55 protein-coding genes and 1 tRNA gene (1 of these 56 only partly in view) are annotated in these 57671 nt (G+C 71.5%); 24 read left to right on the forward strand and 32 right to left on the reverse strand.

Annotation, left to right across the window (positions count from 1 at the left end; all coding sequences use genetic code 11):
* Together LV79_RS25830 and LV79_RS25835 are read right to left on the reverse strand one after the other, a co-directional pair.
* Positions 1-665, reverse strand: partial view of a glycosyltransferase gene (locus LV79_RS25830; protein ID WP_253840824.1) — the 5' portion only. The gene continues 115 nt to the left of window position 1, outside the view; 665 of the gene's 780 nt are visible here — the first part of the coding sequence; the start codon lies at positions 663-665; its stop codon lies beyond the left edge, outside the window.
* Positions 666-1330: 665 nt separating this feature from the next.
* Positions 1331-1669 carry a histone-like nucleoid-structuring protein Lsr2 gene (locus LV79_RS25835; protein WP_253840825.1) on the reverse strand — a complete coding sequence of 113 codons (339 nt, stop codon included), beginning with the start codon at positions 1667-1669 and terminating at the stop codon, positions 1331-1333.
* A gap of 413 nt (positions 1670-2082) precedes the next feature.
* Between LV79_RS25835 and LV79_RS25840 the strand changes: the two genes are divergently transcribed.
* Positions 2083-3090 carry a D-cysteine desulfhydrase family protein gene (locus LV79_RS25840; protein WP_253840826.1) on the forward strand — a complete coding sequence of 336 codons (1008 nt, stop codon included), beginning with the start codon at positions 2083-2085 and terminating at the stop codon, positions 3088-3090.
* 66 nt (positions 3091-3156) lie between these two features.
* On the opposite strand, the gene LV79_RS25845 is transcribed toward LV79_RS25840, so the two are convergent.
* Positions 3157-3660: a DUF3145 domain-containing protein gene (locus tag LV79_RS25845; RefSeq protein ID WP_253840827.1), complete on the reverse strand. Its 504-nt coding sequence runs from the start codon at positions 3658-3660 to the stop codon at positions 3157-3159.
* A gap of 419 nt (positions 3661-4079) precedes the next feature.
* Between LV79_RS25845 and LV79_RS25850 the strand changes: the two genes are divergently transcribed.
* Together LV79_RS25850 and LV79_RS25855 are read left to right on the forward strand one after the other, a co-directional pair.
* Positions 4080-5333, forward strand: a complete 1254-nt coding sequence (locus LV79_RS25850; protein ID WP_253840828.1) for a hypothetical protein — start codon at positions 4080-4082, stop codon at positions 5331-5333.
* Positions 5334-5352: 19 nt separating this feature from the next.
* Entirely contained in the window at positions 5353-5949 is a 597-nt protein-coding gene (locus tag LV79_RS25855; protein ID WP_253840829.1) for a hypothetical protein, read from the forward strand.
* A gap of 171 nt (positions 5950-6120) precedes the next feature.
* Here LV79_RS25855 and LV79_RS25860 read toward each other — a convergent pair whose 3' ends face one another.
* The 6 genes from LV79_RS25860 to LV79_RS25885 all read right to left on the reverse strand — a co-directional run bounded on the left by LV79_RS25860 (position 6121) and on the right by LV79_RS25885 (position 12530).
* Positions 6121-7548: an acyl-CoA carboxylase subunit beta gene (locus LV79_RS25860; protein WP_253840830.1), complete on the reverse strand. Its 1428-nt coding sequence runs from the start codon at positions 7546-7548 to the stop codon at positions 6121-6123.
* 59 nt (positions 7549-7607) lie between these two features.
* A complete protein-coding gene (locus LV79_RS25865; RefSeq protein ID WP_253840831.1) occupies positions 7608-8855 on the reverse strand; it encodes a beta-ketoacyl-[acyl-carrier-protein] synthase family protein in 1248 nt (415 codons plus the stop codon).
* Between the two features lie 104 nt (positions 8856-8959).
* The gene (locus tag LV79_RS25870; protein ID WP_253840832.1) at positions 8960-9211 is read right to left on the reverse strand and encodes an acyl carrier protein; all 252 of its coding nucleotides are present in this window, start codon (positions 9209-9211) and stop codon (positions 8960-8962) included.
* Positions 9212-9285: 74 nt separating this feature from the next.
* Entirely contained in the window at positions 9286-10260 is a 975-nt protein-coding gene (locus LV79_RS25875; RefSeq protein WP_253840833.1) for a beta-ketoacyl-ACP synthase III, read from the reverse strand.
* Positions 10257-11180 (reverse strand): ACP S-malonyltransferase, encoded by a 924-nt coding sequence (locus LV79_RS25880; RefSeq protein ID WP_253840834.1) that lies wholly within the window; start codon positions 11178-11180, stop codon positions 10257-10259. Before LV79_RS25880 ends, LV79_RS25875 begins: the two co-directional genes overlap by 4 nt.
* Before the next feature lie 162 nt (positions 11181-11342).
* On the reverse strand, positions 11343-12530 hold the full coding sequence (locus LV79_RS25885) for a PucR family transcriptional regulator (RefSeq protein ID WP_253840835.1): 1188 nt from the start codon (positions 12528-12530) through the stop codon (positions 11343-11345).
* A gap of 545 nt (positions 12531-13075) precedes the next feature.
* Here LV79_RS25885 and LV79_RS25890 point away from each other — a divergent pair.
* Entirely contained in the window at positions 13076-13696 is a 621-nt protein-coding gene (locus LV79_RS25890) for a nicotinamide mononucleotide transporter family protein (RefSeq protein WP_253840836.1), read from the forward strand.
* A gap of 54 nt (positions 13697-13750) precedes the next feature.
* On the opposite strand, the gene aceE is transcribed toward LV79_RS25890, so the two are convergent.
* Entirely contained in the window at positions 13751-16516 is a 2766-nt protein-coding gene (gene aceE / locus LV79_RS25895) for a pyruvate dehydrogenase (acetyl-transferring), homodimeric type (RefSeq protein ID WP_253840837.1), read from the reverse strand.
* A gap of 305 nt (positions 16517-16821) precedes the next feature.
* Here aceE and LV79_RS25900 point away from each other — a divergent pair, with 305 nt between their 5' ends.
* The 6 genes from LV79_RS25900 to LV79_RS25930 all read left to right on the forward strand — a co-directional run bounded on the left by LV79_RS25900 (position 16822) and on the right by LV79_RS25930 (position 20993).
* The gene (locus LV79_RS25900) at positions 16822-17253 is read left to right on the forward strand and encodes a DUF3052 domain-containing protein (RefSeq protein WP_253840838.1); all 432 of its coding nucleotides are present in this window, start codon (positions 16822-16824) and stop codon (positions 17251-17253) included.
* Between the two features lie 105 nt (positions 17254-17358).
* A complete protein-coding gene (locus LV79_RS25905) occupies positions 17359-17817 on the forward strand; it encodes a peroxiredoxin (RefSeq protein ID WP_253840839.1) in 459 nt (152 codons plus the stop codon).
* Between the two features lie 44 nt (positions 17818-17861).
* Positions 17862-17933 (forward strand) — tRNA-Val (locus LV79_RS25910).
* 591 nt (positions 17934-18524) lie between these two features.
* On the forward strand, positions 18525-18845 hold the full coding sequence (locus LV79_RS25920) for a glycosyltransferase 87 family protein (RefSeq protein ID WP_253840840.1): 321 nt from the start codon (positions 18525-18527) through the stop codon (positions 18843-18845).
* Entirely contained in the window at positions 18842-19231 is a 390-nt protein-coding gene (locus LV79_RS25925) for a hypothetical protein (RefSeq protein WP_253840841.1), read from the forward strand. The genes LV79_RS25920 and LV79_RS25925 overlap by 4 nt, the downstream gene beginning before the upstream one ends.
* Before the next feature lie 163 nt (positions 19232-19394).
* Positions 19395-20993 (forward strand): DUF6119 family protein, encoded by a 1599-nt coding sequence (locus LV79_RS25930; RefSeq protein WP_253840842.1) that lies wholly within the window; start codon positions 19395-19397, stop codon positions 20991-20993.
* A 44-nt stretch (positions 20994-21037) separates the two neighbouring features.
* Here LV79_RS25930 and LV79_RS25935 read toward each other — a convergent pair whose 3' ends face one another.
* The 8 genes from LV79_RS25935 to LV79_RS25970 all read right to left on the reverse strand — a co-directional run bounded on the left by LV79_RS25935 (position 21038) and on the right by LV79_RS25970 (position 30060).
* Positions 21038-22873 carry a trypsin-like serine peptidase gene (locus LV79_RS25935; RefSeq protein ID WP_253840843.1) on the reverse strand — a complete coding sequence of 612 codons (1836 nt, stop codon included), beginning with the start codon at positions 22871-22873 and terminating at the stop codon, positions 21038-21040.
* A gap of 110 nt (positions 22874-22983) precedes the next feature.
* A complete protein-coding gene (locus LV79_RS34130; protein WP_285470591.1) occupies positions 22984-23739 on the reverse strand; it encodes a hypothetical protein in 756 nt (251 codons plus the stop codon).
* The gene (locus LV79_RS25945; RefSeq protein WP_253840844.1) at positions 23726-25210 is read right to left on the reverse strand and encodes a VWA domain-containing protein; all 1485 of its coding nucleotides are present in this window, start codon (positions 25208-25210) and stop codon (positions 23726-23728) included. Before LV79_RS25945 ends, LV79_RS34130 begins: the two co-directional genes overlap by 14 nt.
* The gene (locus tag LV79_RS25950) at positions 25207-26403 is read right to left on the reverse strand and encodes a hypothetical protein (RefSeq protein ID WP_253840845.1); all 1197 of its coding nucleotides are present in this window, start codon (positions 26401-26403) and stop codon (positions 25207-25209) included. The genes LV79_RS25945 and LV79_RS25950 overlap by 4 nt, the downstream gene beginning before the upstream one ends.
* Positions 26404-26551: 148 nt before the next feature.
* Positions 26552-27268, reverse strand: a complete 717-nt coding sequence (locus LV79_RS25955; protein ID WP_253840846.1) for a DedA family protein — start codon at positions 27266-27268, stop codon at positions 26552-26554.
* A gap of 281 nt (positions 27269-27549) precedes the next feature.
* Positions 27550-28551: a lipoyl synthase gene (gene lipA, locus LV79_RS25960; RefSeq protein ID WP_253840847.1), complete on the reverse strand. Its 1002-nt coding sequence runs from the start codon at positions 28549-28551 to the stop codon at positions 27550-27552.
* Between the two features lie 17 nt (positions 28552-28568).
* A complete protein-coding gene (locus LV79_RS25965; protein ID WP_253840848.1) occupies positions 28569-29498 on the reverse strand; it encodes an oxidoreductase in 930 nt (309 codons plus the stop codon).
* A 58-nt stretch (positions 29499-29556) separates the two neighbouring features.
* Entirely contained in the window at positions 29557-30060 is a 504-nt protein-coding gene (locus LV79_RS25970; protein ID WP_253840849.1) for a hypothetical protein, read from the reverse strand.
* A gap of 97 nt (positions 30061-30157) precedes the next feature.
* Here LV79_RS25970 and LV79_RS25975 point away from each other — a divergent pair, with 97 nt between their 5' ends.
* The 6 genes from LV79_RS25975 (at position 30158) to LV79_RS26000 (ending at position 35974) form a co-directional block, all read left to right on the forward strand.
* Entirely contained in the window at positions 30158-30820 is a 663-nt protein-coding gene (locus LV79_RS25975; protein ID WP_253840850.1) for a TetR/AcrR family transcriptional regulator, read from the forward strand.
* A gap of 107 nt (positions 30821-30927) precedes the next feature.
* Entirely contained in the window at positions 30928-31467 is a 540-nt protein-coding gene (locus LV79_RS25980; RefSeq protein WP_253840851.1) for a hypothetical protein, read from the forward strand.
* A gap of 712 nt (positions 31468-32179) precedes the next feature.
* Entirely contained in the window at positions 32180-33208 is a 1029-nt protein-coding gene (locus LV79_RS25985; RefSeq protein ID WP_253840852.1) for a hypothetical protein, read from the forward strand.
* The gene (locus tag LV79_RS25990; protein ID WP_253840853.1) at positions 33205-34296 is read left to right on the forward strand and encodes a hypothetical protein; all 1092 of its coding nucleotides are present in this window, start codon (positions 33205-33207) and stop codon (positions 34294-34296) included. The genes LV79_RS25985 and LV79_RS25990 overlap by 4 nt, the downstream gene beginning before the upstream one ends.
* Positions 34297-34349: 53 nt before the next feature.
* Positions 34350-35384, forward strand: a complete 1035-nt coding sequence (locus LV79_RS25995; RefSeq protein WP_253840854.1) for a hypothetical protein — start codon at positions 34350-34352, stop codon at positions 35382-35384.
* A complete protein-coding gene (locus LV79_RS26000) occupies positions 35381-35974 on the forward strand; it encodes a hypothetical protein (RefSeq protein ID WP_253840855.1) in 594 nt (197 codons plus the stop codon). Before LV79_RS25995 ends, LV79_RS26000 begins: the two co-directional genes overlap by 4 nt.
* Positions 35975-36312: 338 nt before the next feature.
* Here the strand turns inward: LV79_RS26000 and lipB are convergent, their stop codons facing one another.
* The 5 genes from lipB to lpdA form a co-directional block, all read right to left on the reverse strand.
* Positions 36313-37053, reverse strand: coding sequence for a lipoyl(octanoyl) transferase LipB (gene lipB / locus LV79_RS26005; RefSeq protein ID WP_253840856.1), 741 nt, complete (start codon positions 37051-37053; stop codon positions 36313-36315).
* Positions 37050-37658, reverse strand: coding sequence for a phosphatase PAP2 family protein (locus LV79_RS26010; protein ID WP_253840857.1), 609 nt, complete (start codon positions 37656-37658; stop codon positions 37050-37052). Before LV79_RS26010 ends, lipB begins: the two co-directional genes overlap by 4 nt.
* A complete protein-coding gene (locus tag LV79_RS26015) occupies positions 37655-38530 on the reverse strand; it encodes a TIGR01777 family oxidoreductase (RefSeq protein WP_253840858.1) in 876 nt (291 codons plus the stop codon). The genes LV79_RS26010 and LV79_RS26015 overlap by 4 nt, the downstream gene beginning before the upstream one ends.
* Positions 38531-38636: 106 nt before the next feature.
* Entirely contained in the window at positions 38637-40394 is a 1758-nt protein-coding gene (sucB, locus tag LV79_RS26020) for a 2-oxoglutarate dehydrogenase, E2 component, dihydrolipoamide succinyltransferase (RefSeq protein WP_253840859.1), read from the reverse strand.
* Positions 40395-40460: 66 nt separating this feature from the next.
* The gene (gene lpdA, locus LV79_RS26025) at positions 40461-41831 is read right to left on the reverse strand and encodes a dihydrolipoyl dehydrogenase (protein WP_253840860.1); all 1371 of its coding nucleotides are present in this window, start codon (positions 41829-41831) and stop codon (positions 40461-40463) included.
* A gap of 211 nt (positions 41832-42042) precedes the next feature.
* On the opposite strand from lpdA, the gene LV79_RS26030 reads away from it, so the two are divergent.
* Entirely contained in the window at positions 42043-42369 is a 327-nt protein-coding gene (locus tag LV79_RS26030) for an oxidoreductase (protein ID WP_253840861.1), read from the forward strand.
* A 42-nt stretch (positions 42370-42411) separates the two neighbouring features.
* On the opposite strand, the gene LV79_RS26035 is transcribed toward LV79_RS26030, so the two are convergent.
* Positions 42412-43908: a leucyl aminopeptidase gene (locus tag LV79_RS26035; protein ID WP_253840862.1), complete on the reverse strand. Its 1497-nt coding sequence runs from the start codon at positions 43906-43908 to the stop codon at positions 42412-42414.
* A 175-nt stretch (positions 43909-44083) separates the two neighbouring features.
* Here LV79_RS26035 and LV79_RS26040 point away from each other — a divergent pair, with 175 nt between their 5' ends.
* Both LV79_RS26040 and LV79_RS26045 read left to right on the forward strand, forming a co-directional pair.
* Positions 44084-45286 carry a hypothetical protein gene (locus LV79_RS26040; protein ID WP_253840863.1) on the forward strand — a complete coding sequence of 401 codons (1203 nt, stop codon included), beginning with the start codon at positions 44084-44086 and terminating at the stop codon, positions 45284-45286.
* Positions 45287-45374: 88 nt separating this feature from the next.
* Positions 45375-46475, forward strand: coding sequence for a branched-chain amino acid aminotransferase (locus tag LV79_RS26045; protein WP_253840864.1), 1101 nt, complete (start codon positions 45375-45377; stop codon positions 46473-46475).
* Between the two features lie 470 nt (positions 46476-46945).
* Here LV79_RS26045 and LV79_RS26050 read toward each other — a convergent pair whose 3' ends face one another.
* The 3 genes from LV79_RS26050 to LV79_RS26060 form a co-directional block, all read right to left on the reverse strand.
* Positions 46946-47644, reverse strand: coding sequence for an alpha/beta hydrolase (locus LV79_RS26050; RefSeq protein WP_253840865.1), 699 nt, complete (start codon positions 47642-47644; stop codon positions 46946-46948).
* 9 nt (positions 47645-47653) lie between these two features.
* Positions 47654-47941 carry an Rv1322 family protein gene (locus tag LV79_RS26055; protein WP_253840866.1) on the reverse strand — a complete coding sequence of 96 codons (288 nt, stop codon included), beginning with the start codon at positions 47939-47941 and terminating at the stop codon, positions 47654-47656.
* Between the two features lie 77 nt (positions 47942-48018).
* Positions 48019-48219: a hypothetical protein gene (locus tag LV79_RS26060; RefSeq protein WP_253840867.1), complete on the reverse strand. Its 201-nt coding sequence runs from the start codon at positions 48217-48219 to the stop codon at positions 48019-48021.
* Positions 48220-48327: 108 nt separating this feature from the next.
* On the opposite strand from LV79_RS26060, the gene cobT reads away from it, so the two are divergent.
* Positions 48328-49428 carry a nicotinate-nucleotide--dimethylbenzimidazole phosphoribosyltransferase gene (gene cobT, locus LV79_RS26065; protein WP_253840868.1) on the forward strand — a complete coding sequence of 367 codons (1101 nt, stop codon included), beginning with the start codon at positions 48328-48330 and terminating at the stop codon, positions 49426-49428.
* Here cobT and LV79_RS26070 read toward each other — a convergent pair.
* The gene (locus tag LV79_RS26070) at positions 49425-49940 is read right to left on the reverse strand and encodes a GNAT family N-acetyltransferase (RefSeq protein WP_253840869.1); all 516 of its coding nucleotides are present in this window, start codon (positions 49938-49940) and stop codon (positions 49425-49427) included. The two genes, cobT and LV79_RS26070, sit on opposite strands and share 4 nt — an antisense overlap.
* A gap of 52 nt (positions 49941-49992) precedes the next feature.
* Between LV79_RS26070 and LV79_RS26075 the strand changes: the two genes are divergently transcribed.
* Positions 49993-50682 carry a hypothetical protein gene (locus LV79_RS26075; RefSeq protein ID WP_253840870.1) on the forward strand — a complete coding sequence of 230 codons (690 nt, stop codon included), beginning with the start codon at positions 49993-49995 and terminating at the stop codon, positions 50680-50682.
* Positions 50683-50692: 10 nt separating this feature from the next.
* Positions 50693-51421, forward strand: a complete 729-nt coding sequence (locus LV79_RS26080; protein WP_253840871.1) for an alpha/beta fold hydrolase — start codon at positions 50693-50695, stop codon at positions 51419-51421.
* A gap of 269 nt (positions 51422-51690) precedes the next feature.
* Here LV79_RS26080 and LV79_RS26085 read toward each other — a convergent pair whose 3' ends face one another.
* A complete protein-coding gene (locus LV79_RS26085; RefSeq protein WP_253840872.1) occupies positions 51691-52143 on the reverse strand; it encodes a universal stress protein in 453 nt (150 codons plus the stop codon).
* A 110-nt stretch (positions 52144-52253) separates the two neighbouring features.
* On the opposite strand from LV79_RS26085, the gene LV79_RS26090 reads away from it, so the two are divergent.
* Positions 52254-52679 (forward strand): nucleoside deaminase, encoded by a 426-nt coding sequence (locus LV79_RS26090; protein ID WP_253841201.1) that lies wholly within the window; start codon positions 52254-52256, stop codon positions 52677-52679.
* A gap of 195 nt (positions 52680-52874) precedes the next feature.
* Here LV79_RS26090 and LV79_RS26095 read toward each other — a convergent pair whose 3' ends face one another.
* The 3 genes from LV79_RS26095 to ccrA all read right to left on the reverse strand — a co-directional run bounded on the left by LV79_RS26095 (position 52875) and on the right by ccrA (position 55917).
* Positions 52875-53282 (reverse strand): VOC family protein, encoded by a 408-nt coding sequence (locus tag LV79_RS26095; RefSeq protein ID WP_253840873.1) that lies wholly within the window; start codon positions 53280-53282, stop codon positions 52875-52877.
* 19 nt (positions 53283-53301) lie between these two features.
* The gene (locus tag LV79_RS26100; protein WP_253840874.1) at positions 53302-54474 is read right to left on the reverse strand and encodes a coiled-coil domain-containing protein; all 1173 of its coding nucleotides are present in this window, start codon (positions 54472-54474) and stop codon (positions 53302-53304) included.
* A gap of 111 nt (positions 54475-54585) precedes the next feature.
* Positions 54586-55917 carry a crotonyl-CoA carboxylase/reductase gene (gene ccrA / locus LV79_RS26105; RefSeq protein ID WP_253840875.1) on the reverse strand — a complete coding sequence of 444 codons (1332 nt, stop codon included), beginning with the start codon at positions 55915-55917 and terminating at the stop codon, positions 54586-54588.
* Positions 55918-56202: 285 nt separating this feature from the next.
* Between ccrA and LV79_RS26110 the strand changes: the two genes are divergently transcribed.
* A complete protein-coding gene (locus LV79_RS26110; protein ID WP_253840876.1) occupies positions 56203-57663 on the forward strand; it encodes a peptide MFS transporter in 1461 nt (486 codons plus the stop codon).
* Positions 57664-57671: the final 8 nt, after the last annotated feature.

The raw sequence follows: 57671 nt of genomic DNA on the forward strand, positions 1-57671 counted from the left end.
GTGCCACCCTGGGCCTGCACGCCGCGCAGGAGTTCCACGTCGAAGGCGAACCCGGTGACCGCGCACCCGGCGAGGGCGTGCTGGACCGCTCGGCGCTCGAAGAACTTGAAGCCGCACTGGGTATCGGCGACACCGGGCACCATCCGCCGCGCCAGCGCCCGGAACGCGGCCCCGCCGAGCCGCCTGGCCACCGGCTGCTTGCGCAAGATCTCCGCGCCACCGGCGTAGCGGGACCCGATCACCGCCGTCGCGCCCGCCTCGAGCGCGGCGAGGGCCTCACCCAGAGCGTCGATCGGGGTGGCCAGGTCGGCGTCCACGAAACCGACGTAGCGCGCCGCGCTGGTCATCATCCCCCGGCGCACCGCGGCGCCCTTGCCCGCGATCACGCAGCCGATCACCTCGACCGGCACGCCCGTCACGGCCCGTCTCGCCACCCCGGCCGTCTTGTCCGCGCTCCCGTTGTCCACCACCACGATCCGCGACGACCACGACCGGGTCGCCAGGTACCGCGCGGTCGCCGCCAACGAGCCGTCGAGCCGCCGCGCCTCGTTGTAGGCCGGGATGACCACCTCGACGTCCACCGGTGCGCGCCTGCCCGGCCGGGTCGGGGCCGCGGCGCCGGTCGAGGGCGCGGTGCTGGTCGGGGTGAGTTGTGCCTGGGTCACGAACGGGTCCCCCCGGGATCTGGGATTCAACGCGATTCGCCGAACGCGACCATATGCCACCTTTGGGTGAATCGAAACCGGGCCGGGTGAACCCTTTGTTAAGGGCGCGCGTCCGGGGCGGTTAGAACCGCCGGTTGATCGGAGAACAGGTGAATTCCCTCACAGGGTACAACCCGACATTCTCCGGCCGTTTTCGCTGGTCAAGGCGCTGGGAGGGTGGCTGGACAGGGTGCGTCGCATTCGACCGATTCCCTACTTTCGGATGTTTTTGAATAGTGAAATCCGAAAGCCGGTCGCAATAGCGGGGCGGCGCGAGGGTCGATACGATGCGCGCTTTCGCGGCGTACTGGGCCAAACGTGGACCGGGCGGAGATCAGACCCGGCTGCTCTTGTTCGCCGGATGTCCGCGGTCATCGAGCGCTTGGCTGGACGAGGACGGTGCGCGCGGGGGAGTGGTCACCGCCGCGCTGGGCGCCTGTCGTCGGAAGTTGTCAGTGGTGGGTGGTTCGGCCGCCTGCACGACCGGGTCGCGGGCGCCCCGATCGCCCCGCACCCGGTGTGCGCCACGGCTCACCCGGTCCCGGCCCGCCCCTCGCGACCCTGGCGGCCTGCCTGCCCGTGGCGGGATTGTCGGGCAGGCGGCGGCGCCGGGACCGCTCGCGACCTCAGGAGGTGCCGTGGGCTTCCTGGAACTTGGTCACCAGCGCCTGCGGGATCCGGCCGCGCTCGGCGATGTTCTCCCCCTGGGAGCGCGCCCATTCCCGAATGGCCTGGTTGTCCAAGCGGGCCGGGCCGAAGCGGCGCGCGGTGCCGTTGCGCGCCTTGCGGCCATCGGTGCGCCGCGCGTGCCCGACGTACTGGGCGAGGGAATCTCGCAGTCGGGCGGCGTTCTCTCTCGAGAGGTCGATCAGGAACTCCACGCCGTCGATGGCGAAGGCGACGGTCTCGTCTGCCCGGCCGCCGTCGATGTCGTCGACGAGTTCCACAACGGTCTTCTGCGCCACGGTTTCCTCCGCGTGATGAGAGTTCGTTTCCCGGCCCGGTCCGGCGGCTTTATCCATCGCCGGTCCCGGCCGCGGTCCGGGTATTGCTGAACCGATCGGGGGAAGCGTATCGGTAGCCCGGTCGCGGAACCAGCCAGCGCCCCGGGGCGGCGGTCCCTTTATTAGTACCCCATCGGGGGTACCCGGTCCACCAGCGAGAAAGCGACGTGCCCGGTTGGTCCGAACCGGGACTGACGGCCCCAGTTCCGTTCCAGCGTTTCCGCAGGTCAACACCGTAAGTGGAATCGGGAGGTGTTAACCACCACCCGTTCGGCGGTAATTGCCGCCCAGGCAACATGGGTGTGCGTCAGGTATTTCCGAGCGGCCAATCCGGTCCTTCTCGCTTGGTGGCCCGCCGGCGTTACAGTTCGGTCATGGCGCATGACCTGATGACGTTCCCCCGGCTGCCGCTGGGGCATTGGCCGACCCCGCTCGACGACTGCCCGAGGCTGGCGGGCGCACTCGGTCTGCACCGCGTGCTGGTGAAGCGCGACGACGTCAGTGGATTGGGGGTGGGTGGCAACAAGCTGCGAAAACTGGAGTTCCTGCTCGGCGCCGCGGTGGCCGACGGGGTTCGCCAAGTGATCACATTCGGCGCCTTGCAGACCAACCACGGCAGGCAGACCGCCGCCGCCTGCGCGCGCCTGGGACTGCGGTGTGATCTTGTGCTGACCCGCGATGTCCCGCGATCGGGCGAGGCTTATGAGCGCTCCGGCAACATGGCCCTGCACCGTGTCTTCGGCGCGAACATCCACCTGCGCGCCGATGAACACGAGGTTGCGCAGACGGTTCGCGAGCTGACCGCCGAGGCCGCCCAACAAGGCAGGCCGGTCGCCACGATCCCGGTCGGCGGCTCGAACGCGACCGGCGTCCTCGGTTATGTCGCCGCGACCGCCGAATTGCTCGACCAACTAGGCACGGCAGGGATCACCCCGGACCGAGTCGTGGTCCCGGTCGGCAGTGCGGGCACGGCGGCGGGCGTCGCCCTCGGCCTCGACGGCCACCCGGCCCGCCTCGACGCCGCCTGCGTGTCGCGCACGGCCACCGAGTCCCGCGCCAACATCACCCGGCTCGCGACAGAGGCCGCGGAGCTGCTCGGGGCACCGGCGCCCGCGTTGCGCACGCTGCACGTCGACGACCGCGCGGTCGGTCCCGGCTACGGCATCCCCACGCCGCAGGTCTGGGAAGCGCTGACCCTGTTCGCCCGCACCGAGGGCATCACGCTGGACCCGGTCTACACCGGGAAAGCCGCCGCGTACTTGGCCGCGGCGGCCCGCTCCGGGGAGATCGGCGCCGACGAGACCGTCGTCTTCCTGCACACCGGCGGCCTGCCCGGCCTGTTCGCCTACGTGCCGGAGCTCACCGCCGAGTTCGGCGTGTGAGGATTCCGCGTCGGACGGGTCCGGTGCGCGACAGGGCCAGGCTGGACGGGATCAGTGCTGGGCGGGTCAGCCGACGCGGTGCAGCCAGGTGACCGGGGCACCGTCACCGGCGCGGCGGTAGGGCTCGAGCGCCTCGTCCCACGAGGCGCCGAGCAGCTCGTCGACCTTGAACGCGAAGGACTCGCCACCCCGGGCGGACGCGGCGATGGCGCGCAGCTGGTTCTCGTCGACGACGATGTCCCCGCTGGCGCTGGTGCGCGCCCGCCACAGGCCCAGGGTGGGCGCGTAGCAGTACCGCTCGCCGTCCATGCCGGAACTCGGTTCCTCGGTGACCTCGAACCGGGTCATCGGCCACGCGCGCAACGCGGCGGCCAACTTCGACCCGGTGCCCTGCTCGCCCGTCCACGCGCACTCGGCGCGCAACGAACCGGGGGCGGCTGGTTGCGCTGTCCAGCGCAACTCGGCGCGCACCCCGAGGGTGCCCGAGATCGCCCACTCGACATGCGGACAGACCGCAGCCGGCGACGAGTGGACGTACACCACACCTTGGGTGTTGCCACGGGTGCTCACTGCTGACCTCCGCTGCTCGACGAGGATCGTCTTCCCCTACGTCCTGCGCCGGAACGGGTGTCTGCTGACCACACGCGGTATTCCCGGCGCCATTGTGCCCTGCCACCGGACACTTTGGCCACACGAACCCCGAAAACACCCCGAGCCCCACCAATTGCGCCCGAAATGCGGGCACGACTCGGCCGGGGTGGTGGATTCCCGCCCCACCGCCCCCGAGCCGATCTTCTCCAGAAGACGCGCGGGCCCGGGGTGAGTTGCCTGGGTTGTGATCTTTTCCCCGCGATCGGGCTACCCCGTCCCGGTGATCACGCGCGGGTGCCCGCCACATGCGGCCATCTCGTCACTCGGTCGTGTGGTGCTCCCGCTAGCGTGTCATGCCATGGTGGGAATCCCACCAACTCACGCCGGAGGTGACGACCGTGCGCTTGGTCCGCGTCGGTGAGACGACGTCCGAGGTGGGCCGGGACGTGCGGGCCGCACTGACCTCGTGGGGCCGCGGCGACGCGGTGGCGGGCGGGATCGCCCTGCTCGGCGTGCGAATCCCCGGGTTCGGCTCCGCGGTCGAGGCCGTCGTGCTCTTACCCCGCGGCGTGCTCGTGGTGCTCGGCGTCGACCTGCCGGACCCGGCGCTGCGCCTGGAGGCGCCGCTGGAGGACCGCTGGAAGGTCGACGGGTGGCCGATCAGCAGGCCGGAGGGGCCGGTGAACCCCGCCGCCAACGCGCTCGGCGCCACCGCGGCGGTCGCGGCCCTTGTCCGCGAAAAACAACCGCGCCCACTTCCGGTGTGCACCGTTGTCGCGGTCGGTCCCTATGTGTCGCGGGTCGATCAGCCAGTTGCGGATAAAGACCGAGGCGTGCGGATTCTGCACCCGGAACCAATGACACTGCTCGCGGTCGCGCGGGAACTCGCTGTGCACACCCGGCCGTGCCCGATCGATGAACTCCGCCGGGTCTTGGCGGTCCTGGAACCCGGGTCGACGCTCACCGACGAGGACCTCTCCGCCGAGGGGTTCCCCGACGGCCTGTCCCCGGAGGCGGCCGCCGAGCGGACCACGATCCTGCCGCTGACCGCGCTGCGCCGGGCCGAGGAGCCGCGCAAGCCCAAGCGGGTGCGCTGGTGGCCGGTCGCCGCCGCCGTGCTCGTCGCGCTGGTCCTCGTCGTGGGCATCGCCGTGGCGGTCAGCGCCGACAACTCCACCTCCGGACCCGCGCGCGGCACCGGCCCCACCGCGCCCGACGCCGTCGAGTTCGCTGGCCTTGGCACCGCGTCGAGCACCGACTGCGCCGCCCACACCGACGGCGACGTGCGGGTCTGGCTGGAGCGCAACGGCTGCGCCCGGCTCATCCGCGGCCGGTTCGAGGCCACCAGCACCGGCCACCGCGCCGCCGTGCTCGTCGGCGTCCTGCGGTTCACCGGCAGCACCTCCGCCGCCGAGCTCAAGTCCGTGCTCGACCGCCCCGGCGGCGGGACCGTGCTCGACCAGGCCGCGGAGGGCGTGGCGTGGCCGGGCGGCGCCGCACCGCAGTTCCCGGCGGCGCTGCGCGCGGCCGGGCGCGAGGGCAACAGCGTCAAACTCGTCCAGGTCGTCTGGCTCGACCAGCCCTCCACCCAGGACGACCCGGTGCTGCACGAGATCGCGGGCCGCGCGATGCGCATCACGTTGGCGGGCTGACCTGTGGCAGGCTGGCGCCGTGCATCCGGCCGCTGAGCAGGAGCGCCAACGGTGGCTGCTCCCGGTGATCCTCGTCGCCGTGGTCGTCGCCGCCGCGGCCGCCATGGTCGCCAGGGAGCTCTACGCCACGGTCGCGGTCGAGCGCCAGGCCCAACCCGCGCCGATCCTGCCCAGCGCGGGCACCATCCCGATCAGCGCCCAACCCGGCCCCCGCGACGTCCGCGCCACCCAGGACGCCACCGGCCACCCGCTGTACGAGACGGTCCGCCAGCTCCTGCAGACCTACTTCGACGCCATCAACGGCAAGAACTACGCCCGCTGGAAGACGACGGTCACCGACGCCCGCGTCAAGGACATGCCCGAGGACACCTGGCGCGCCGCCTACCGCACCACCCAGGACGGCAGCATCGTCGTCTACCGCATCGAAACGGGCCCCGTCAGCAGCGCCCGAGTCCTGCTGACCTTCGTCAGCAAACAAGACCCCGCCGACGCCCCCCTCGAACTCCCCGCCGAGTGCATCCGCTGGAACGTCATCTTCCCCCTAGCCGACGTCGAAGGCGAATGGCGCATAGACGCAGGCCCCACCGGCGCCTCCCCCCAACACGACCGCTGCTAACCCCGCGCTCCGGAATGCCCTTCTGGCGGCCCTCTTATGCCCGCTGACCGCGGCTGCCCTACTTGCGGCTCACCGCGCAAACGGCCTCTTGCCGACCAGCGCGGAACACGGCGGAAACACGAGTCCCGACCAAGCGCGACCGAAGAATGGCGCCCCATCACCGGGCAAGATTCAGAGCGGGATGTTGCCGTGCGAGCCCCGACCTCCAGGTGCGGCGGCCAAGGCCGCTGTGAGTCGGCGGCGGGTGTGGCGGGGGTCGATCACCTCGTCCACCACGCCGATTGCCAGGGCGCGGTCCACTCCGCCTGCGACGCGTGAGTGTTCGGCGGCCAGGTGCTCGTGCAGTGACTCCCGTTCCTCCGGCGGCGCCGCGGCCAGTTGCTTGCGGTTGAGGATGCCCACGGCTGCCTTCGCGCCCATTACGGCCACCTCTGCCTCCGGCCATGCGAACACCGCCGTCGCCCCCAGCGAGCGCGAGTTCATCGCGACGTAAGCGCCCCCATAGGACTTGCGGGTCACGAGTGTCACGCGCGGCACCACGGCCTCCGCGAAGGCGTGCAGCAGTTTCGCCCCGCGGCGCACGACGCCCTCCCACTCCTGGGCGACGCCAGGCAGGTAGCCGGGGACGTCGACCAGTACCACCAGCGGCACCCCGAAGCTGTCGCACAGCCGCACGAACCGGGAGGCCTTCTCGGCCGACAGCGAGTCCAGACAGCCGCCCTTGCGCAGTGGGTTGTTCGCCACGACGCCGACCGTGTGGCCTGCGAGTCGGCCCAGGCCGATCACGATGTTGGGTGCCCAGCGGGCCTGGAGTTCCTCGAACTCGTCGACGTCGAGGATCGCGCGCACCAGGGGCTTGACGTCGTAGGCGCGGTTGGCGCGCTCGGGCAGCAGGTCGCGCAGCGGTTGTTCGTCGCGCGCCGCGTGCGGGTCGAACGCGCCGGGTTCGGCGAGCAGGCGGGTGATCCGCCGGGCTCGCCGGTACGCGTCGGGTTCGTCGGCGGCGACCACGTGCACCACGCCGGACTTGCGGCCGTGCGCCTCCGCGCCGCCGAGGCCCTCTTGGTCGATCTGCTCGCCGGTGACGCTGCGCACCACGTCCGGGCCGGTCACGAACACCCGGCCTGCGGGGGACATGATCACCACGTCGGTCAGCGCGGGACCGTAGGCGGCACCACCGGCCGCCGGACCGACCACCACGCTGATCTGCGGCACCCGGCCGGACGCCCGGACCATCGCGGCGAAGACCGTGCCCACCGCGTCGAGCGACTCCACGCCCTCGGCCAACCGGGCGCCGCCGCAGTGCCACACGCCGATCACCGGGCAGCCCTCGCGCACCGCCGTGTCGATCGCGGCGACGATACCCGCGCAGCCCGCCGCTCCCAGCGCGCCGCCCATCCGGGTCGCATCGGTGCAGTACGCGACGACCCGCACCCCGTCGACGCGGCCGCGCACCGCGAACACGCCACTGGCGTCCTCCGGGCGCAACGGCGACATCGATTCCTCGTCGAGCAGCGACGCGAGGCGCACCCGCGGGGTCCGCGGGTGCGCCTCGCGCTCGCTGTCCGGGCCTGGCGCCAGCGTGACCAGGGCGGTCATCTGATCCGAACTCCTCTGTCCCTAGCCCCCTCTGGCTTGAGACCCGCCGAGCCCTGCGGTCAGGCGGCGGTGAACAGCACGGCCACGTTGTGGCCGCCGAAGCCGAACGAGTTGTTGATCGCCGCCGCCAGCTCGACCTTGCGCGGCTGCCCGGTGACCACGTCCAGCCCGACCTTCTGGTCGAGGTTCTCCAGGTTCCTGGTCGCCGGGATGGTGCCGTAGTAGATCGACAGCAGCGTCACGATGCTCTCCACCGCGCCCGCCCCGCCGACCAGGTGGCCGATCGAGGCCTTCGGCGCGGTCACCACGACGTGCTCGCCGAGCGCCTTGCGGATCGCCGCCGCCTCGCCGATGTCGCCGACCACCGTGGAGGTGGCGTGTGCGTTGACGTGCGCGATGTCGCCGGGGGTGAGCCCGGCCATGCGCACCGCGTTGGTCATCGCCGCGATCTGGCCGATGCCCTCCGGGTGGTTGCCGGTGATGTGGTGCGCGTCGGAGGTCATGCCGTACCCGGAGACCTTGGCGTACACCCGGGCACCGCGGGCGGCGGCGTGGTCGGCGCGCTCGAGCACGACCACCCCGGCCCCCTCGCCGAGCACGAACCCGTCCCGGTCGACGTCGAAGGGGCGCGAGGCCCGCTCCGGCGCGTCGTTGCGGGTGCTCAGCGTCCGCGACTGGCAGAAGCCCGCCACGGTGATCGGGTGGATGCACGCCTCGGCGCCCCCGGCGATCACCACGTCCGCCCGGCCGTTCTGGATCATCTGCCAGGCGTTGGCGATGCCCTCCGCGCCCGACGCGCAGGCCGAGGCGACGGTGTGCACGCCCGCGCGGGCCCGCATCTCGATGCCCACGTGCGCGGCCGGGCCGTTGGGCATCAGCATCGGCACCGTCAGCGGCGAGACCTTGCGCAGACCGTGCTCCTCCAGGATGTCGTCCTGGTCGAGCAGGGTCACCGGGCCGCCGATGCCGGTGCCGATGCTGACCGCGAGCCGATCCGGGTCGACCGGTTCGTGCTCGTCGGTCGGGATGGCGAACCCGGCGTCCGCCCAGGCCTCCCTGGCGGCGATGACCGCGATCTGCTCGCACCGGTCCAACCTGCGGGCCTGCACCCGCGGCAGCACCGAGGTCGGCTCGACGGCCAGCGTGGCGGCGAGCTTGGCAGGCAGGTCGAACCGCTCGACCCACGGTGCCGTGTTGACCCTGACGCCGTTGCGACCGGCGAGCAGGGCATCCCAGGTGGACGAGACGTCACCGCCGAGCGGCGTGGTGGCGCCCAGCCCGGTGACGACGACATCGACGTTGCTCATCGGGGTTCCTTCGCGAGCGGGATGGGGGAACTCGCCTGCCTCGGCAGGCACGAACGGGGGGAGGTCGGGTGGAGCCGGGGGTGGTGCGCGGTGGTGCCGGGGTCTCAGACGTGCTTGGAGACGTAGTTCACGGCGTCGCCGACGGTCTTGAGGTTCGCCAGCTCGTCGTCCGGGATCTTCACGCCGAACCGGTCCTCGGCCTGCACCGCGATCTCCACCATCGACAGCGAGTCGATGTCCAGGTCGTCCACGAAGGACTTGTCCGCGGTCACGTCGTCGGTCGCGACCCCCGCGACCTCCTCGACGATCTCGGCGAGTCCATCGAGGATCTCGGCGTCGCTGGGCTTCTCCGACATGCCAGGTGTCCTTCCGTAGTGATTTCCGACCCCGCCGGGTACGACACCCGGTGGGGGAGTTGCGGCTGCCCCGGTCAGGGGCAGATGACGACCTGCCCGGCGTAGGACAGGCCCGCGCCGAAGCCGACCAGCAGCGCCACGTCGCCCGGCTTGATCCGGCCAGCGGCGCGCATGTGGTCCATGGCCAGCGGGATCGACGCCGACGAGGTGTTGCCGGAGCGCACGATGTCGTCGGCGACGACCATGTCCTCCCTGGCGCCGTTGGCGCGCAGCTTCTTGGCGATCGACTCGACGATGCGCAGGTTCGCCTGGTGCGGGATGAGCACGTCGACCTGCTCCGGGGCCACGCCCGCGGCCTCCAGGGCGCGCAGCGCGATCGGCGCGATCTTGGTGGTGGCCCAGCGGAACACCGACTGGCCCTCCTGGAAGATCCACCGGTCGTCGCGCGTGCCGATCATGTCGACCAGGTCGCCCGCGCTGCCCCAGACGACGGGCCCGATGCCCGCCTCCTCCGACGGACCGACCACCGCGGCGCCCGCGCCGTCGGCGAAGATGATCGCGTTGGCCCGGTCGGTCGGGTCGACCCAGTCGGTCAGCTTCTCGGCGCCGATCACCAGCACCCGCTTGGCCGACCCGGAGCGGACCAGGTCCGAGGCGGTGCCCAGCGCGTAGCAGAAGCCCGCGCAGGCGGCGTTGAGGTCGAACGCGCCTGCGGCCTTGACGCCGATCCGGTCGGCGACCTGGGCGGCGCCGTTGGGGATGGGCGCGGGCATGGTGCAGTTGGCCAGGATCACGGTGTCGACGTCGGTCGGCGCCAGGCCCGCGTCGGCCAGCGCCTTGGACCCGGCGATGACCGCCATGTCCACCAGCTTCTGCTCCGGGGCGGCGAAGCGGCGCTCGATGATGCCGACCCGCTCCCTGATCCACGCGTCGTTGGTGTCGAGGTGCTGGGACAGCTCGTCGTTGGTGACGATCCGCTCCGGCTGGAACGAGCCGACCCCGAGGATGCGGGTGGCGGTGGCCGCGGTGGCCAGGCGTAGCTCGGTCACGCGGCACCCCCGACCAGCTCGAGCACCGCGTCCAGGTCGTCCGGGGTCTTGAGCGCCACGGTCGGCACCCCCTTCAGCTCGCGCTTGGCCAGGCCCACCAGGGCACCGGCGGGTGGGAACTCCACGATCGCACCGACCCCGCGCTCGGCCAGGGTCGCCTGGCAGCGGTCCCACCGCACCGGGCTGGTGACCTGCGCCACCAGCCGCTCGAGCACCTCGGCACCGGAGGTGACCACGGCGCCGTCGGCGTTCGACAGCAGCGCGCGGGTCGGGTCGGCCGGGGTGGCCAGGGTCGCGGCGTGCTCGCGCAGCGCCTCCTGGGCCGGGGCCATGAAGTGGGTGTGGAAGGCGCCCGCGACCTTGAGCGTGATGGCCTTGGCGCCCTGCGGCGGCTCGGCGGCCAGCTTCTCCAGCGCCGCCTTGCTGCCCGCGGCCACGATCTGGCCCGCGCCGTTGCGGTTGGCCGCGACCAGGCCCAGCTCGTCGAGGCGGGCCAGGATGCCCTCCTCGGTGCCGCGCACCAGCGCCGCCATCCCGGTCGGCTCCAGCTCGCAGGCGGCGGCCATCTCCCGGCCGCGCACCGCGGCGAGCGCGAGCGCGTCCTCGGCGCTGAGCACGCCCGCGATGGCCGCGGCGGCGAACTCGCCGATCGAGTGGCCCGCGATGACGGCGTCGGCGGGCAGCTCGACCCGGCGGGCCAGCTCCTCGGCGGCCAGCAGCGTGGCCGCGACGATCAGCGGCTGGGTGATCGCGGTGTCCTTGATCTCGTCGGCCTCGGCGGTGGTGCCCAGCCTGGCCAGGTCGAGCCCGACCAGCTCGGACCAGCCCGCTACCCGCTCGGCGGCACCGGGCAGCTCCAGCCAGGACGACAGCATGCCGGGGGCCTGGGAACCCTGCCCGGGTGCGAGTAGTGCGATCACGTCGTCCAGCCAACACTGCGTCGGCCGTTCGGCTGCATGCCGCCGCTCACCAAGTCGGGGACCCGTGTTTGTGGAGACCCTCCAAATGTCACCACGCTATTACCACTCGCAGCGGCCATTCGTTGTCAGTTGTCGCGCGCGACACCATGCCGTTGCCGTCCGTTACCAGAGCCCGCGCGACCGCGACAGCCTGCCGACGGCCAACGCGACCCGCAGCACGAGCGCGTCCCGGGGGTCGCCCGCGTTGCGCCCGGTGAGCTCGGCGGCCTTGCGCAGGCGGTAGCGAACGGTGTTCGGGTGCACGAACAGCTGCCGCGCGCAGGTCTCCAGCACGCCGCCCGCGGCCAGGTACGCCTCGACCGTCTCCTGCAGCGCCCCGCCCGCCTCCTCCAGCGGCCGCGCCACCCGGTCGATCAGCTGCCACTCGGCCTCCGGGTCGCCTGCCAGCGCCCGCTCCGGCAGCAGGTCCGCCGAGCGCACCGGTCGCGGCGCGTCCGGCCAGGCGACCACCGCGCGCAGGCCCGAGAGGGCGTCCGACGAGCTGCGGTGCGCCTCGGCGATGCTCGACACCGTCGGCCCCGCGACCACCGCGCCGTCGCCGAACGCCGCCGACATCTTGACCAGGACCTCCTGGTCGACGGTGTCCTCGGCCGGTCCGGCGAGCACCACGACCAGCCGGGAGCCCTGCACGCCGAGCAGCACCGGCCTGCTGACCCTGGCCGCCCGGCTGCGCACCTCGTAGACCACCGTCGGCTGGTCGTCCGACGGCGGGTTGCCGACCAGCACGGTCGCCTCCGCAGCGGGGTCCCACCCGAGGGCGGCGGCTCGCGAGAGCAACGACTCCTCGGCGTCGCCGCGCACGATCCCGTCGACGACCAGCGCCTCCAGCCGGGCGTCCCAGGCACCCCGGGACTCCGCGGCCGAGGCGTAGGACATCGCGGAGGCGAAGGCGACCTCCCGGCCGTAGCGCAGGACGGCCTCGGAGAGCACGGCCCGCTCGGCGTCGTCGGCGGCAAGTCCGGGGACGAGGTCCTCGAAGATCTGCAGGGAGACGCGCACCATCTCGACCGTTTGCCGGAGGCTTATCCACCGCGACAGGTCCCTCGGCGCGCCGCGGAAGGTGTCGGTGGTCAACCGCAGCGCCTCACGCGGGTCCCGCAGCCACGCGGTGAAACCGGCCACGCCGTTCTGCGCCACCAGCAGCACCGAGGCCCGCTGGTCCGCGGGCATCCGCCCGAACCACGCGAACTGCTCGTCCATCGCCGCGACGGCCGCGGCGGCCAGCTTCCCCGAGGCCCGCTCCACCGCCCCGAGCGTCCCCGAGGACAAGCCCGCCGACCCCGCATTCATCCCACCACTCTCGCACGCCCCCCACCCCACCCCACCGCACCCCCAACCATCCCCACCCCACAACCCATCGCACGCCCAAGCACCACCAAGCACACCGCGACGGCCGAAGGCCCAGCAAGCCCCCCACATCACGCGTGCTCGTCCCTCGCACCCCCCGATGCGACGGCCGAAGGCCAAGCGAGCCCCCCGGGTTACGTCTGCCAGGCCCATGCCCCCGCTAAGTGCTCGTCCCTCGCACTACGCGCCCCTCGCACCGTGGGGGCCTGGGGGGTCGCCCCCCAGAACCAAAAAACGCCCGATCCCCCTCCCGTGAGCGCTCTCCGCGAACACGTAAGGCGAATCGGGCGGGCCGCCCGGCATGTCGGTGCGCTCGATGCCGGGCGGCCCATCTCCCCGGTCCCCACCGGTAGTTCCACTATGGAACGTGGCGGGAGGCGATGCCAGGCGAGGCGGGGGAGTTCCCTCTTTCGTGGCATATCGCCGGGGGGAACATCGGGGGTGGGCTGGGTGTTCGGACTAGCTGTCGCCTGCGGTGAGGGGGAGTGGTGGGGGTTCTGCTGGAGAGTTCGGTGACCGTGTTCGGTCAGCGGATCGCGTTGGCGGAGTTGTTCGGGCAGTTCTTCGCGTTGGCCGTGGTGTTCCTGGCGCAGCGCCGGTCGATGCTGACCTGGCCGGTGCAGTTGGCGTCGGTGGTGCTGCTGTTCAGCGTCTACGCCTCGGCGCACCTGGGTGGGTTGGCGGTGCGGCAGGTCGTGGTCGGGGTGATCGCGGTCTACGGGTGGTGGGCGTGGGCTCGGCGGCGGGACCCGGTGTTCGGGGTGGCTGTGCGGCGCGCCACGGGCCGGGAGTTGCTGGTGACGGCGCTGGCCTTCGTGGCCGGGACCGCAGCGTTCGCGAGCGTGCTGGATGCCCTGGACGCGTCTTGGGCGCCGTGGCCGGACGCGGCGATCTTCGTCGGGACCGTGCTGGCGTTCGCGTTGCAGGCGTGGGGTTTGGTCGAGTTCTGGTTGGTGTGGCTGGTCGTCGACGCCATCGGGGTGCCGCTGCAGCTGCGCGGTGGCCTGTGGTTCAGCGCGATCGTCTACACCGTGTTCGCCGGGCTCGTGGTCCACGGCTGGATCAGCTGGTACCGCTCCGCCAAGCGCCAGGTCCCCGCGACCGTCTGACGCGAAACGGCCGGGTCACCTCCGAAGAGGGGACCCGGCCGTTGCACGCGTGGATCAGGCCGAACCGGGGTCCGAGGTCTGCGGACCGGCGGCGGACACGTCGTCGATGCGGTACCGGCGGGCGGCCTCGACCACCGTGTCGCGCGAGACCTCACCGCGGCGGGCCAGCGCGGCCAGCGTGCCGACGGTGATCGACTCGGCGTCGACCAGGAAGTGCCTGCGCGCCGCGGGCCGGGTGTCGGAGAAGCCGAACCCGTCGGTGCCCAGGGTGAGCATGTCGGTGGGCACCCACGGCCGGATCAGGTCCGGCACCGCGCTCATCCAGTCCGACACCGCCACGACCGGGCCGACGCCCTCGGACAGCACCGAGGTCACGTACGGCACGCGCGGCTCGGCCTGCGGGTGCAGCAGGTTGTGCCGCTCCACCTCGACCGCGTCGCGGCGCAGTTCCGCCCACGAGGTCGCCGACCACACCTCGGCGCCCACGCCCCACTCCTCGGCCAGCAACCGCTGCGCCTTCAGCGCGGCGGGCATCGCGACGCCCGAGACCAGGATCCGCGCGCGCGGGCCCTCGGTCGACGGCGCCTCGAGGTACCGGTAGAGGCCGCGCAGCAGGCCCTCGACGTCGAGGCCCTCCGGCTCGGCGGGCTGCTGGTAGGGCTCGTTGTAGACCGTGAGGTAGTAGAAGATGTCCTCGGCCTGCTCGCCGTACATCCGGCGCAGGCCGTCGCGCACGATGTGGGCGATCTCGAAGGACCAGGCGGCGTCGTAGGAGACCACCGCCGGGTTCGTCGCCGCCAGCAGCAGCGAGTGCCCGTCGTTGTGCTGCAGGCCCTCACCGGTCAGCGTGGTGCGGCCCGCGGTGGCACCGAGCACGAAGCCCCGCGCCATCTGGTCGGCCGCGGCCCACAGGCCGTCACCGGTGCGCTGGAAGCCGAACATCGAGTAGAAGATGTAGATCGGCACCATCGGCTCGCCGTGCGTGGCGTAGGAGGTGCCCGCGGCGGTGAACGACGCCGTCGACCCGGCCTCGTTGATGCCCTCGTGCAGGATCTGGCCCTGCTCGCTCTCCTTGTAGGACAACATCAGCGACGCGTCGACCGAGGTGTAGAGCTGGCCCTGCGGGTTGTAGATCTTCTGCGTCGGGAACATCGAGTCCATGCCGAACGTGCGCGCCTCGTCCGGGATGATCGGCACCAGCCGCGGCCCGATCTCCTTCTCCTTGGCCAGGTCGCGCACCAGCCGGACGAACGCCATCGTGGTGGCGACCTCCTGCTTGCCGGACCCGCGCTTGAGCACGTCGTAGACCTTGTCGCCGGGCAGCGTCAACGCCTTGGCCTTGGTGCGCCGCTCCGGCAGGAACCCGCCGAGCTGGCGCCGCCGCTCCTGCAGGTACTGGATCTCCGGCGCGTCCTGGCCCGGGTGGTAGTACGGCGGCAGGTACGGGTTCTTCTCCAGGTCCTCGTCGGAGATCGGGATGCGCAGGGTGTCCCGGAACGCCTTGAGGTCGTCCAGGGTCATCTTCTTCATCTGGTGCGTGGCGTTGCGCGCCTCGAAGTGCGGGCCGAGGTTGTAGCCCTTGATCGTCTTGGCCAGGATCACCGTGGGCTGGCCGACGTGCTCGGTGGCCGCCTGGTAGGCCGCGTACACCTTGCGGTAGTCGTGGCCGCCGCGCTTGAGGTTCCAGATCTCCTGGTCGGTCATCGGGGTGACCAGTTCCTTGGTCCGCGGGTCGCGGCCGAAGAAGTGCTCCCGGACGAAGGCGCCGTCGTTGGCCTTGTAGGTCTGGTAGTCGCCGTCGGGGGTGGTGTTCATCAGGTTGATCAGGGCGCCGTCGCGGTCGGCGTGCAGCAGGGTGTCCCACTCCCGGCCCCAGATGACCTTGATGACGTTCCAGCCCGCGCCGCGGAAGAACGCCTCGAGCTCCTGGATGATCTTGCCGTTGCCGCGGACCGGCCCGTCCAGCCGCTGCAGGTTGCAGTTGATCACGAAGGTGAGGTTGTCGAGCTGCTCGTTGGCCGCGACGTGCACCAGGCCGCGCGACTCCGGCTCGTCCATCTCGCCGTCACCGAGGAACGCCCATACTCGCTGGTCGGAGGTGTCCTTGATGCCGCGGTCGCGCAGGTACCGGTTGAACCGGGCCTGGTAGATGGCGTTCATCGGGCCCAGGCCCATGGAGACGGTGGGGAACTCCCAGAAGTCCGGCATCAGCCGCGGGTGCGGGTACGACGGCAGGCCACCGCCGGGACCGGCGTGCGAGAGCTCCTGGCGGAACCCGTCGAGCTGCGAGGTCGAGAGCCTGCCCTCGAGGAACGCGCGGGCGTAGATGCCGGGCGAGGCGTGGCCCTGGACGTAGATCTGGTCGCCGCCGCCGGGGTGGTTCTTGCCGCGGAAGAAGTGGTTGAAGCCCACCTCGTAGAGGGCGGCCGACGACGCGTAGGTCGAGATGTGCCCGCCGACGCCGACGCCGGGGCGCTGGGCGCGGTGCACCGTCATCGCCGCGTTCCAGCGGATCCACGCCCGGTAGCGGCGCTCCACCTCCTCGTCACCGGGGAACCAGGGCTCCTTCTCGGTGGGGATGGTGTTCACGTAGTCGGTGCTGGTCAGCGCCGGGACCCCGACGTGGCTCTCCCTGGCCCGCTCGAGCAGCCTGAGCATCAGGTAGCGCGCGCGCTGCTGCCCGCCGCCAGCCAACGCGGCGTCGAAGGACTCCAGCCATTCCGCGGTCTCCTCCGGGTCGATGTCCGGCAGGTGCGCGGCGAGGCCGTCGCGGATGACGCGAACGCGCTCGGGGGCGGGCTGGTTTTTCTGCGTGGCCAACTCGGAGCTCCAGCCTGATCAGAGGACAAGATTTCGCGCGCGCGATACCACGCGCTTGGGGGACACTCTGCCATGTTCCGCTCGCCGGGCGGCGGCGTCATCCTTACTGTTCAGTAGGACGAGCGTGGGGTTGATCGCACCGGCGGGGTGCGGACGACCCCGGGCGGCGTGTCGAACAGCGGACGGTTGCGCAGGTGGCCACTGTCAGTGTTCGCTATCGCCTAACCGAACAGGCAGAACGCGGTGGACGGCCCTGGCAGACGGGTCCGCACCCACCGCGCGAGCACATCTGGAGGAGTGACACCGTGGTGGCCGCGGGAGACGCCGGGAACGCCGACGTCGCCGACAAGCTGGGGATCGAAGCAGGCGCCGTAGTCCAGGAACTCGGCTGGGACGAGGACGTCGACGACGACCTGCGTGCCGCTGTCGAGGAGCGCATCGGCTCGGAACTGCTCGACGAGGACGCCGACGAGGTCGTCGACATCGTGCTGCTGTGGTGGCGCGAGGACGACGGGGACCTGGTCGACACCCTCATGGACGCGATCGGACCGCTCGCCGACAACGGCGTGATCTGGGTGCTGACCCCCAAGACGGGCAGGTCCGGGTACGTCGAGCCGAGCGACATCGCCGAGGCGGTGCCGACCGCGGGACTCGCCAGGACATCGAGCATCAGCGTCGGGCCGGATTGGTCGGGTACCAGGTTGGTGTCGCCCAAGTCGGCCAAGACCAAGCGCTGAGACCGTGGCCGTGGTCACCCGGGTGGTCACCCACCCGGGTGGCCTAGGCTGGTCCCGAACAGTCCCGGGCGCGTCCGCGCGCCCCAGCCACGGAGGATGCCGGGTATGTCGGTAGAGGTCGGTTCGAAGGCCCCGGACTTCACGCTCAACGACTACAACAAGCAGCCGGTGACGCTCTCGGAGCAGTACTCGGCGCGCAACGTCCTGCTGGTCTTCTACCCGTTCGCCTTCAGCGGCACCTGCACCGGTGAGCTCTGCCAGGTGCGCGACGAGCTGGCCGGCTACACCGACAACAACGTCCAGGTCATCGGCGTCTCGGTGGACACCCCGTTCAGCCTCAAGGCCTGGGCCGAGCAGCAGGGCTACCAGTTCCCGCTGCTCTCCGACTTCTGGCCGCACGGCGACGTCGCCAAGCTCTACGGCGTCTTCGTCGAGGCCGCGGGCCTGGCCACCCGGGGAACCTTCCTCATCGACACCACGGGCACCGTCCGCTACGCCGAGGTCAACGCCCCCGGCGAAGCCCGCGACCAGGACGCCTGGAAGAAGGCCATCGCCGCGCTGTAACCTTCCCACCCCCGTACGGGCCCCTCACCGGCCCCACGGGCGGCGGGCGCATAGCTCAGCGGGAGAGCACTCGGTTTACACCCGAGCGGTCGCAGGTTCGAATCCTGCTGCGCCCACGAACGGCCTCGGCCGACCCATGTCCACGGAGAGCGTGGACCGGGTCGGCCGTTGTTGTTTCTGGGGGGCGACCCCCAGACCCCCACGGTGCGGGGGGCGCGTGGTGCGAGGGACGAGCGCGTAGCGGGGTGGGGACCTGGCAGACGTGACCCGGGGGACTCGCTTGGCCTTTGGCCGTCGCATCGGGGTGCGAGGGACGGGTGCGTAGCGGGGACGAGGGCCGGCGGACGTGTTTGGGGCTCGCTGGGCCTTCGGCTGTCGCGTCGGGGGGCGTATGTGGGGGGTGTTTGGGGGTGGGGGGGAGACAGTATTAATGGGGGGATTTGGGGGTGGGGGAGGGAGGGGGTATTCGGTGTATTGGGGGGATGGGCAAAGGAATGGTGGGGGGTTGGTGGGTGGCGGAAAATAGCTAGTGGCAAAGAAAGGGTTTGGGGTTTGGGGGGCGGGGGGTGTGAATAGGGGAGGAGGGGTGCAATAGGGTGGGTGGGCCGCCAGGGGGAAATGGTGGTCTGGGGATGGGGAAGTGTGATGTCGGGCGTGGTTTTGTCGCGTCGTCCTGACCGGCGCAAGCGGTTGCCAGGGAACCTGTGGTGGTCGGGCTCGTGTCGCAGCCGGTGCTGCTCAACGCGACCATCGGCCAGGTCAACATGCTGCTGGTCCTCGGCGACGTCGCGGGCATCGGCATCGGTCTGGCCGCGGGGATCAAACTGGTACCGGGCATCTTCGTGGTCTACCTGCTCATCACCCGCCAGTTCCGCGCCGCCGCCATCGCCGTCGGCACATTCCTGGCGACCATCGCCGTAGGGTTCGCTGGCCTGCCCCGGGACTCGCGGTCACGGCCGTCATCGCCGCCGCGGCCCTGTGGACCGCGTGGCGCGCGCACCGCGACGGCCGCGACCTGCTCGCCGTGAGCGTCGTCGGGATCACCATGGTCCTCGTCAGCCCGTGGACCTGGACCCACTACTGGGTCTGGTTCGCCCCGTTCACCGTCATGATCATCGGCGCCGCGCTCCGCTTCGGGTCCTGGCTACCCACTGCCGCAGCCACCACCTACGTCCTGTTGCTGTTCCCCTGGCACATCGGCACCGGCCGCGGCGGAGTCCCCCTGGTGGGCCTGGTGATCCTGCCCGACCACTTCCCGTCGTGGGCCCAAGCGCCATCCCACAACCTGTACGTCGGCATCGCACTGGTGCTGCTGGCCATCGCGGCCCTCCGCCCGGAATGGCTACAACCGGGCTGGTTCCGACCGGAGACACCAGCCCCCGCAACAGAACGAGAACACGCACTGACCTGCTGACCACTGTGCCCATCGGTGAAAGGGCCCTGCGGGTGTCCGGCATTTGTCTGATGAATGTCATGGCTCAACCACGGTCGCGCTGTGTGATTTCCGTTAGCGTTGTGGCACGGGCTGGCGGAACTGCTCCGAACAGGCCCGAAGTCGGGCGTGGAGGAGGAGCGCGGTGCGGATCAGTGTCTATCTCCTCCGGCGCGAGGTTCCATTCTCGCAGGACTGTCTGAGCGAGCCGAGTCAGTTCCACCAGGTGCGAGTTCGGCCGCCCGAGGATTTTGATCACGAAGGCCCGGTCGACTGGGAACTGTTCGTGCGGAGCGCGCCGCCGAAACAGGCTGCCTGGGTGTCGAGTGTGCGGCCGATCGCGCTGGACGACACGCACCTGGACGGCCTGACATCGCAGTCCACTGGCGGCGTGCTGCTGGTGCGGGTGGTCGGGCGGGTCTTCGCGGTGACGTTCGGCAACGGGTTCCACGCCATCCCGGCCGAGGCCATCGAACCGACCTTCGGGTTGAGGGTCGCGGCGAACATCATCGAGTCCGGGGACGTGACCAGCGCGGACACCAAGGGGCTCGGGCTGAGCGCGCGCAGCCAGAAGACGATCCTCCCCGCGCCGAGGACCTTCTACGAACTGGGCGTCGAACCGCTCGAGGAATGGGTCCGGCAGCTCGGCGGCAAGGTGGCGGCCGCGGATCTGGCGACGACCGCGAGCGGCGCCGATTCGTTGCGGCTCACCATCAAGAACTTCTCCCTGCCGGACCTGCCGCGCAAGCTGTCCGAGATCTACGACGCGTACGGGCGTGATGACTACAAGCGCAATTTCGGCTTCATCGACCACTACGTCAGGTTGAACAGGAAGGACCCGGTGGTCGCCGAACTCGATGGCCGGGTGCGGACGATGGTCGGAGCTGAAGACAGTCGGATCAGCTTCGCCGCGCCGGATCCGTTCGAGCAACTGCACGTGGCCAGTTACCGGCTCAAGTACCGCAAGGCGTGTGATATCGACGATCTCACGACCGAGGCCGTGTACGGGGCCATCGGTCAATTGAGCCGGTGTGCGGACAAGCCGGGAAAGGTGTTGGTCACGGCCCACGACGTCGACGGGAAGGATGTCGATCGGCCGTACAAGCTGTATGACTACGTCCAGGTCGAACTCACGCACGACGATGGGCACCTGTACGCCTTGCGGTCCGGGGTGTGGTTCAGGATCGACAAGGACCACCTGCGGGAGATCGACGCCTACCTGAGGCAGTTGCCTGACATCACCGACAGCCTGGTGTTGCCGGAGTGGGACGTCGCGGCGTTGGAGGCGGCTGGTGACGACAAGACCGCTGAGGGTTCGTACAACAAGATGGTGGCCAAGCAGCCGGGTTTTGTGTTGCTCGACAAGGACAACGTGCACTGGGGCAGGCACCGCAAGATCGAGGTGTGCGACCTGTTGACGGATCGGAAGCAGTTGATCTGCGTCAAGCGCGCCACGCAGTCGAGTGCGTTGTCGCACCTGTTCGCGCAGGCGAGTGTGTCCGCTTCGTTGATGTTCGATCCGGTGTACCAGAAGAAGTTGCGGTCTCACTGGTCGCGGCTCGGTACCTCGCAGAAGTTCGACGGTGTGGGTGAGTGGGTGTTCGTGTACGCGATCGCGACGGATCGGGTGGGGGTGTTGGTTGACTCGTTGTTCTTCTTCAGCAAGGTCAACCTGAGGAACCACGCCCAGGCCATCCAGCAGCGGGGGTTCGGGGTCGCGGTGGCGCGGATCTTGGTGCGGTGAGAGGGGCCTGCCCGGTGGCCGGGCCGGGCAGGCGGTGGGTGGGGTCAGGGGTAGGTGTAGCCGAGGGTGTATTGGCCGCTGCCGGTGACGGATTTGACCTGGTAGCGGTAGTAGCCCGCGGTTCCGTTGTAGGAGAGGGTTTCGTTGGCGGTTGTGGTGGTGGCTTGGGCGACGGTGGGCCAGGTGGAGCCGTTCCACTTCTGGAGGTAGAGGTCGTAGTTGGCGCTGGTGGGGCCGGTGAGGCAGGCCTTGTGGGCGCCGGAGACCGTGGTTTGGAAGAAGGAGCCGTCGGGTTGGTACTGGGAGCTGCCCGCGGTGAGGGTGCCGGTCTTGGTGACCTTCATGCCCTGGCAGGGTGTTTGTCCACCTGGGACGGTCAGCGTGTACGTGGTGGGCGTGGTGGGCGCGCCGGTCGCCGCGATGGTGATCGTGTAGGTGCCGGGTGGGGTCGTGGTGCCGACGTTGACGGTCAGGGTGCTGTTCTGGCCAGCGGTGACCGCGGTGGGGGCGAGTGTCGCGGTGGTGCCGGTCGGGGCTCCGGAGGCGCTCAGGGTGAGGGTGGGGTTGCCCGAGATGGCCGGGGTTTGCACGGTGGCGGTCGCCGACGTGCCGGGGTTGACGGTGGCCGCGCTCGGTTGCACGGCGAGGACGGGAGTGCCCGGGCCGGTGCTGCTGTTGTCGATGTCGTTGCGGATCTCGTTGTACACCAAGGTGATCCGCGTGCCCCAGTTCGGGCAGCCGCCGAGGTGGTGCAGGGCGATGACCTTGTGCGACGAGCCCGCCAGCACCGGTGACCCCGAGTTGCCGCCGGAGGAGTCGCACCGGTAGCCGGTGTTGACCCCCGAGGACACCACGTCGATCTTGCAGGTGGCGCCGCCGTCGGACTCCTCGAACAGTGACATCCGCTTGGGCAGGATGTCGCCGTGGCCCGCGATGTAGATGCGCTCGTTCGCGGTCGGCTCGCGCACATCCAGGTAGAGCGTCCCGTACTGGCGGATGCTCTCGAAGTTGCTGACGCTGAACAGGGTGTAGTCCAGGTTCGCCAGCGCGCTGGTGCGGATCAGGTCCTGGCCGCTGACCTTCGTGCCCGCGCGCGGGTTGTTGCCGCCGCAGGTGGCGCACTGGAAGTCGAACTGGAACTCGCTGGAGCGCAGTTCGGCGGCGTCGGCGACGCAGTGCGCGTTGGTCAGCATCCGGTTGGTGTTGCCGACCCGCCAGGCGGTGCACGAGCCGAGGCCGTTCACCAACTGCCTGGCCACCGCGTGCGAGCGCGCGTACTCGGTGGGGTGGCTGTTCTGGTAGCAGACCACGTCCTTGCGGGCGTCGTTGCCGCACACGCTGAACGGCTTCGGGTTCTGCGCCGCGAACTCGCTCGCCCCGTACCCGCGGTCGTAGCTGGTGACCCGGGTGCCGTAGCCCTGGCTGGTCAGCCGCTTGCCGTCGCGGGCGCCGGTGGCGTGCAGCGTGACCACGGCGGTGTCGCCGTCGATCGACATGGCCGCGAACCCGGACCCGCCGTGCTCGGTGAACGGCGACCCCTTGGCCCGGTCGGCGTAATAGGTGTAGACCTCGCGGCCGTCGGGGGACGCGACGGTCACGTAGTCACTCGCCGCGAGTTTCAACGGCGCGAAATGCACCTTCACATAACTCGCACCGGGCGCCTTGATCTCCGTCCGCCACGAATTCCCAGTATTCCCATACTGGATCGCCCTGTCGGCCGACTCGCTGACCCCCGTCTTGGTCACCCGGGTCCCGGCCACCGGCGCCGCACCGACCGGCTCCGCGGCCGATCCGCCCAGCTCAGCGGCCCCGATCGGCGGCGCTGGCCCCACCACGGCCGCCACCAACACGACGGCAGGCACTAACAGACGTCGAAGCATTCTCGCTCCCGGGTGCAGGGTGTCAATTCCAAGAAAAGACTGCCCTGCCGCCGACACGCCCGGGGTAATCTCAGATCCCCATAACAGAATTCACCGCTGTCGAGCGGGTGCTACTGGAAGATGGCGATGGGGCGGATGACCAGCTCGCCGGTGGTGGGTTTCCAGGACTGGACCTTGCCGAGGCAGCGGGCGCGGAAGGGGCCGTCGGGGATCTCGTCGTCGCGGAGGCCGTCGGGGTGGCACTCGATGCGGATCTGGGGGCCTTCCTCGGGGTCGTCCGGGTCGCCGAAGGGGGCGAGCAGGACGGTGCGGGTGTCGGTGTGCTCGGCGACGCGGAAGGAGCCGCGGACCGAGACGTAGTCGTCGACGGCGCGCAGGCGCAGCGTGGGGGAGTCGGAGTGCCCGCGGGTGACGGCGGTGGTGCGGACGATGGTGCGCTCGCGCAGGTCGACGTGCACCACGCCGTGCGCGGCCTCCAGCACGTCGAGCAGGACGCCGATGACCGCGATCGGTTCGGCGTTGCTGATGTAGCGGCTGACCACCTCGCGGCCGCTGGTGCGCCCGCCGTCCACGCCGACGTCCCGGACCTTGATGTTGATCTTGCGGTCGGTGTTGGTGCCGACCCGCTCCTCGACCTCGCGGCGCATCGCGTCGCCGTAGCCGCCGGACAGGTACAGGTCCATCACCGACTTCTCGTGCAGGTAGAAGGTCAGCCCGGGGACCTCCCGCACCGGCGCGAACCGCCGCCTGGCCCGCCACGCCCAGCCCAGCGCCCCCAGCGCGACCACCACCGCGATCGCCGTCGCCGCCCAGACCAGCGCCCACGGCCACCACACCGACCACCACAGAGACCTATCGACAGCCACGGATCTCCCTCACCGCCGACTCCAGCGACGCCTCGGTCGTCTCGACCGCCCGTCCCCCGGTCGAGCGCGCCACCTCACCCAGTTCCGCCTGGTCCGCCTCGCCGAGCCCGATCGCGTACGTCGGCACCGGTCGCTTGCCCGCGCCGAGGAACTCCGCCGCGCTGATACCCGCGTTGTTCTCCCCGTCGGTCATCAGCACGACCGACGCGTCCCCGCGCACCGACCGGTACGCCTGCTCCAGCGCCGACCAGACCGCCGTGCCCCGCCCGTCCGCCGGTGCCCCGACGACCGCCGCCAGTGAGTCCACATCGGACTGACCGGTGACGGTGACTTCCCTCTGCTCCAACACCGTCCCGGCGAAGCGCAGCACGGTGATCGTCTCGCCGACGTGGAACCGCGCGAACCCGCCGGTGCCCGACCCGCTCAACGCCGCGAACGCCGACCGCAGCCGTTCGACCCGGGGCCCGGCCATCGACGCCGAGTAGTCGAGCACGAACACCACCTGGTGCGTCCCCGAACTCAGCCGCCGGTACACGGCTAGCAATGCGTCCAGAACCCCTTGGCTGTCCGGGAAGTAGAGCGCGTTGCCGATCGGTGTGCGCAGCCGCTGCGGCCGTTCCAGGCTCGGGTTCGCCGCGCGCCGAGCGGTGTTGTCCATGATCCACCGCTGCGCGTGCTCGCCCCGCAGCCACGCGACCGCCCGCAGGTAGCCGTCGCGGCGGGCCGGGTCGAGCAGGATCAGCGGGTAGCTGGAGAGCACCATCCCGTCGCGCGGGTAGATGATCTCCAGCGGTTCGCGCAGGTGCCCGCTCGCGTTGAGCGCCAGCAGGGTCGACTCGTGCTCGACGACCGCGTCCACCTCGTCCTGGCGGGCGGTGAACTGCGAGATCAGCTCCGCGCTGGTCCGCGGCCGCAGCACGTGCCCGGCGAGGAACCCGCCCAGCGCCACGCAGCTCACCTGCTCGCTGGTCAACGCGCCCCCGGTGCCCGCCGCCGCGGTCGCCACCCCCACCAGCGCCGCCAGCCCGGACCCGGACCCCGTCGGGTCCGCCATCCCGAACCGCAGCTCACCGGCCGCCGCGCGATCGGCGATGTCGGCCCAGGACGGTGTCGCCCCGAGCCGCGCCGCCACTGCGGGCCGCACGCCGACCACCAGCGGTGACGACATCACCGTGGTCGACGTCGGCAGCGCGTTGCCCCGCCCGTCGGCCTTCTCCCGCAGGTGCAGGTACCGGTCGGTCACCGGCCAGGCGGCGTCGTGCCGGTAGCGCCCCGAGGCCAGTTCGACATCCGGGTCGTCGACGTACTCCAGCGCCAGTTCGACACCCGTCTCGCGCCGCAGTTCGTCGAGCAGCGGCCCCACGTCGGCCAGGTCGCTGTCGGCCAGCACGGTGAGCCGGACCCGCTCCGGCGGGCTCGCCACGCACCCCGCCAGCAGCGCCAGCAGGACCAGCAGCGCCGCGGTCCTCACCCGCACTCGCCGATCTCGGCGATCATCTTCTCCAGCAGCGGCAGCGACGGCAGGAACGTCTCGGTGTCGCTGATCCCGGAGCTGGGCACCGGCAGGCCGTGCGCGGTGAGGAACTCGGCGAACTGGCCGGTGGTGACCGAGCCGTCCGCCTCGAACACCCGGAACCCCAGTTCGAGCGCCCGCCTGCGCAGGTCGGGGTTGGTCATGATCAGCTCACCGAGCCGGTCGCCTGCCGGGGTCAGCGCCAGGAACTCCGGCACGGTCTGCACCTGCGCCGCCGGGTAGAGCAGCACCCTGCGGTCGTCGACCCTGCCGGTCCGCTCCAGGGTGCGCAGCTGGTGGGCGAGGTACTGGTGCTCGTAGATCACCGCGATCGGCGCCAACCCCTGCCCGTCCGGGGCCAGGTAGCCGCCCGCCATGTCCTCCGCTGGCAGGCCCTGCGCGGTCAGCAGCGGCTTGACCTTCCTGGCCAGCGCGATCGCGTCCGCCTCGGTCTGCGGGATGACGTTGCCGTTGGCCACGAACGCGACCAGGCCCAGGTAGGTGGCCGAGGAGTTCGACGAGCACAGGTCCGAGGTCTGCGCGAGCACCCGGTTGCTGTTGGGGAGCACCCGGTTCGGCGCGGCCAGCCGGTCCCAGGTGGTGCCCCGCTCGACCACGTCGACGAACCGGTCCATCGGCATGTCGTAGTACAGCCGCGGCCCGGTGGTGTTCTGCGGCGTTACCACCGGTCCGGTGGCGGGGTCGGCCAGCACCTCGGCGTACTCGCGGTAGCTCGCCAGCACGATGGGGGAGAAGAACGGCTTGTACATCTTCGGCTGCCGGTGCCCCGACTGCGCGAGCCGCTGCTTGATCAGCAGGGCCGCGGGCCGCCCGGACGGGAACACGAAGTCGTAGCCGTCGGTGGAGTTGACCGCGATGTCGCGTGAGCCCGCCAGGTCCAGTGACACCTGGATGCCTTGCGCCATCAGGATCCGGCGCACCTCGGCGTCGGCGAAGAACTCCGCCTTGGACGCCAACCGGCCGTTGACCACGACCACCTCGCGCAGCGGCAGCGCCATGACCCCGCCCGCGAACAGCGCGATCGCCCCGGCCACGGCGATCAGCCCGGCGGGCACGAACACGCCGAGGAAGCGCTTGCGGCGGAAGATCGACCTCGGTGGCTCGACGACGGTGAACTCCGGCTCGGCCACACCCCCCGGGCTGATGGTCCCCGACCCCCTCCGGTTGCGCGCGCGACCCTGTCCCACAGGTGAGATCGCTCGGACGCCGCCGGTGATTACGCCAGCGGCGGCCGATCTTCGACTGAGATCGGCCGCCGCTGAGGGGGAGTGCTCGGGGTCAGACGCGCTCGAGCTCCGGCTCGTCGTCCGGCTTGCGCTCGCTGGTCGCGGTGGGCACGGTCAGCGTGATCGACGTGGCCTCCGCCTCGGCAGCCGCGGCGGCCTTGGCCTTCTTGCGCTTGCTGAGCAGGATCTTGACCACGACGACCAGCACGACCGCGCCGAGCAGGATCGCCGCGCCGCCGCTGAGGTAGGACTCCAGCTTGTGCGCGGCCTCGCCGAGAGCGGCGCCGATGCTGATGTGCACCGCGGACCAGCAGGCCGCGCCCGCCACCACCGCGGGCAGGAACTTGTGGTACGGCAGCTTCGAGGTGCCCGCCGCCGCCGGGGTCAGCGTCCGCACCACCGGCATGAACCGGGCGAAGAACACCGCCCACGCCCCGCGCCTGCGCAGGATGTCGGTGGCCTTGTCCCAGCCCTCCACGCCGTACTTCTGGATCAGCTTCGTCTCGCGCAGCTTCACCCCGTACTTGCGGCCGATGAAGTAGCCGATGGAGTCGCCGATCCCCGCGCACACCGTGACCACCGCCCACAGCAGCAGGAACCGGGGCACGCTGTTGACCGTGGTGGCGGCGATGAGCAGGCCACCCTCACCGGGGGCGATGAACCCGAGGCCGATGGTGCACTCGGCGAGCACCAGGCCGCCGGTCGCGGCAACCAGGGCGGGCTGCGGCAGCGCCTGCAGCCACTCCAGGACGTCGGTCAGCAAGGCCACGGGTCGGATCCCCTCCACGAGCGGGCACCAGTCCCTCCGGTGCCGATCTGTCCGCGCTCGGCCCCCACCGGCCGCGCTCGGGACATGGGACGCACCGCACCGGCGCCGGGTTGCCGCCGATCACGTCCGTCCACAGAAGTCTTCGTCCGCGACCAGCCTGACATAACCGGGATGCCCCGGAGATCCCCCCGGGTACCCACCCACCGGGTCAGCCCCGGGTACTACTACTCGGGCACCACTACCCCTGGTGCTGGGAACTCGGGTGCTGGGGAACCCCGGGATCAGCGCTTGAGCAGCGCGCTGATCTCCTGGCTGGACTCGCCCGCCTCGGCCAGGTGGCGCAGGTTCTCCGGGACCTGCTGGCCCCGGTGCTCCACGGCCTGGGTGTAGAGCCGACCGGCCCGGTAGGACGACCGCACCAGCGGACCGGCCATCACCCCGGCGAAGCCCAGCGCCTCGGCGGTCTCCTTGTGCGCCAGGAACTCCTCCGGCTTGACCCACCGGTCGACCGGGTGGTGGCGCACGCTCGGCCGCAGGTACTGGGTGATGGTGATGATGTCGCAGCCCGCGCCGTGCAGGTCGGCCAGCGCCTCGGTGACCTCGTCCGGGGTCTCGCCCATGCCCAGGATCAGGTTCGACTTGGTGACCAGGCCGTCGTCGCGGGCCGAGGTGATGACCGAGAGCGACCGGTCGTAGCGGAACGCGGGGCGGATGCGCTTGAAGATGCGCGGCACCGTCTCCAGGTTGTGCGCGAGCACCTGCGGCCGCGAGCCGAACACCTCGGCCAGCTGGTCGGGCTCGGCGTTGAAGTCGGGGATGAGCAGCTCGACGCCGGTGCCCGGGTTCAGCGCGTGGATCTGGCGGACCGTCTCGGCGTAGAGCCAGGCGCCGCCGTCCTCGAGGTCGTCGCGGGCGACACCGGTGATCGTCGAGTAGCGCAGGCCCATCGCCTGCACCGACTCGGCCACCCGGCGCGGCTCGTCGCGGTCGAGGTCCGCGGGCTTGCCGGTGTCGATCTGGCAGAAGTCGCAGCGGCGGGTGCACTGCTCGCCGCCGATCAGGAAGGTCGCCTCGCGGTCTTCCCAGCACTCGTAGATGTTGGGACAGCCCGCTTCCTCGCACACCGTGTGCAGGCCCTCACGCTTGACCAGGCCCTTGAGCTCGCGGTACTCCGGGCCCATCTTGGCCCGGGTCTTGATCCACGAGGGCTTCTTCTCGATCGGTGTCTGGCTGTTGCGCACTTCCAGGCGCAGCATCTTCCGACCCTCAGGCGCGACTGTCACACCGCCAGGCTACGCCTCTAGGCCGGATCCGGGGAAACGCCGGTCAGTTCCGCTGTTCGCACCCACAATGTCCGGCCGAAGGCGGGGTCGAGCGCCAGTGATCGCGGTTTCGCCAGCCCGACGGCGCCGAATATCTCGCCAGGTCCGCTCGGGCCGAAGTACTGCCCGCCGGTGACCCCGGGAGCGGTCGCGGCGTAGAGCTGGGGCAGCACCGCGCGGCCGACCGGCGCGGTGGTGAGCCGGGCGCCCGCCCGCACGGCCGCGGCGATCCCACGACCCACCGGACCCGTCATCCGGGCGCGGGTCGAGTTGCTGGCCAGCTCGGTGCTCGCCAACCCGGGGTGCGCGGCGACGCTGACCAGGTCCAGCCCGGCTGCCCGTGCGCGTCGGTCCAGCTCGACGGCGAACAGCAGGTTCGCCAGCTTGGACTGGGAGTAGGCGGCCGCCGCCCGGTAGCCGCGCCGCTCGAAGTTGAGGTCATCGATGTCGAAGCCCTGACCGCGGTGGGCGAGGCTCGACACGGTCACCACGCGGGCGCCGGGGACCGCGCGCAACGCGGGCATGACCAGCCAGGTCAGCGCGGCGTGCCCGAGGTGGTTGGTGCCGAACTGCAGCTCGAACCCGTCGGCGGTCCTGGCAGGCGGCGGCACCATCACCCCGGCGTTGTTGACCAGCAGGTCGAGCCGGTCACCGGTGCGCTCCCGCACCTGCGCCGCCGCCGTCCGCACCGACGCCAAGTCGGCCAGGTCCAGCTCCAGCAGCTCGGCGGCCCCGGTCACGGTCGCCACCGCCGCGCGGCCGCGCTCGACCGAGCGGCAGGCCATCAGCACGTGCGCGCCGCGGTCGCTGAGCAGCTGCGCGGTGCGCAGGCCCAGCCCGGAGTTCGCGCCGGTGACCAGCGCGGTCTTCCCGCTCAGGTCGGGGATGTCAGCGGCGGACCAGGCCATGGGTGCCTCCTCGGCTCATCTGCTACCCGAGGGTAGGAAGGCCGGGCTGAGGAACCGCTCAGGCGCTCGCGGCGAATCGCCCGAACAGGTGCCGGGCCTTGCGGTGCGGGCGCGGGGTGGTGCGGAGCAGGGCGGTGAAGGCGGCGCCGACGCGGGTGATCTCCGCGCGTGGCTCGTCCGGGCCGACGAGGCCCGCGGCCAGTGCCAGCATCCGCTGCTCGCTCTCCAAGCCCGGTCGCAGCACCTCGGGGTCGGCGGCGGCGTGGGCGTCGATGACCGCGCGCAGCGGCCCGTGCTCGGCGGCGGTGTCCAGCCAGGCGGCGGTGACGGCGTCGACCAGGTCCACGTCCGGGTCCCGGTCCGCCTCGGCCTGGGCCAGCCCGATCCGGCCGGTCAGCTTGAGCGTCCACCGGTAGTGCAGAGCGAGCAGAACCTGCGCCGGGCTGTCGAACAGCTCGGCGACCTCGCCGTGGAACGGGACCGGGGCGCCGGGGTCGGACCGCAGGTGGGCGAGCACGGCGTCGAGCGCGGCGCGCCTGCGGTGGTAGTCGGACCAGCTCATGGCTTCCCTCCCCCGGTGCGGGCATACCACGGGTCTGCGGCATACCCACGGTATGGAACCGGACGCGGCCAACGTACCACGGGTACGTGCCGTTGGTATGTCGCGGCGATGTCCTAGGGTTGTGAGCGTGCCGACAGCGCGCCCCCGCCGGGAGGACTACAGCGAGTCGACCAGGCAGGCCCTGGTCGACTCGGCGGTCGCGCTGTTCACCAAGCAGGGCTACGCCGCCACCAGCCTCGACGCCATCGCCCGCCGGGCCAGGGTCACCAAGGGCGCGCTCTACCACCACTTCAGCGGCAAGCAGGCGGTGTTCGAGGCCGCCTTCGGCGCGGTGGAGAAGGCCGTGCTCGCCAAGCTCGGCCAGGTCGTCACCGGCCCAGGCACGCCGTGGGAGCGGGCGGTCAGCGGGCTGCAGGCCTACGTCCAGGTCTGCCTCGAGCCCTCCTACCAGCGCATCGCCATCCACGAGGGCCCGGTGGTGATGGGCTGGGAGCGCTGGCGCGAGGCCGAGGAGCACTTCAGCTTCGGCCTGGTGAAGTCGGCCATCGAGGCGCTGATCGCGGCGGGCGAGATCGACGACCTGCCGGTGGAGGTCACCGCCAGGATCCTGTTCGGCGCGCTGCAGACCGGCGCGGCGATCATCGCGGGCGCGGACGACCCCCGGAAGGCCGGGACGGAAGTCTCGCGGACCATCATCCGGGTGCTGGAAGGCATGCGGGTGGCGTCGCCGCCGGTGTCGCTGCTGCGCGGCCGAGGGTGACTCCGGTAACGGCACCGTCGGGTGGTGTTGCTGTCCTGGACGATCCGAACACCGCGCGGCTGGTGGCCCTGCGCGTGCGGAGTCCGTGGCGGATCGGGTGGGCGGTCGTGACACTGGTCGCGCTCGCCGGGTGGGTCGCCTACGGGATCGCCGCCGGGTTGACGCTCATCGCCGTCGTCGCGTTCTGCCGCTGCGCGCTGGGCATCAAGGGCGTCGTGTTGTGGCTCAAGGCTTTTCGGGCGTCCCGCGCCACGCTTTCGGTGGTGGAGGGTGCCATCTGGTTCCCGTTCGCCGCCACGGTGCTCGGGGGTGTGGGCGCGCAGACCGATCTCGCGGTGCGGATGGGCACGGAGGTCGTGGTGCTGCGGGTGTTCGGGCTCTACGGTCCACATCGGACTCGACTGGGCGTCGACCAAGAGGTCTGGCTGGCCGGTCCGACCTGGGTGGTGGGTCCGGTCGCGATGCGGGGGCCGGTGGGGATGGCCGACCCGGTCGGCCGCCCGATCGCCGTGCGGATCGACGGCTCGTACGACGTCTACCCGGCGGTCCGCCTGGTCGGCACGCCCCACCGCGCCGCGAGTCCGGCGGACGCGACGCTGGCGTGGGCCAAGATGATGCGCACCCGCGCCCTGCTGCTGCTCGGGTGACGGTGATGGTGGCCTGGGTCCAGTCGGCGGTGCGGACGAGGTGGGCCAGGCGGCGGCTGGGCCAGTGGTGCAGGGAGAGCAGGGTGCCCCAGGTCAGCTAGCCCGCCAGCGCATCAGCACTCCTGGCGACCGACCAGCCGCACCGCACGAGGCGAACCCGCTAGCCCTTCGGTTCGCCCCTCCGACGCACTCTGCCAGCCCTTGCTGACGTCCTGGCCGTCCGGCCGTGTCCCAACCAGCCCTCCAGCGCCCGTCCCGCCTATCCGCCACCCGCGCCACCAGCCGTCCGACGCCCCTTCGCCCGGCTCGCCCAGCGACACCCGGCCACCCTCTCGTCACCCCGCCCAGACCGGCGATTCCCATACGTTCGCCCGACAACCCGCCCGGGTGCCCCGTCCGTCGACCTGATCGGCGCCCGCCCGCGGTCGCTCCGCGCTCCGCCCGTCAGCCTGATCGGCGCCGCCCGTGCCCCGCGCCCAACCCCGGCCCGCCGTTCCGGAGGCCGTCCCCGCGAACCCCGGCCCCACCCTGTCCCGGGGGGCGTCCCCAGGCCCAGTCTACCGGGACCCTGTCGCCCGAAGGGGGGACGGCGAAAAGCTGTGGATAACTCGGGGGCTTGTGGACAGTTCGACCAGGCGCGGAGGGCGGGGGCGGGTGGGTTTTCACCCGATCGGGGGTCGCCTACAGTGTGGGCACTGGGATGGGGGTTGGCGTGCTGGTTGAGCCGGTTCTGGGTGCGGGTGTGCTGGGGGATCCGACCACCGAGTTGTTGGTGCGGTTGCGGCCGCGGGCGTCGCGGGCGGTGATGCGGTCGCAGGTCGTGCTGTCCGCGTTGTTGCTGGCGCTCCTGGTGTTCGCCGTCGTCGACGGCGACCCGGTCCTAGCGACGCTCTTGGCCGCCACGTCGCTGTTCAGCCTGTGGAGCCTCTACCACGTGTGGCGGCTGGTCCGGGTGTCCCGCGTCAGCGCCGAGATCCTGCCCGGTGCTGACTGGCGCCCGGTGGACGTCGCGGTGCACGGCGCCCACCCCACGGGCGCGGACGTCGTCGTGACCGTCGACGGCGTGGCGATCCCCCTGCACGTCTACGGTTTGACCCTCCCCTTCCGGGCTGTGCTGCGGCGCACCGGCAAGGCCTGGCTGGTCGACGGCGGCAGCGTCGCGGCGATCCGGATCGAGGGGTCGCACGAGGCGTTCCCCGCGACCCGGGTGCCGAAGGCGCGCCCGGCGCGCAAGTCCGAGGACGCCGACCCGACCGCCGTCTGGGCCCGGGGGCTCGCGAGTCGCGCCATGCTGATCGTCCTCCCGTTCGTGGCGGGGGTGGTCACGATCCTCGGCCTCACTGCCTTCGCCCAGCTCCACCTGTTTGCCGTGGTGACCTGCCTGGTGCTGGTCGTCGTGGTCTTCGGCAGCCGCACCGTGCGCTACGGGCACCGGTGGATCGACCGGCAGCTGCCCGGTCTCGTCGCCAAGGGCGGGTGGCTGCCCGTCGGTGCCACGGCGTCGCGGTGGACCCCGCGGGTGGACTCCACGACGACGACCAACCTCGTGCTGCGCCTGACCGACGGCGCCGTGGCCGTGCTCGAACTGCCGAACGCGGCCGCCGACCTGCTCGGCACCATCCACGACACCGCGGGCGCCTGGGTGGCCGGGCCGCTCACCCCCGGTCGCGTCGTCGCGGTCGGGTACCCCGGTTACCCGTTGTTGGCCGCGGGCAAGGTCGTGTCCACGGAACCGGCATGATCGGCGGACCGCGTGACGCGACGGCCACCGCGAGCGATCACCACGGTGTGTCCGCCACCGCTGAGTCACCCGTCCCGGCCCCGACCACCGCGGTGCCCGCCACCGGCGACCCCACCACGGCGATCCTGCACTGGTTGTGGTCACGGCGTTACCGGTCCACCACGACCACGAGCGCGGTGTGGGCCACCGTCATCGCCGCGACGCTGTTCGCCCTCGCGATGTCGCTGATCACCGATGTCGACGACCCACCCCTCCCGGTGGTCGCCGCCGTGTGCAACGGCCTCGTCCTGCTGGGTTACCTGCTGCCAGGCGGGAACTACCTCTGGCTGCGCTCCGGGCTCGACCAGGTGCGCACCCGCGGGTGGCGGACCGTGCGGGCTCGGGTGCTGCGCGCGGGCCGGTGGACGGCGTTGGTCGAGGTCGTCGACGACAGTGCGGACCCGCTGGTCCTCTCGGTGCGGATCGACCCGGCGCACCTAGCGATGATCACCGACACGGCGTACCTGATCCGTGGTCGCGGTCGGTGGGCGGTGCTGCGCGTCCCCGGATCGCGGGAGATGTTCCTTGCCAAGGTGAAGCCGTCGAGTGGTAATATGTCCACAGTAGACTTCTCCACAGTGGACGTTACGGCGCGGTGGGCGAAGTCCAGGCGTGACGCGATCTTCTGGCTGTTCGGCCAATTGGCGGTGTTCCTGGTCGCGGTGCTCGTGGTTGTCGCGATCGCCATGCCGTCCCAGTACCTGCTGGTGTGGTGGCTGGTTCTGGTGCTGTTGACCGGCGGTGGGATGGCCATCGGACTGCGTTTCCGACTCTCTGACGTCACATTGCCGGAGCTGGTGCGCGCCGGGGAGTGGGTGCTCGCGGGGGCCGCGCTCAGCGCGTGGACGGCCCGTCGGGACAGCACCGCTAGCGCGACCGCGACCCTGCGCTTCGCCGATGGCACCGTGCGCACCGTGGTCATGCCCGCCGCCCCGGTGGACCTGCTCGCCGCGATCACGGACAGTTCTTCCTTGTGGGTAAACGGATCCGGCAGTCGGGTGGCTGTTGGCTTCCCTGGCTATCCGTTGCTCGCGGTGGCCAGAACATGAGCCTGACCGGCGGGCAGCGTCACGAAAATGGCCCCGTGAACGACAGTGGGAGTGTGCGCACACAAGTGGACTCGCCGATTCCCGCCCCCAACACCGAAGCGGTCGCCGCCCAGGACCCGACGACCGCGATCCTGGCGTGGGTGTGGCACATGCGCTACCGGACGACGGCGAGCTTCCGGGCGCTCTGGGTCGTGAGCTTGGCGTTCACCCTCGTCGGTGTGGCTCTCATCAGCATCGCTGACATCGACAACGCCCTTCGCTGGATTCCCCTCGGGGTGGGCAGTCTCCTTCCGGCCGCCATCATCGTCTCGCCGTTGAGCAACTACCGCTGGGTGCGGTGGGGGCTCGACCAGCTGACCACTTACCCGTGGCGGTCGGTGCCCGCGCGGGTGCTGCACCACGGGCGGTGGAGGGCGGTGATCGAGGTCATCGACGGCACCGGCACCCCTGTCGTGCTCACGGTGCGGATCGACCCCGCGCACCTGGCGATGATCACCGACAGCGTGCTGCTGGTCATCGGGCGGTCGGAGTGGGCGGTGCTGCGGGTGCCCGGGTCGCGGGAGCTGTTCCCGGCCAGGGTTCGTGGCCCGTTCCCCACTGGAGAGGCTGTCGACCTGTCCGGGACGGACGTGACCGGTCGGTGGGCGCAGGTCCTGCGTGACCGTCTCTTGTGGAATTACCTGCAGATCCCGGTGACGTTCGCCGTGTTGCTCGTCTTCTACTGGGCGTCGACTGTTTCCCTCGTCTGGTTCGCGTCCTGCGCGGTCCTCCTGTCGTTGCTCGTTCTGGTGCTCTCGCGGCACCGCTTCTCGGACTTCCGGTTGCCGGGACTGGTGCGCGCGGGGGAGTGGGTGCGGGCGGACGCCGCGCTCGACCCGTGGAAGGCCCGCCGCGACGGCACCGCCTCGGCGACCGCGACACTGCGCTTCGCCGACGGCACAACGCGTACCGCCGAACTGCCCGCCGCGACGGTCGACCTGCTCGGCGCCATCTTCGACAGCTCGGCCGTCTGGGTCGCGGGCACGGGTGACCACGTGGCCGTCGGGTTCCCCGGCTACCCGCTGGTTGCCTCCGCACGGCTGCGATGAGGGTGGGTTTCGTCGTCCTCGGCCTGCTCGCGGCGTTCAGCGTCGTCGCCTACGCCATGGACGACCTGGGACGCGCGGCTGTCCTCGGTGCGGCAGAGGCGACTTTCGCGCTCGGGCTCCTGCCTGCGGGGCCGCGCTCGACCCTGGCCGCGGAGGTCCGACTGCGCGCGGCGATCGCGATGACCCCGGTGGTGGTCGTCGTGCTGGTGTGGCCCGCCGCCGCTGTGCTGACCTTCGCCGAGCCGCCGACCCTGGCGGGCATCGGGTTCCTGGTCACCGTGTTCTGCATGACCGGCTTCGGCCTCACCCGCGTCGGCGGCCGGATCGCGGAGTGGCGCCTGCCGTGGCTCGTCCGCCGCGGTCCTTGGCACGAGGTGTCGGCCGCGTGTCACGGCGAACTCGCGACGCTGACGCTCCCTGACGGCGCGGTCTTCCACGCCGCGCTGCCGGTGCGCTTGCTGGACGAGATCGGGCGGACGGGGACGGTGTGGCTGGCCGGGCCGCCTGCCGGAGTCGTCGCCGTGGGCTACCCGGACCACCGCTTGATCACCCCCGCCCACCTCAAGCCCGGCGCCTCAGTGGCCGCCTAGATCCGGGCGTCCCTGGTGCGCTCCAGGCCGTTGGGAAGCCCCTCGGTCGGGTGAACCTTGGGTGCTGCCATCCCGAATCCCCAGGTGGCGTCTGTCCACAATGCCTGGAGTTGTCCACAGGCCAACCGCACCCCTGGGTCGCACCCCCCACTCCCGGTAGACTGGCACTGGGGACGCCCCCCGGAGAGGGTGGGGGCTGGGGTGCCGGAGGCGGCCCCCGCGAGCGCGGCGTTGCCCGGGCGGGGACGGGCCCCATTTGGCGAAGCCTGGCGGCAGGTGAGAGCCGGGCACCTCGAAGTCAAGGTGCCGTCGGAGCCACCGTCGGGGGGTGGGCGGGGTTAGGCCTGGGTGGAGAGGGCGAAGGTGACGCCCGGGGTGGTGGGGGTGGTGGTGCGGGGGATCCAGTGTTCGGTCACCGGGAGGGTGCCGTCGAGGGCGGCGGGGATGGCGGTTTTCGCTAGTTCCAGGACCTCGGCGACGGTGACCTGGCGGCCGAGTTCCTCCGACAGGGAGGTGACGCCCGCGTCCTTGATGCCGCAGGGGACGATGGTGTCGAAGGCGGTGAGGTCGGCGTCGCAGTTGATCTGGAAGCCGTGCAAGGTGACGCCGCGTTGGACGCGGATGCCGATGGCGCCGATCTTGCGCTCGGGGCGGGTGGCGGTGGCGGCGAGCCAGACGCCGCTGCGGCCCTCGACGCGGCCGGTGGTGAGGCCGAGCTGGGCGCACATCGCGATCATGGCCTCTTCGAGCCTGCGGACGTAGTCGACCACGTCGACCGGGTCCGAGAGCGCGACGATCGGGTAGCCGACCAGTTGGCCGGGGCCGTGCCAGGTGATCTTGCCGCCGCGGTCGGTGTCGACGACCTCGGTGCCATTGGTCGGGCGCTCCTCCGGCAGGGTGCGCTTGCCCGCGGTGTAGACCGACGGGTGCTCCAGCAGCAGCAGCGTGTCCTCGCCGGTGCCCTCGGCGCGCGCGTCCACCAGGTCGCGCTGCAGGGCCCAGGCCTCGTGGTAGTCGATGGTGCCGACTTCGCGCACCGAGACCGGGTGGGTGGCGGCGCGGCAGGAGAGGGTGCTCACGGGTCCAGGGTACGCGCGGGCAGCAGCCGGAGGGCCGCCCCGGTGAGCAGGCCGACCGCCGTCACACCGACCGTCGCGCCCACCACGTCGGTCAGCCAGTGCACGTCGAGCAGGATGCGGCACAACGCGGCCAAGGCCACCGCCAGCGACGACACCGCCACGACCGCGCGCAGCCGGTGCCTGGCCAGCCACGCGCACAGCACCACCGCGGTGAACCCGACCGACGCGACCGACACCACGTGCCCGCTGGGGAAGCTCAGCTCCGGGTAGTCGCGCGGCCGCGCACGGTCGAACAGCGGCTTGACCAGCGACACCGCCCGGCACGCCGCCAGCAGCAGCACGCACCGCAGCAGCAGGCCCATCAGCGCCGGTCTGCGCCGGGTGAGCAGCGCCGCCACGACCAACCCCAGCGCCGCCGCCACCGGCAGCACCGGCCCGAGCACCAGGCTGCCGACGTAGGCGACCCGGCCCGCTGTCCCCTGCCAGTCCGCGCCGAGGGTGTCCGCGACCGCCACGTCCACCCCCGGCGGGGCGTCCGAGACCAGCTTGCCCAGGACGAGGAACAGGCCGAGCAGGACGACGCCGAGCGTCGCGAGCCGCCTCACCGCGCCTCGGTGGCCGCCAAGGCCCGGTCGACCGTGTCGTAGCGGAAGGCGAACCCGTTGTCGCGCAACACCTTCGGCGCCACCAGTTGGCTGCGCAGCACCTCGTCGGCGAACTCGCCCGCGACCACCCGCAGCACGGCGCGTGGCATCGGCGGCGGGCTGAGCCGGTGTTTGAGCTTGGCCAGCGCCCGGCTGAACTCGGCGTTGGTCGCGGGGGCGGGGCCCACCAGGTTCACCGGGCCGGAGATGTCGTTGCGCAGCACGAAAGCGAGGGCGTCGACCTCGTCGTCCAGGTGGATCCACGGCATGTACTGCGCACCGCCGCCGAGCCGCACGCCGAGTCCGAAGGAGAACAACGGCCGCAACCGGCCCAGCAGCCCGCCGCGCTCCGACAGCACCTGGCCCGACCGCGCCAGCACCACGCGCGCGCCTGTGGCCGCCTCCGTCGCGGCTTCCCACCGCACGCACAGGTCCGCCAGGAACCCCGAGCCCGCGGGGGAACCCTCGTCGACCGGACCGTCCGTGTCGCCGTAGTAGCCGACAGCGGAACCGTTGACCAGCACCGGGATGCCGTGCTCGGCGACAGCGGCGGCCAGCACCTCGGTCGGCTCGACCCGGGAGTCCACCAGCACCTGCTTGCGCGCGTGCGTCCACCGCCGGTCGCCGATCCCGGCGCCGCACAGGTTCACCACCGCGTCCACCCCGGCCACGGCGTCCGGCGCGATCACCCCAGCAGGTGGGTCCCACGTGCGCTCGTCCGCCGCCTGGGGTTCCCTGCGCACCAACCGCAACACCTCGTCGCCGTCGGCGCGCAGCCTGGCCACGAGAGCGGTGCCGATGAGACCGGACGACCCGGCGACGAGTACGCGCATGTCCTGATCGTCCCAACCATCCCGGCGCCCCGCACGTTCGGGTCGATCACCCCCGGACGCCGCGAGGGCCGCCCCCAACCTGGGACGGCCCTCGCGGTGGTGTCGGTTACAGCCCGAGGTCGCCCTCGAACGCGCCCTCTTCCAGGCGGTTCTTCACCGCGGTCAGGAAGCGGCCCGCGTCGGCGCCGTCGACGAGGCGGTGGTCGTAGGTCAGCGCCAGGTACACCATGGACCGGATGGCGATGGTGTCGTCGCCGCCCGCGTCGGTCACCACGACCGGCCGCTTGACGACCAGGCCGACCCCCAGGATCGCCACCTGCGGCAGCTGGATGATCGGGGTGTCGAACAGCGCGCCCTGGCTGCCCAGGTTGGTCAGGTTGAACGTCGCCCCGAACAGCTCGTCCGGGGTGACCTTGTTCGCCCTGGTCCGGCCCGCGAGGTCGGCGATCTTGTGCGAGAGCCCGCTGATGCTCAGGTCACCGGCGTCGCGGATGGCCGGGGTGAGCAGGCCGCGCTCGGTGTCCACCGCGATGCCCAGGTGCTCGGCGCCGTGGTAGGTGACCTCGTTGGTCTCGTCGTTGATCGAGGCGTTGAGCTTCGGGTGCTGCTTGAGCGCCTCGACCGCCGCCTTGGCGAAGAACGGCAGGAAGGTCAGCTTGACGCCCTCGCGCTGCTCGAACGCGGTCTTCGACTTGGCCCGCAGCTTGGCGATGCGGGTGACGTCGACCTCGATGACCTGGGTCAGCTGGGCGGCGGTCTGCAGCGACTCGACCATCCGGCGCGACACGGTCTGGCGCAGGCGGGTCAGCTTCTGCGTGGTGCCGCGCAGCGACGCGTCCGCCGACGGGGCCGACGACGCCGCGGCGGGGGCCTTGGCGGCGGGCGCGGGGGCGCTCCGCTGCGGCGCGGGCGCCTTCTTGGCCTCGGCGGCGGCGAGCACGTCCTGCTTGCGGATGCGGCCACCGACACCGGTGCCGGTCAGCCCGGCCAGGTCGATGCCGTGCTCGGCGGCGAGCTTGCGCACCAGCGGCGTCACGTACGGGGAGCCACCGCCGTTGTTCGACGGCTCCGCGGGGGTCTCCTGCTTGGCGACCGGCGCGGGGGCGGCCTTCGGCGCGGGAGCCTCCTGCTTGGGGGCTTCCTGCTTCGGGGCCTCCTGCTTCGGCTCGGCCTTCGGCGCCTCCTGCTTCGGCGCTTCCTGCTCGGGCTCCGGGGCCTGCTCCGGCTCGGGGGCGCTGCCCGCGTCACCGATCACCGCGAGCTTGCCGCCGACCTCGACGGTCGAGTCCTCACCGGCGCTGATCTCCAGCAGGGTGCCCGCGACCGGCGAGGGGATCTCGGTGTCGACCTTGTCGGTGGACACCTCCACCAACGGCTCGTCGACCTCGACGCTGTCGCCGACCTGCTTGAGCCAGCGGGTGACGGTGCCCTCGGTGACGCTCTCGCCCAGCGCGGGCATGGTCACGTCGGTGCCCTTGCCGTTGCCGCCCTTGGGCGCGTCGGCGGAGGGCTCCGGCTGGGGTGCCTCCTGCTGCTCGGGCTCTGACTCCGGCTCGGACTCCGGCTCCGGCGCGGCTTCCTCGGCCGCGGGCTCCTCGGCGGGAGCGGAGTCGCCGGAGTCGTCCGACCCGTCGCCGATGATGGCCAGCTGCCCGCCGACCTCCACCGTCTCGTCCTCGGCGGCCACGATCTTCTGCAGGGTGCCCGCGACCGGCGAGGGGATCTCGGTGTCGACCTTGTCGGTGGACACCTCCACCAACGGCTCGTCGACCTCGACGGTGTCGCCCTCCTGCTTGAGCCAGCGGGTGACGGTGCCCTCGGTGACGCTCTCACCGAGGGCGGGCATCTCAACGGAGAACGCCATGGTTGTTCAAACTCCTCGTGCTTGCTGCTTGGCTGACGGGTGGGTTGGGGCTGAGCCGTCCACGCCTCAGCCGTGCACGTGCAGGGGCTTGCCCGCGAGGGCGAGGAACGCCTCGCCGAGGGACTCGTTCTGGGTGGGGTGGGCGTGCACCAGCGGGGCGATGTCCTCGGGGGTCGCCTCCCAGCTGTAGATCAGCTGCGCCTCGCCGATGAGCTCGCCGACCCGCTCACCGACCAGGGTGATGCCGACGACCGGGCCCTCGGGGGACTTGACCAGCTTCACGCCGCCGCTGGTCTTGAGGATCTGGCTCTTGCCGTTGCCGGAGAGCGCGTACACCAGCGTCTCGACGGTGCCGTACTTCTCCTTGGCCTGCGCCTCGGTGAGGCCGACCGAGGCGACCTCGGGCTTGCAGTAGGTGACCCGGGGGATGCCCGCCTCGTCGATCACCTTCGGGTTCTGGCCCGCGATGTCCTCGGCGATGAAGATCCCCTGCTGGAAGCCGCGGTGCGCCAGCTGCAGGCCGGGCACCAGGTCGCCGACGGCGTAGACGCCGGGCAGGTTGGTGCGCAGCCGCTCGTCGGTGAGCACGAAGCCGCGCTCGAGCTTGAGGCCGGCCTCCTCGAAGCCGTGGCCCGCGCTGTTGGGGCCGCGGCCGACCGCGACCAGCAGCAGGTCCGCCTCGAGGCTCTCGCCGGACTCCAGGTTCACCACGACGCCGTCGGCGTCCTGGGTGGCGCCGGTGAACCGGACGCCGGTCTTGAACTTGATCCCGCGCTTGCGGAACGCGCGCTCGAGCTGCTTGGAGGCCCACTCGTCCTCGGCCGGGACCAGCCGGGGCAGCGCCTCGACGATGGTCACCTCGGCGCCGAAGGAGCGCCACACGCTGGCGAACTCGACGCCGATCACGCCGCCGCCGAGCACGACGACCTTCTGCGGCACGTAGTCGAGGTTGAGCGCCTGGTCGCTGGTGATGATCCGGCCGCCGATCTCCAGGCCGGGCAGCGAGCGCGCGTAGGAGCCGGTGGCGAGCACGACGTTCTTGCCGGTGTAGTGGGTGCCGTCCACCTCGACGGTGTTCGGGCCGACGAAGCTGCCGGTGCCCTCGACGACGGTCACCTTATTCGCTTTAAACAGGCCCTGGAGTCCCTTGTACAGACCGGAGACCACACCGTCCTTGTAGGAGTTGACCCCCTGGATGTCGATCCCCTCGAGCGAGGACTTCACCCCGAACTGGTCACCCTCGCGCGCGTTGTCGGCGACCTCGGCGGCGTGCAGCAGCGCCTTGGTCGGGATGCAGCCGCGGTGCAGGCAGGTGCCCCCGACCTTGTCTTTCTCCACCAGGATGACCGAGAGCCCGAGCTCTGCGGCGCGGAAGGCGCAGGCATAGCCGCCCGACCCGCCACCCAGGATCACAAGGTCAGCGGAGGTGTCAGTCACGGGATCTCCTCGACGAACGACAGCGACGTAGGTGCCGGTGTGTGGCGTGGTCGCGGACCCCGCCAGCCACCACAAGACATCTTGTCACTACGCGAGGGGCGCCTGCGAGGTGGCCGGGGTGTCCGAGACCCCTGTTCGGGTTACTTACCGGTACCCCGATCGGGGTCGGGGACAATGGGGGTAACCGGACCGGATTTCGGAGGTGGCACGCATGGGGCTGTTCGACTCCCTGCGCAGGAAGCAGAAGCCGGGAGTGCTGCGCTCGGCGACCAAGCAGGACACCGCTCACCTGGACGAGTGGGCGGGCAGCAGGCACGGGGTGGAGGCCTACGTCGAGCCGCGCACGAACGTGACGGACACGACTGTGGTGCTCGTCGCGCACGACGGCGAGTGGACCAGGCGGCGCATCCCAGACTTCGACGCGGCGCTGGACTTCGGCAAGAAGCGCTCCATCCCCGTCTACGAGGTGGCCAGGGTCGGCTACCCGCAGCGGATGCGCGACTACATGGCGCGGCAGAAGCGGCAGGGCAAAGGCTGAGGGGCGGGTGCCGCCGCGCCCGCCCCCCCGCACAGCCCTGGATCAGCCGTTCTCGGCGATGTCGGCCAGCACGGCCGCGATCGTGCGCACCGGCACGCCCGTGGCGCCCTTGTGCGTGTAGCCGTACGGGCCGCCGACGTTGTACGACGGGCCCGCGATGTCGATGTGCGCCCACGGCAGGCCGTCCGGCACGAACTCGCGCAGGAAGATCCCCGCCGCCAGCATGCCGCCCCAGCGGTGCCCGGTGACGTTGGCCAGGTCGGCCAGCCGCGAGTCCAGGTCCGCCCGCAGCTCCTCCGGCAGCGGCATCGCCCAGCCGCCCTCACCGGTGGCCCGCGCGATCTCGGCGACCCGGTCGCGGAACTCGTCGGAGCCCATCACGCCCGCGGTGCGGTTGCCGAGCGCGATCGGCTGCGCGCCGGTCAGCGTGGAGGTCTCGATCAGGTAGTCGGGGTTGTCCTCGGCCGCGCGCACGATGGCGTCGGAGAGGATCAACCGGCCCTCGGCGTCGGTGTTGAGCACCTCGACGGTCTTGCCGCCGTACATGGTCAGCACGTCGCCGGGGCGGTAGGCGTCACCGGAGGGCATGTTCTCCGCCATCGGCACCGTCGCGGTGACCTGCAGCGGGTACTTGAGCTTCGCGGCCAGCACGACCGCGGCGATCACCGCCGCCGCGCCGCCCATGTCGGAGCTCATGACCTCCATGTTGGGCGCGGGCTTGATGGAGATGCCGCCGGTGTCGAAGGTGATGCCCTTGCCGACCAGCGCCACCTTCTTGCGCGCCTTGGCGCCCTTGTAGGTGATGCGCACCAGGCGCGGCAGCCGGGTCGAGCCGCCGCCGACGCCGAGGATGCCGCCGAAGCCCGCCTTGCGCAGCGCCTTCTCGTCGAGGACCTCGACCTCGAGGCCCGCCTCCTTGGCCAGCGCGACCGCGCGCTCGGCGAACGAGGCCGGGTACAGGTCGTTGGGCGGGGTGTTGACCAGGTCGCGCGCGGTGGCGACGGCCTCGGCGATCGCGGTGGCCGCCTTGAGGGTGGCCCGGTGCTCCTTTGTGCTGCCGTCCTCCGGCGCGGTCAGGTCGACCTTCGCCAGCTCGGCGCCCGCGGCGTCGGACTTGTAGCCGGAGAAGGCGTACGCGCCGAGCACGGTGCCCTCGACGGTGGCCTGCAAGTCCACAGTGGACAGGGTGGAGACGATGTGCTTGCTCGCGGTCAGCGCGCGGGCGGCGGCACCGGCGGCGCGGCGCACCTGCTCCGGGGTGACCGACCCGTCCGCGGCGGGCTTGCCGAGACCGGCGGCGACGACCAGGCGGGCCTTGAGCTTGCCGAGCGTCGGGATCTTCACGACCTCGTCGGCCTTGCCGGTGGCGCCGAGCGCGGCGAGCACCTCGGCCAGGGTTCCCCCGAACGCCTCGTCCACCGCGGCGGCGCCCGGGGCGAGCGCGGCACCGGAGCCGTTCTGGACGGTGCCGACGACGATGGCGTCGACGGGGGCCTGCGCTACCGGTGTGGTGGCCAGGGCCAGCTTGGGGGCGGTCACAGGTGTGCTCCTCGGGTGTCGCTCTGGTGGACCGGGCCGGAGTCCTCGTGGGACTGTCACGGACCTGGTCCGGGGGGTCCTACGGCCAGGTAATGACGCATGCTAACGAGTTGGTCGCGGCTTTCAACCAGAGGTCGGATGGAGAATCCGGTGCGTGTCTGGCACGGTTGTGCCCGTGACAGCGATGGGACAGCTCCGCGGCGCCGCCTGGACTAGGGTGCCCGCCGCCGCGGCGGTGGCCCTCGGCGCCGGGGCCCCGCTGGTCTGCGCACCCGCCGCCGCTGCCGCCGGGTGGTGGTCGGTGGCCGGGGTGGTGCTCGCCGGGCTTGTGGCCCTGCTGACCGCGGTGTCCCTCGCCGATCTTGCCGCACAGTCTTGTCTCACCGGCGTTTCCGCGCATGTCAGAACCCGGCTGGGCGTCCTACCCGGACGGATGGCCGGGGTGCTCGACATCGGCGGCCGGGTGGTGGGCGCCGCCGCGGTGGCCGGTGCCGCGGGCGCCTACCTGCTGCCTTCGCAGCCCAGGGTGGCCGCCGTCGCGCTGGTCGTCGCGGTCGCCGCGCTGGCGCTGGGCCGGGTGGCCTTCTCCGCTCCGTCGCGGCGGGTAATCACAGGTGTGACGATCGTCACTCTGGCCGTGTTCGTGACAACGGGGCTGGCCATCGAGCCCGTCCAGCAGGCCGCGTCGGCCGCCGCGGGCACCCCGGGGTCCGATGATCCCACCGGCGTCATCGCGGCCGCGGGCTTCTTCTCGTTCGGTTTCCTGGGTGTGGAGCGCGCGGTCGGCACCCGGGCGCGGGTCGGCGTCACCGCCGCCGTGGTCGTCGCGGTGGGCTACGTGCTGGTGTGCGTCGCCGCGCTGCGCCAACTCGGCGGGGCCCGGCTCGGGCTGTCACCCACTCCATTGCGTGACGCCCTCGCCGCCGCCGACGGGGCCGCGATCGACCCGATGCTCACGGCCGGGATCGCTGTCGGCGCGCTGCTCGCGGTCCGTGCGCTGCTCTCGGGCGCGGGCGCCGGGCTCACCGACCTCGCCGAGGCGGGTGAGTTGCCTGCGGCCGCCGCTGCGCGGCGTCACCTGATCACCGCGGTCGCCGCCGCCGGTGTCGCGCTGATGGTCGACCCGGCCACCGCTGTCGCCATCGCCGCCACGCTGCTGCTGGGCGCCGCGGCATTCCTCAACTCCGCGGCGCGCACGCTCGCCCGACCGCAGCGCTCGTCCTGGGTGCCGACCGGGTGCTGTGGTCTCGCGCTGAGCGTCATGGTCGGCGTGAACATCTCGACGGGGTCGCTGCTGGCCGCGTTGGTGGTGCTCGTGGTCGGCGCGGGACTGTGCACGGTGCGTGTCCGAAGGGCCGCCGCGGGCCGCACTCCCTGACTCGCCCGGGTGACGTCAGGTAGTCGGACGTCCGAGTGTCGGGATAGCCGATTTTCCGGCGGCTCATCAGCGGATACTGTGCTGAGGTATGACGCCTACGCTGCCGTTCACGCGAACCCCGAACCCACAACCGGCGACCCCGGAGCGGGTCGCGGAGGTACTCGCCAGGCCGGGCTTCGGGCAGTTCTTCACCGACCACATGGTGACCATCCGCCACACCACCGACCAGGGCTGGCACGACGCCAGGGTCGAGCCGTACCGGCCGATCACCCTGGACCCGTCCGCGATGGTCCTGCACTACGGTCAGGCGATCTTCGAAGGGCTCAAGGCCTACCGGCAGCCCGACGGCACGATCGCCTCCTTCCGCCCCGAGGCCAACGCCGCCCGGTTCAACGCCTCCGCCCGCCGCCTGGCGATGCCGCAGCTGCCGGAGGACCTGTTCCTCGCCTCGCTGCGCGAGCTCGTCGCCGCCGACGCCCGCTGGGTGCCGGACCAGGCCGAGGAGTCGCTGTACCTTCGGCCGTTCATGATCTCCACGGAGGCCGCGCTCGGCGTGCGCCCGTCCAACGAGTACCTGTACGTGGCCATCGCCTCCCCGGCGGGCGCCTACTTCGCGGGCGGCGTGAAGCCGGTGACGGTGTGGCTGTCGACCGAGTACGTCCGCGCGTCCCCCGGTGGCACCGGCGCGGCCAAGTTCGCGGGCAACTACGCCGCGTCCCTGGTCGCCCAGGCCCAGGCGGCCGAGAAGGGCTGCGACCAGGTCGTCTGGCTCGACGCCGTGGAACGCCGCTGGGTCGAGGAGATGGGCGGCATGAACCTCTTCTTCGTCCTCGGCACCGGCGCCGACGCCCGCGTCGTCACCCCGGAGCTGTCGGGCGCGCTGCTGCCGGGCATCACCCGCGACTCGCTGCTGACCCTCGCCGCCGACCTCGGCTACGGGGTCGAGGAGCGGCGGATCTCCACCGAGGAGTGGGAGAAGAAGGCGGAGTCGGGCGAGCTGACGGAGGTCTTCGCCTGCGGGACGGCCGCGGTGATCACCCCGGTCGGCCAGGTGAAGCACGCCGACGGCGAGTTCGCGATCAGCGGCGGCGTGACGGGGCCGGTGACCACCCAGCTGCGGGAGACGCTGACCACCCTGCAGCGCGGCGGGTCCCCGGACTCGCGGGGTTGGCTGACGACGCTGAGCTGATCTTGGTGCTCGGACGCGCCCCCTGGCCTGTTGGGGTAGGCCGGGGGGCGCGTTTGTCTATTGTGGACAGTTTGGTCTGGGTTCCGCCGATTGGTGATCTTCGCTGGGGCGACTTGGGTGTCGCGGGGTGGTGCTGGCTGGGCTCGGGTCTGTGACCTGGGGATTTGTCGCTGGGGGCGCTGGGATTTCCGTCTTCTGGGTGACAGAAGTTATCCACATGTGGATCTCTGCGCCCCCGGTTTCAAGATCCACTGTCGGTGCGCCCCGCTAGACTGGCCCAGGGACGCCCCCCCCCGGAGAGGGTGGGGGCCGGGCCAGACTTGGGGTGGGACCCCGGGGGCGTCAAGGGGGTTCGCTCGAAGGTGTGATGGGGGCCTGTGCGGTTGGTGCCTGAGGTCGGTGGGGGCCGGCTTTGATGGGGTGGCGGGGTCGCGCGGGGGACTGGTGATCACGCGTTCTGGAGGCGGGGGTCACCACTCGCGGGGGAGGGGGGTGGGGGTGGTGGGGGAGATGAAGTCGACGACGGCGTCCAGGGCTTGGTCGGCTTGGCCCACGAAGAGGTGTTTGCAGGCGGGGAACTCGATGATCTCGGCCTGCGGGATGGCGGCGAAGCGGGTGCGGGCGGCGGCGGGGCGGACGTAGTCGTCGAGTTCGGGGACCAGGCAGCGCAGGGGTTTGCCGGAGGTGGCCCAGGCGGCGAGGTGCTCGGGTCGGCTGCGGCGCAGGGTGGGGGCGAGCAGGACCGCGCCGGTCACCGACGGGTGCAGGCCGTGCATGAGGACCAGGTCGGTGCCGAAGGACCAGCCGACGAGCCAGATGTCGGGCAGGTCGGCGACGAACTCCAGCGCGGCGGCGACGTCGTGGCGCTCGGTGCCGCCGTTGTCGTGGGTGCCGGTGCTGGTGCCGGACTCGCTGCTCGTGCCCCGGGTGTTGAACCGCAGGGTGGCGATGCCCGCGAGAGCCGGGAGCCGGGCCGCGGCCTTGCGGATCACGTGCGTGTCCATCGAGCCCCCGCCGGTGGGGTTCGGGTGCAGCAGGACGACGGTCGCGATCGGGTCGCTTTCCGGCGGTAGCGCCAACTCCCCAGCTAGGCGTTCACCGTCGGCGGTCGTCAGGACTACCGGCGTGCGGCGGGCGGGTAGGACTGTGTTGGGTCCGATCCTCGTCACCCGCCCATTTCACCACCGGCCGGGCGGGCGGCGGGCGCGGGACTTCCAGCAGTTCGGGTGCCAATGCCTGCGCTGCTCCACCGAGCCGTAGTCCTGCGCGGGCCAGGCGACCACGTGCGGGGTGCCGGGCTGGATCTCGTGGTCACACCCAGGACACCGGTAGACCTTCGTCGCCTGCGCGCCCGGGATGTGCCGCACCTGCCAGTCCCCGTCCCCACCGGACTCCACGCGCTGACTGCCCAGACCACCACCCAGCGGGCGCTCGTCATCTCGGCGTGGATTGTTGCGGCGCGGCACAGGTCACCAGGTTAGCGGCGGCACGTGGGGAACCGGTGAACGTCCCACCCAGGGGACCAGCGGACCAGGGGGCTGGCTCAGGCTGGGGGGTGCAGGCTCATCGGGCCGTAGAGCTCGGTGTCGCAGTCCAAGAGGACGACTTGGGCCACGCCGGTGGCGAGGAGGCCTGCCCAGGCGTCGCCGAACCAGGCTTCGGCGGTGTCCTGGTCGGGGAAGTCCACGTCGGGGCCGGTGACCGGGGTGCCGGATTCGTCCTCGTAGCGCCAGCGCAAGCTCACGCGACCACGGTAGCCCAGCGTCTGGCGCGCCAGCCCGGGGTGCGGTGGGCCCGGTCCGCTCTGGCAGGCTCTGCGGGTGACACGACCGAGCGACGTGGAGGTAGCAGGGTGAGCACCGAGTTCCCGCACATCCCCACCCCGGACGCCCAGGCGCACCGGGCTGCGGTGGCGCGCCACTTGACGCTCACCAAGCCCGCCGGGTCGCTTGGCAGGCTGGAGGAGCTCGGCGTCTGGGTGGCGGCCTGCCAGGGGCAGTGCCCGCCGCGCCCGTTCGCCCGGCCCAGGGTGATCGTCTTCGCCGGTGACCACGGGGTCGCCGCGCACGGGGTGTCGGCGTTCCCGGCCGAGGTCACCGGCCAGATGGTGGCCAACTTCCTCACCGGCGGCGCCGCGATCAACGTCATGGCCGCGGTCGCCGGGGCCACCGTGCGGGTGCTCGACCTCGGGGTGGACACCGACGCGGAGTTCCCCGAGCAGGTCACCGCGCACAAGGTGCGCCGCTCGTCCGGCTCGGTCGACCGGGTCGACGCGCTCACCGACGACGAGATCTACGCCGCCATCGCCGCGGGCAGGGCCATCGCCGACGAAGAGGTCGACGCGGGCGCGGACCTGCTGGTCGCGGGCGACATGGGCATCGCGAACACCACCCCCGCCTCGATCATCATCGCCGCGCTGGCCGGTGCCGAGCCGGTCGCCGTGGTCGGCAGGGGCACCGGCATCGACGACGAGGCCTGGATGCGCAAGGCCGTCGCCATCCGCGACGGGCTGCGCCGGGCCCGCCGGGTCAGCGCCAACCCGGTCGCCCTGCTGCGCACCGTCGGCGGCGCCGACATCGCCGCGATGGCCGCGTTCCTCGCCCAGGCCGCCGTCCGCAAGACCCCGGTGATCCTCGACGGCTTGGTCTCCGGCGCGGCCGCGCTTGTCGCCGAGGAACTCGCCCCGGGGGCCTCCGAGTGGTGGGTGGCGGGCCACAAGTCCGTCGAGCCCGCGCACACGCTGGTGCTGGAGCAGCTCAACCTCACGCCGGTCCTGGACCTGGAGCTGCGCCTCGGCGAGGGCACCGGCGCGGTCGCCGCGCTGCCGCTGGTGACCATGGCCGCCCGGATCCTCGCCGAGATGGCGACGTTCTCCGACGCGGGCGTCACCGAGGGCGACATCCGGCTACCTGCCGCAGTGGACGTCAACGGCCGCAACGGCGGTTGGCGCTAACTGTCCTCCGCCGCGCTCCCGCCCCAGGTGTAGAACCGGGACAGGGCACCGCGGTAGTCGCCTTGGTGGGTCTCGCGGAAACCGGCTTTCTCCGCGACCCGCTGGGCGGGGGTGTTGTCCACAGTGGTCACGATCCACACCGGTAGGTGCGGGTGGGCCTCGGCGGCCCAGGCCATCGCCGCCAGGGTCATCTCCGGCGCGTACCCCTTGCCCCAGGCCGACGGGCGGAACCGGTAGTACAGGTTCAGGTACCGCGCGCCCTCGAACTCGCCGTGCTGCAGACCGCCGAGCCCGACCACCTCGCCGCCGTGCTCGACCGCCCAGTAGCCGAAGCCGTGCGCCCGCCAGTGCGCGACCCAGGCCGCCAGGTTCTCGGCGCACTCGGCGGGCGGGCTGGCCCCGCCGGGCCGGAACCGGGCCGTCGCCGGGTCGCCCTGGATGGCCGTGACGGTCGGCAGGTCCGCCGCCACCAGCGGCCGCAGGCTCAGCCGTTCGGTGCGGATAACACGCATGCCGCCGACGGTAGCTGGCGGTACCGACACCTCGTGCGATTCCATGGTCATCATGGATCGAGTCCACGCCCTGCCGTGTCCCCAGCCCTGGCGCAAGACCGACGGATCACCCAACCCGGCGGGGGCGCCCACCGGGGCGGCCGCGACCGTCGAGACCGACGGCGCGGCTGGCCTGCTGCTGCCGACCCGCCCGGCGACCGTGGCCGCCGGGGTGGTGCTGGTGCTGATCGGGCTCGCGCTCGCCGTGCCGGGCGGCCTGCTGATCGCGGGCGGCGGGGGGCTGGCCGTGTTCGCCGGGGTGGTGCTCGGGCTGCTCGGCCTGCTGCTGCTCGCCGCCGGGGTGTTCGCGCTGACCCGCAAGCAGGGCGACTCCGGCATCGTGCTCACCCCCGAGCACGTGGTGCTGACCTGGGTGCGGCCGGTCGTGCGGGTCCCGTGGACGACGATCACCGAGGTGCGGCCGCTCGCGCTGCGGGTCGGGCGGACCAAGGGCGCGCTGAGCCAGAACTACCTGGGCCTGGCCGCGCGCGACCACGACGTCACCGGGGACCGGATGCGCAAGGTCGCGGTCAGGTTCGGGCCGGACCTGGTGTGCGCGGTGCCGATGCGCACCCTCAACCTCGACCAGCTCGTCGTCCTGCACGCGCTGCGGTTCTACCTGGCCAACCCGCAGCACCGCGCGGAGCTGGCGGGCGAGGACGCGGTGCGCCGGGTGGAGTCCGGGCCGTTGACCGCGAGCTGACCGGGCCACAATGGGCTCCGTGCCGCCACTGCTGCTCTTCCACGCCTTCCCGCTCGACGCCCGGATGTGGGACGCGACCCGCGACGCCCTGTCCGAGCACGTCCGGCTGATCACCCCGGACCAGCGCGGGTTCGGCCGGTCACCGCTAGGGACGGCCGTGCCGTCGCTGGACGTGGTCGCCGCCGACGCGATCGCGCTGCTGGACTCGCTGGCCATAGACCGCGCCATCGTCGGCGGCTGCTCTATGGGCGGGTACGTCGCGATGGCGTTGTTGCGCGCCGCGCCCGAGCGGGTCGCGGGGCTGCTGTTCGTCGACACGAAGGCCCCCGCGGACACCGAGGAGGCCGCTGCGAACCGGCTCGCCATCGCGGAACGGGCAGAGCAAGAGGGGATCGTGCCGTGGCTCGCGGACACGATGCTGCCTGTCCTCGGTAGTGCTGCCGTGCACGGGCAGGTGCGTGGGTGGCTAGAGGAACAGTCACCCGCCACGGTCGCGTGGACGCAACGTGCGATGGCGGCTCGGCCGGACTCGCGGGACACGTTGCGTGCGACCAACGTCGACACGCTTGTCGTGCACGGTGACGCTGACGGCTTGATGCCGGTCTCGCTGGGGGAGGAGTTGGCCGACCTCACGCGCGGATCGCTGGTAGTCCTACCGGGCGTCGGTCACCTGCCGCCGGTAGAGGCGCCGGACGCGTTCGCTGCCGCTGTTGTGCCCTGGCTGACCGAGCGCGCTTAGCGGGTTCCCCGGTCCGAGCCCCGCCCACAAGGGCTCGGACCGGGGGTGGTCCGCAACTCCCGAGCGCGCCGCCCCGGGTGCAGGGGAGCGGCGGCTGACTCGGACGTCGCCGTGCCCTGCTGGTGCGCGGCGGATCGCGGGCCTGCAGGCTCGGCACAGCTCGCTGTACCGATGCCTGGGGTGGCCGCGCACCGATCTCCGTGCGCGGGTGCTGAAGTCTGCGCTATCACCCGGTGCTATGACCAGACCCTTGTCGACAGAAAGTCGGGTCAGGTCGTGTGCACGATCAGCACGTCCACCCCGGCCTTGCGCGCGGCCTCCGCGGGTACGGACCCCAGGATCCGACCGGCGAGCGTGTTGAGGCCCCGGTTGCCCACGACGAGCAGGTCCGCCCGGCGATCGGCGACGACCTTGGCCAACGCGGGCACCGGATCACCGGCGACGACGACGGTCTCGACGCTGGTCGCGCCCACTTTCCTGGCCCGCTCGGCCGCCGCCCGCACCGACTCCTCGGCCGGTGCCGACCCGACGACCTGGTAGGCGACATCGGCCCCGAGCGCGTCCTGGGCCCGCTCCACCTCCCGGCCCGCCCTGGGCTGGTAGGCGGAGGTGATGACCAGCGTCGCCCCGCTGTCCGCCGCGATCACCGCAGCGCGCTCCACGGCGCGGAAGGACGAATCGGAGCCGTCAGTGCCGACGACCACGGTTTGGTAGGCAGTCATGGTCCCTCCCGGGTGGCTACTTGCCAGTAGACTCAACCAGGACAACGACCGGCGCGACCAGAGGTCGCGGGATCTGGGTCACACCTGGAGGTCGCGTGGGTACCGACGAGATGCTGGCCGTCGCGGTGCGCGAGGCGCGGAAGGGACTGGCCTCCGGCGGCATCCCCGTCGGCGCCGCCCTGTTCGGCCCGGACGGCGACCTGTGGGGCAGCGGCCACAACCGCCGCGTCCAAGACGACGACCCCACCATCCACGGCGAGACAGCGGCGTTCCGCGCAGCGGGCAGGCGCCGCTCCTACCGCGGCACGACGATGGTGACGACCCTGTCACCGTGCTGGTACTGCAGCGGCCTGATCCGCCAATTCGGCATCACCGCCGTCCTCGTCGGCGAATCCCAAACCTTCACCGGCGGCCACGACTGGCTAGCCGCCCACGGCACCACCATCACCGTCCTCGACGACCCCGAGTGCGTCGACATGATGACCACCTTCATAGCCACCCACCCCACCCTCTGGTCCGAAGACATCGGCGACTAGCCACCGCCTTCACAACCTCGGGGAACGCCGCTGACAACGTCGGCCCCAAACGCCCGCCGACAGCGTTGGCCTCAAGACATCCGCCAAACGACGTTGGCCCACACGCTCCTCCACCAAGGCGCGCTACCCAGAAGAGACTCACCTCCACCGCGACCCAGCGGCCTGCGGCGGGAGTGGGGTGGGCGCGGTACCTGATCACAGGCCGTTGGCGGCCAACCAGGACTGGTCGGGTGGTATTTGTTGGACGAACTCGACCACGGGGCCCGGGGTGGCGATGAAGAAGTGGCGTTGCCCCCACGGTTCGTCCCGGCACTCGGCGATGATCTCCACACCCGCGGCTGCCAGGCGGGACTCCAGGTCGTGTGCGTCGTCGACCACCAGGGCCAGCACGGTTCCGGTCGTCGCGGTGCGGACCTGGTCGGGCATCGCGGCGTGGTCGCGGTGGACGAAGTCGATGGTGAACGACGGGTCGGACGGGTGGCCGATGTCGACGTACCAGCCGAGGTCCACCAGCACGGTCGCGCCGAGGTGCGTGACGAAGAAGTCCCGGCAGGCGGCTGGGTCGTCGACCATGAAGGCCGTGGCGAAGCGGCTGAAGCGCACGGTGGACTCCACTGTGGACTCAGCGGCGCGCGGCTGGAGTGGGGCGGGCGAGCTTCTGCGTCCGATCAGCAGGCGACGCGGCCGGAGACGCCGCCGGGGTGGACGGTTCAGCAGGCCGACCCTGCTGCGCCGCCGGAGCACGCTCCGGCTCAACCTCCGCCGGTTCCCAATGCTCCTTCGGCGGCCCCACCACCGGCCGCATCGCCTGGGTCGGGGACTCGTCAGCAGGGCTGCCATCGATCGTCTTGGGCGTGGCCCGCTCCTCAGGCAGCGGGTCGAGGACCGGAGCCGCGTCGGCGAGTTGGACGTGGGCGTCGGCGATGAGGTCGCGGGCCGAGTGCAGCTGGTCGGCGACCCTGGCGCGCAGGGCGCGCAGCGCGGCGACCCGTTGGGCGGCGTGGCTGATCCGCCGGTTCGCCTCCTCGGTGGCCTCGCGGACCCGGCGGTGCGCCTCGGAGGTGGCTTCCTGCAGCCGGGCGGTGGCCTCGGTCGCGGCGTCGTGGCGGCGGCGGTTGGCTTCCTCGGTGGCCTCGCGGACCCGGCGCTCGGCCTCGGACTTGCTGGTGGCCTCCTGCTCGGCCAGCGCCCGCATCGACTCGGTGCGCCGCGCCGACATCGCGATGTCGAAGTCCTCCTCGACGGTGGTGCGGCGGCGCTCGGACTCGGACTCCAGCCGGGCGGCCTCGGCGCGCGCGGCGCCGACGGTCTGCTCAGCGTCGGCGCGGGCCTTGTCGACCACGCCCCGGTGCTCGGCCTCCATGGCGGCGCGGCGGGCGTCGAGCTCGGCGATCAGCCCCTCGTAGCGCTGCCGCAGCGCGCCCGCGTCGGCCTCGGCCTTGGCGCGGATGCCGTTGGCCTCGGCGTCGGCGCGGGCCCTGGTCTCCTGGGCCTCCTCGGTGGCCAGCCGCAGCATCCGCTGCAGCCGCTCGCTGAGGCCCTCGAGGGTGGTCGGCGGCTGGGAGAGCCGGTCGACCTGGCCGCGCATGTCGCTGATCTCGCCGCGGGCGGACTCCAGCTGCTTGGCCAGGTCGGTCGCCTGCGACACCGCGGCGTTGCGGTCGGCGTGCAGCAGCTGCAGCTCGGCGTCGAGCCGCTCGAGGTGCTCCTCCACCTGCGCGCGGCTGTAGCCCCGCTTGGTGATGTCGAAACCGGCACCGAGCGGTACGAGATCGCGTTCCTCACCCAAGCCCATGTGACCACGCTACCTGCCCCGGATGGACCACTCGCGAGTAGATCGGTGAGCGGTCGACGACTGGAACCCCCGGCGGTCGCGGGCCCAAGGCGCGGCCGCCGGGGGAGTCGATCACACGCCGCGGAAGCGGTTGATGGCGCTCAGGTGCCGCTCGCGCTTGGCCTGGTCGCGCACCCCCAGGCCCTCCTCCGGGGCCAGGCACAGCACGCCGACCTTGCCCGAGTGGGCGTTGCGGTGGACGTCGAGCGCGGCCTGCCCGGTCTCGGCCAGCGGGTAGGTCTTCGACAGCGTGGGGTGCACCAAACCCTTGTCGATCAACCGGTTGGCCTCCCACGACTCGCGGTAGTTCGCGAAGTGCGAGCCGATGACCCGCTTGAGGTTCATCCACAGGTACCGGTTGTCGTACTGGTGCAGGAACCCGGAGGTGGACGCGCAGGTGACGATCGTGCCGCCGCGCCTGGCGACGTAGACCGAGGCGCCGAAGGTCTCCCGGCCGGGGTGCTCGAAGACGATGTCCGGGTCCTCGCCGCCGGTCAGCTCCCGGATCTTGGCGCCGAACCGCTGCCACTCGCGCGGGTCCTGGGTGTGCTCGTCCTTCCAGAACCGGTAGCCCTCGGCGCTGCGGTCGATGACCAGCTCGGCGCCCATCTTGCGCGCGATGTCCGCCTTCTCCTGGCTGGACACCACGCACACCGGGATGGCGCCGCCGTTGAGCGCGAACTGCGTGGCGTACGAGCCGAGACCGCCGGACGCGCCCCAGATCAGCACGACGTCGCCCTGCTTCATCGCCGCGCCGTTGCGCGAGACCAGCTGCCGGTACGCGGTGGAGTTGACCAGCCCGGGCGAGGCCGCCTCCTCCCAGGTGAGGTGGGCGGGCTTGGGCATCAGCTGGTTGGACTTGACCAGCGCCAGCTCCGCGAGGCCGCCGAAGTTGGTCTCGAAGCCCCAGATGCGCTGCTCGGAGTCCATCATCGTGTCGTCGTGCCCGTCGGGGCCCTCCAGCTCGACGCTCAGGCAGTGCGCGACGACCTCGTCGCCCGGCTTCCAGTTGTGCACGCCGGGCCCGGTGCGCAGCACGACGCCTGCCAGGTCCGAGCCGACCACGTGGTAGGGCAGGTCGTGCCGCTTGGCCAGCGGCGACACCTTGCCGTAGCGCTCGAGGAACTTGAAGGTGGAGACCGGTTCGAAGATCGAGGTCCACACGGTGTTGTAGTTGATCGCGCTGGCCATCACCGCGACCAGGGCCTCGCCGGGGCCCAGCTCCGGGGTGGCGACCTCGTCGAGGTGCAGCGAGCGGCGCGGGTCCTTGTCCTTGGCCGCCAGCCCGTCGAACATCTCGACCTCGTCGGCGTGCACGGTGATCCCCCGGTAGTGCTCGGGCACCGGCAGCGAGCCGACGGCGGCCGACTCGCCTGCCTGGATCGCGTCGAGGATCTTCTGCACGGCGGACCTCCTGGGTTGGTCTGACCAGCGGGTGCGCGGGACGTTACTCATGAGTAGCGATTCAGAGCGCGCCGATGTGACTGACAGCACGGCCCGTGCGGACCGCCGGTTCCACTGTGGAGGGACCGCACTGAGCTGCGGTTGGAGAGTGACGAGATGGACGTCACACTGGTTGGAGGTTTCCAGAAACGGAACGGTGGGTGTCATAGCGCCGAGGTGGTGGCACGTCCACCGCGGTTGATGTGTGGCGGTGTGGCCACACCTGGTGAAAAGGACGTACCGACGGTGACTACGGCTACCGAGGGCGAGCAGGCGCGGGGGTTCTTCGGCCACCCGCGGGGGTTGGCCAACCTGTTCGGCACCGAGATGTGGGAGCGCTTCTCCTACTACGGCATGCAGGCGATCCTGCTGTACTACCTGTACTTCTCCGTCGCCGAGGGCGGCCTGGCGATCGACAAGGCCACCGCGGCGGGGATCGTCGGGGCCTACGGCGGTTCGGTCTACCTCGCCACCATCGCGGGCTCGTGGGTGGCCGACCGGCTGTTCGGTCCCGAGCGCACGCTGTTCTACAGCGGTGTCCTGATCCTGCTCGGCCACGTCGCGCTGGCCGTGCTGCCCGGTGTCGCGGGTGTCGCGGTTGGACTCATCTGCGTCGCGATCGGTTCTGGCGGCCTGAAGGCCACCGCGACGACGCTGGTCGGCGCGCTCTACGAGGACGGGGACGAGCGCCGCGACGCCGGGTTCTCCATCTTCTACATGGGCATCAACCTCGGCGCCCTGGTCGGCCCGCTGCTGACCGGCCTGCTGCAGACCCGGTGGGGCTTCCACTGGGGCTTCGGCCTCGCCGCGGTCGGCATGGCGATCGGTCTGGCGCAGTACACCCTGGGGCGCAAGAACCTGCCCGAGTCCGGCAAGGTCGTGCCCAACCCGCTCGACGGCCTGGGCAAGGTGCGCGCGTTCGCCGTCATCGGGATCGGTGTCGCCGCCGTCGTGGTGCTCGTGCTGACCGGCGTGGTGAACCCGGACAACCTGGCCACCATCGTGACCTGGGTGATCGCCACCGCCGCCGTGGCGCTGTTCGCGGTGCTGCTGCTGAGCAAGCAGGTCGACCGGGTCGAGCGGCAGCGGGTGCTCGCGTTCATCCCGATGTTCCTGGTCAGCTTCGGGTTCTGGTCGCTGTTCCAGCAGCAGTTCACCGTGCTGGCGATCTACGCCGAGGAGCGGGTCGACCTGGACCTGTTCGGCTGGCAGATCCCGCCGTCGTGGTTCAACTCGGTGGAGCCGCTGTTCGTGGTGCTGCTAGCGCCGGTGTTCGCCGCGCTGTGGGTCCGGCTGGGGGAGCGGCAGCCGCCGACGCCGGTGAAGTTCGCACTGGGCGTGAGCTTCATGGGTGTGGCGTTCCTGGTGATGGCGCTGCTCGGGTTCAACCAGGGCGAGCACGTGGTCCCGCCGCTGCTGCTGGTCCTCGTGCTGATCATCTTCGTGCTCGGCGAGCTTTGCCTGTCGCCGGTAGGCCTATCGCTGTCGACGAAGCTGGCCCCGCGCGCTTACACCGCGCAGATGGTCGCGCTGTTCTACCTGTCGCTGGCGCTGGGCAGCTCCGTCGCGGGCGCGCTCGCCGAGTACTACACGGCCGACTCCGAGCCCGCGTACTTCGGCATCCTCGGCGCCGTCGCGATCGGGCTCGGCGTGGTCATGGCCGCGCTGACCCCGTTCGTGCGCAAGCTGATGAACGGCGTCCGCTAGCCGCGGGG

Origin of the sequence: Actinokineospora globicatena, assembly GCF_024171945.1 — a bacterium.
GTDB lineage: Bacteria > Actinomycetota > Actinomycetes > Mycobacteriales > Pseudonocardiaceae > Actinokineospora > Actinokineospora globicatena.

Excerpts from the sequence above, each read along its gene's own strand:
- LV79_RS26080 (WP_253840871.1), top strand. The coding sequence starts at position 50,693 with ATGGGCTCCGTGCCGCCACTGCTGCTCTTCCACGCCTTCCCGCTCGAC.
- LV79_RS26000 (WP_253840855.1), top strand. The coding sequence starts at position 35,381 with ATGAGGGTGGGTTTCGTCGTCCTCGGCCTGCTCGCGGCGTTCAGCGTC.
- LV79_RS25840 (WP_253840826.1), top strand. The coding sequence starts at position 2,083 with ATGGCGCATGACCTGATGACGTTCCCCCGGCTGCCGCTGGGGCATTGG.
- LV79_RS26030 (WP_253840861.1), top strand. The coding sequence starts at position 42,043 with ATGGGGCTGTTCGACTCCCTGCGCAGGAAGCAGAAGCCGGGAGTGCTG.
- LV79_RS25935 (WP_253840843.1), bottom strand. The coding sequence starts at position 22,873 with ATGCTTCGACGTCTGTTAGTGCCTGCCGTCGTGTTGGTGGCGGCCGTG.
- LV79_RS26075 (WP_253840870.1), top strand. The coding sequence starts at position 49,993 with ATGGATCGAGTCCACGCCCTGCCGTGTCCCCAGCCCTGGCGCAAGACC.
- LV79_RS26045 (WP_253840864.1), top strand. The coding sequence starts at position 45,375 with ATGACGCCTACGCTGCCGTTCACGCGAACCCCGAACCCACAACCGGCG.
- LV79_RS25905 (WP_253840839.1), top strand. The coding sequence starts at position 17,359 with ATGTCGGTAGAGGTCGGTTCGAAGGCCCCGGACTTCACGCTCAACGAC.
- LV79_RS25885 (WP_253840835.1), bottom strand. The coding sequence starts at position 12,530 with ATGAATGCGGGGTCGGCGGGCTTGTCCTCGGGGACGCTCGGGGCGGTG.
- LV79_RS25970 (WP_253840849.1), bottom strand. The coding sequence starts at position 30,060 with ATGAGCTGGTCCGACTACCACCGCAGGCGCGCCGCGCTCGACGCCGTG.
- LV79_RS25870 (WP_253840832.1), bottom strand. The coding sequence starts at position 9,211 with ATGTCGGAGAAGCCCAGCGACGCCGAGATCCTCGATGGACTCGCCGAG.
- LV79_RS25975 (WP_253840850.1), top strand. The coding sequence starts at position 30,158 with ATGTCGCGGCGATGTCCTAGGGTTGTGAGCGTGCCGACAGCGCGCCCC.
- LV79_RS25990 (WP_253840853.1), top strand. The coding sequence starts at position 33,205 with ATGATCGGCGGACCGCGTGACGCGACGGCCACCGCGAGCGATCACCAC.
- LV79_RS26090 (WP_253841201.1), top strand. The coding sequence starts at position 52,254 with ATGCTGGCCGTCGCGGTGCGCGAGGCGCGGAAGGGACTGGCCTCCGGC.
- LV79_RS26085 (WP_253840872.1), bottom strand. The coding sequence starts at position 52,143 with ATGACTGCCTACCAAACCGTGGTCGTCGGCACTGACGGCTCCGATTCG.
- LV79_RS25865 (WP_253840831.1), bottom strand. The coding sequence starts at position 8,855 with ATGAGCAACGTCGATGTCGTCGTCACCGGGCTGGGCGCCACCACGCCG.
- LV79_RS25965 (WP_253840848.1), bottom strand. The coding sequence starts at position 29,498 with ATGGCCTGGTCCGCCGCTGACATCCCCGACCTGAGCGGGAAGACCGCG.
- LV79_RS26100 (WP_253840874.1), bottom strand. The coding sequence starts at position 54,474 with ATGGGCTTGGGTGAGGAACGCGATCTCGTACCGCTCGGTGCCGGTTTC.
- LV79_RS25860 (WP_253840830.1), bottom strand. The coding sequence starts at position 7,548 with ATGACCGCCCTGGTCACGCTGGCGCCAGGCCCGGACAGCGAGCGCGAG.
- LV79_RS26070 (WP_253840869.1), bottom strand. The coding sequence starts at position 49,940 with ATGCGTGTTATCCGCACCGAACGGCTGAGCCTGCGGCCGCTGGTGGCG.
- sucB (WP_253840859.1), bottom strand. The coding sequence starts at position 40,394 with ATGGCGTTCTCCGTTGAGATGCCCGCCCTCGGTGAGAGCGTCACCGAG.
- LV79_RS26015 (WP_253840858.1), bottom strand. The coding sequence starts at position 38,530 with ATGCGCGTACTCGTCGCCGGGTCGTCCGGTCTCATCGGCACCGCTCTC.